Raw genomic sequence first — 57671 nt, forward strand, 5'->3', positions numbered from 1 at the left:
GGTTCGAACCGATGACCTATACCTTGGCAAGGTATCGCTCTACCAACTGAGCTAATGTCGCGTCTCGTGCTATATCACCCGTTTACCAATTTTAAGGTATCGTCCCTTTTTACCGGCAACTGAGCTAATGTCGCATCTCGAATTTACCATCACAGCAGCACGCCACTGCGAAGGTGAGGCCGCATTATATGAAAATTTCCAACCTCTGCAAGCCCCCGCAATAGATTTATCTATCGTTTGCTCAAATTTTAAATACTTTTTCGCGATAGAACTGCAGCTCAGCGATGGATTCCTGAATATCGAGCAACGCCTGATGGGTGCCTTGCTTCTTGAAACCTTTCATCACTTCCGGATCCCAACGCTTTACCAACTCTTTGATAGTGCTGACATCAATGTTGCGGTAGTGGAAAAAGTCCTCAAGTTCACGCATGTATTTGTTCAGGAATCGGCGATCCTGGCCAACGCTGTTGCCACACATGGGTGAAGCGCCTTTGGGCACATATAGGGAGAGGAATTCGATGGTTTGGGCAATGGCATCAGCCTCGGTATGGGTGCTGGCTCTGACGCGATCGATCAGGCCCGACTCACCGTGGTGCTTCTGGTTCCAGTCATCCATAGCCGCCAAAACCTCATCAGACTGGTGAATGGCGAGTACCGGGCCCTGCGCCAGGATATTCAGCTCCTGATCGGTAACCAGTGTCGCGATTTCCAGGATCCTGTCGACCTCAGGCTCAAGCCCGGTCATTTCAAGATCAATCCAGATAAGATTTTTTGCATCTGCAGCCATATACCTGCCTTTTGGTTCCAATGCCGTATTTTCAGGCTTTTTTGTCAAAGACCGTGTATCATACTGCTTTTTATCCCTAACCACATCAGATTATTGACGAAGATAGCCCTGTGAGTAAAAAGAAACCACTCAGTCATGGCCAACTGCGCCGCATGCGAGCCAATCACGAAAAAAGGCTTAATCGCGGCAAGCCAGAAAAACAACTGCCTGAATTACAGGATAGTTCACTTGGGGCAGAAGAGCCCGCTATTGTGATATCCCGTTTTGGGCAGCATGCCGATGTGGAAGTGGGCTCCGGCGAGATAATCCGTTGCAACATCCGCCGTACCGTGCAGAGCCTGGTCACTGGCGACAAAGTGATAGTGCGTCAGGCACAGGATGATGGCAGCGCCATCGGTGGCGTTGTCGAAGCCGTACATCCGCGCACCTCATCTTTGACCCGCCCTGACCTCTACGATGGCGTAAAAATCATTGCCGCCAATATCGACCAAATTCTGATTGTTACCTCAGTGATGCCCGCCTTCACCACGCAAATCATCGACCGCTATCTGGTGGCCTCGGAAGACACAGGCATAAAGCCGGTGGTCATCCTCAATAAGATGGATTTGCTGGACGAAGACAGCCGCAACGACATCGAACAGGCCCTGAAGCGCTACGAGTCACTGGGTTACCCCGTGTACCAGGTAAGCAGCAAGTCAAAAGAAGGCATTGAAACACTGCAGGGCCTTTTGAAAGACAAGATAAGCGTCTTTGTCGGCCAATCCGGTGTGGGTAAATCATCAATGATCAACGCCCTGTTGCCGGATGCCGAACTGCTGACCGGCGATGTCTCCGAAAACTCAGGACTTGGCCAGCACACCACCACCACCGCCCGCTTACTGCACTTGCCAAGCGGCGGCGATCTGATAGATTCCCCCGGCGTGCGAGAGTTTGCCCTCTGGCATCTGCCGGCCGACCGGGTCAGCTGGTGCTTTGTCGAATTCCGCGACTATCTGGGCACCTGTAAGTTTCGCGATTGCAAACACCAGGACGACCCCGGCTGCAGCATCCGCGAAGCACTGGAAGACGGAAAAATCCATCAGGACAGATTCAATAACTATCACAGGATCATCGCCAGCCTCGATGAACAGCGCCACGCGCGCCACTTCAGGCACAGCGAGGAATGATCCGGCAACACATTGAAAGCGCAAGGATATACATAAGTGGATAAAGTGAAGATAGCCCTTCAATACATAATGCCAAAGCATTTGGTTTCCCGTATCGTGGGCAAATTTGCCGCCGCCGAAGCTGGCGCGGCCACCACCGCCTTTATCAAGTGGTTCATCAAGCAGTACGGCATCAATATGAACGAAGCCCTGCACTCAGAGCCCGAGGCCTACAAGACCTTCAACGACTTCTTTACCCGTGAACTCAAGCCTGGTCTTCGCCCTGTGACTGCCGACAAGGACATCATGGTGCACCCAGTGGATGGCGCGGTAAGCCAGCTTGGCCCCATTGAAGATGGTCGAATCTTCCAGGCCAAGGGACACCACTACTCAGCGCTGGCACTGCTTGGCGGCCAGGCGGATGATGCCGCCCGCTTTGAAGGTGGTGACTTTGCCACAATTTACCTGGCGCCGAAGGATTATCACCGTATCCACATGCCTATCAAGGGCACCTTGTCGAAGATGACCTATGTACCCGGCGAGCTGTTTTCAGTGAACCCACTGACTGCCCGCAACGTGCCCGGCCTGTTTGCCCGCAACGAACGTGTAGTCGCCATTTTCGAAACCGAAAAAGGCCCACTGGCCATGGTATTGGTTGGCGCGACCATAGTTGCCAGCATCGAAACCGTGTGGGCTGGTACTGTAACGCCTCCTACCGGCAAGAAAGTCTTTACCTGGGACTACCCCACCGAAGGCCCCGACGCCCTTACGCTGGAGAAAGGTGCCGAAATGGGCCGCTTCAAGCTGGGCAGCACAGTGGTGATGCTGTTTGCCAAAGACGCCATCGATGAATTTGCTGACGGCGTTGAGCCGGAAGCCGTTACCCGTATGGGTCAGCCCTTCGCCAAACTGGAAGACTGATGTCAAAAGGCGCGCCCTCGGGCCTGTTGGAATTGCATTTGGCGGTGCTGCTGTTTGGCGGCACCGCGCTGTTTTCCAAGCTGATCCCGCTCGGCGCTCTCGATATCACGGTTTTTCGCTGCGCCATCGCCGCCCTGGTGCTGGCGCTGATTGTTAAGCTCAGTCGCCAGCCCATTCGCCTTCGACAGCTGCGTGACTACGGCATCGCCCTGATGCTCGGCGTTATCGTCAGCCTGCACTGGGTGACCTACTTCGCCTCCATGCAAATGTCCTCTGTGGCCATCGGCATGATTGCCTTTTTCACCTACCCCGTGATGACGGTACTGGTCGAGCCCTGGGTCAACGGCACCCGGCTGCAACTGCAGGACATCATCTGTGGTATTGCCGTGTTGACTGGGGTGGCCCTGCTCATTCCAGAAGCCAGTCTTGGCAACGATGTCACCCTGGGCATTTTGATTGGCATACTGTCGGCGGCACTGTTTACCGCGCGTAATTTGCTGCATAAACGCTACTTTGCCCAGTACAGCGGCCCCCAGGCCATGTTCTATCAAACTGCGGTAGCGGCGGTGTTTTTGGGCAGCTTTGTTGAATCCAATCCCACCGAGCTGGACGCCAATGTCTGGCAACTGCTGTTACTGCTTGGAGTGGTGTTCACCGCCATGCCCCATGCGCTGTTTACCTCGGCCTTAAGACACCTCAGCGCTAAAACCGTTGGGCTGGTGTCCTGCCTTCAGCCCTTCTACGGCACGGTATTGGCGCTGTTGTTGCTGGGGGAGTCCCCAAGCTCCAGTACCCTGATTGGCGGCTTACTGGTAGTGGCCACCGCCGTATTTGAAACCACCCAGAGCCACAGATCACAGCGGCAAAAAAAGGCCTGAGACATACATACCAATTCCCGTGGGCTTTGGTAACATGGTCGAGGTATTCCCATTTGCCCAAGCCCGGTACCATGTTACGTATTCTGCTGATAGCGCTCGTTTTTTCTTCTTTTCTTTGCCAAGCCAACTCTCCCCTTCAGTTGGATAAACGCCTTGGGTTTACGCCAACTGAAGCTCAGACTCAAGCCACCCCGGCGCAGCAAACCCAGGATCTGCTGAGCAGCATCGAAACCCTGTCACAAATGGCAGGGGAGTATCAGGATCAGCTGCTGAGCTTCGATACCGAGAAAGCCACCCTCAACAAAGCCCTCGCCAGCGCTCAGAAAGAGCTGCAATTGGCTCGCAGGCAGGATTTGAATCAACAGGCATCGGCAGCCTATTTGCGCCTCTCCGAGCTTAAGGAAACCGAAAGCCAGTTAAGCCAGCAGCAAAGCAGCCTGCTGCAGCGACATAATCAATTGCCAGGTGCTGTCTCATCCGCACGTCAGGCATTGATGCAACATCAAAAGGCACCTCTGTCGGCACCCGATACCACCATGGGGCTGCTGCAACAAACCCAGCGGCAGTATTACGAACAAAATCTGGCCACGCTGGAGGCCGAGCAAACCTCCAGCCAAAAACGTATCGAGTTGGTACAGCTGCGTCTTAAAGTGGTGCGTGCCCAACTGGCGCAGCAAGAGCTGTTTATCGAAAAGCTGAACCGTGCCATCAGTAACGAGCGCCAGGCGATAACCGATGCCACCCTTGCCGACAGCCTTGCCCCCGCCACGTCCGCCGATGACGTCCTCACCCGCCGCCTTAAGGCCAACAACGAATTGCTCGGGCAGAAGCTGCAAACCCTCACGCTGCAAATTGATAACGTGGTGGATCAGCAGGAAGCCGCCGAGAAGCGCTATCAGGAACAGTCGCTGCAAATATCCAACATCCAGGAGCAGATTGCCTGGGTGAAGACCAATTCCGCCTTTGGCGAGCGCTTCCTGCAAATGTTGCAAAACCTGCCCAAGCCCCCCAATCAGGAAGCGTTGCAAAACCAGATTGCCGATACCCGCCTGGCGCGATACCAGATGGAGCAGGATCTGGCCCGCAACCAGGAGCAACTGGATGAAAAAGCACAGTTCAGCGATGCCCAGTATCAGTTGCTGCAAGCCGAGAACAAACTGCTGAAGCAACTGCTGCAGGGTTTTGATCAGTTACTCAGTGAGTTGGCCAAACTCAAGCTGAGCCAAAACAATCTCACAGTGCAATATCACACTCTGAAAAATACCCTGAGCGAGCACCTGTTCTGGGTGCCCAATGCCGCGCCTATCGGCAAGTTGTGGGTAACGGATCTGCACCGCAGCCTGATTTGGCTGGTTCAACAGGCACCCTGGCAGCAGTTATCACAGGCACTGGATGAGCAAAGCGATTATTGGTCCTGGTGGCTGATCCTGTTGGTGCTTTGCCTGGTGGTGCAGGACATAGTCAAACCCCGCTTCGACCGTGCCCTGAGCCGCTTTATCGCGCCTGTGGGTAACGTGACCCAGGATGACTTTATCTACACCTTCGAGACCCTGTTGGTCACCATGGGATACGCGCTGCTGCGTCCAAGCCCGGTGATCCTGGCCGGGGCCTTCTTTATGCTGAGTCAGTACAATCTGGTACAGGCAGTTGGCTGTGGCCTGCTGGTAATGGGCTGTGTGTATCTGGTGTACCGCTTTATGTTTTTGCTGTCGGTGGAAAAAGGCGTGTTGATTGGCCACTTCCGCCGTCCCAAAGAGGTCATAGAACACGGCAAGCAGCGGCTGAAATCCCTGATGTTGATCACCATTCCTCTGGTGGCCATCGTCAGCTTTACTGAGATTCTGGAATTGTCGCTGGTGCGTAACAGCCTTGGCCGCGGCGCCTTTATCATCCTGTGTTTGCAGCTGTTCTGGTTCTACCGCGACATCCTCAACTTTGCCCGCAAATACCGCGCCGAACAGCAGGATCCGGGGAAGAACCGCCGACTGCTGCAGCGACTTTTGTGGATGGTACTGCTGCTGACGCCGGTGATCAGTGCGGTACTGGCCTGGCGCGGCTTCTACTTCACCGCCTTCCAGCTGCTGCTGCAATTGCAGCTGTCCCTACTGCTGGCGCTGGGCTTTTTGCTGCTGTATCAGCTAATTAAACGTTGGATGCTGATTGAGCGGCGCCGAATCGCCTTCGATCGCGCCAAGGCCAAACGGGCCGAAAAGCTGGCCCAGCGTGAACGGGGCGAAACAGTACTTGCCGACAGTCAGGACGTGTACGAAGAGCCCAAGGTCGATTTGGAAACCATCTCCAGTCAGTCGCTGGGGCTGGTGCGCTCTTTGCTTATTCTGGCCTTCCTCGCCAGTTTGATTGGCCTGTGGACCCAAACCCACTCGGCCATGTTCTCTTTCCTCGACGGCATTAACCTGTGGAACAGCACCGCGCTGATTGATGGCAGTGAACAGCTGGTGCCCGTAACCTTAAAGTCAGTGTTGTTTGGCCTTCTTATCATGGTGTTTTCGCTGATGATTGCCACCAACCTGCCCGGTCTGCTTGAGCTGGTGCTGTTGCAACGTCTCGACTTAACCCCGGGTACCGGCTTTGCCATTACCACTGTGAGCCGCTATTTGGTGGTGATGGTGGGCACCTTGGTGGGCTTCTCTACCCTGGGGATGGAATGGTCCAAGCTGCAGTGGCTGATTGCAGCGCTGTCCGTGGGCCTTGGCTTTGGTTTGCAGGAGATTTTTGCCAACTTTATCTCAGGTCTGATTATCCTGTTTGAAAAGCCGGTACGGATTGGCGATACGGTTACCATCCGTGACCTCACAGGCACAGTGAGCAAAATCCAAATCCGCGCCACCACCATTATCGATTGGGACCGCAAAGAAATCATCGTGCCCAACAAGGCCTTCATCACCGAGCAGCTGATTAACTGGTCGCTGTCAGACCCCATCACCCGAGTCATCATCAAGGTGGCTGTGGCGAGGGACTCAGATCCTGCCAAGGTGGAAGCCAGTTTGTATCAGGCTATTAAGGAGTGTCAGCACGCGCTGCATACCCCAGAGCCTGAAGTTTGGTTTGCCGGTTTTGGTCAGCATACTCAGGACTATGAAGTGCGTGCCTATGCCAAAGATATGGGTGCCCGCTGGCCACTGAGACACGACCTGCACAAACGGATCAGCGCCAAACTCAAGGAAAACAACCTTGAACTGGCGTTCCCACAGATGGAAATCACCATTAACCAAACCACCAATGTGCCGGGACGTGACTCGCAGTTGCAGCTGCGCTGATCCCCATTGATGCTTCAGGAGCTTTTATGCTGATTTTTGCCCACCGCGGTGCCAGTGGTTATGCCCCGGAAAATACCCTCAAAGCCATGGAGCTTGCACTGAGCATGGGGGCTGAGGCCATTGAATTGGATGTGCACTGCGTTGAAGGTGAGTTGGTGGTGTTTCACGACCGCCATCTGGCAGGTAAAAGCAATGGTAAGGGGCTAATCCACCGCCAAACCCTGGCAAGTCTCTCGAATGTCACTGTCCGGGGTGAAGCCATTCCCACCCTGTGGCAAGTGCTTGAGCTGGTGCGCGGCCGCTGTATTGTCAATATTGAACTCAAAGGCGTGGGCACAGCGGCGCCTTTGGTGAAACTCTATCCCCGCATCCTCTGCGAGCTGGGCTTTACCAGTGCGCAGCTTATCATTTCTTCGTTCCATCATCCCATGTTGGCCGAGTTCAAGGCACAGCTGCCAGAGGCCAGAGTAGCGCCACTGCTCGGCTCCTTGCCATTGGATGGTGCTATGATTGCCACCCGGCTTGATGCCTATTCACTGCACCTGGATGTCAGTTTTATCAGCCAGCAAATCGTCGATGATGCCCACCAGCGCGGCGTTCTTGTTTACGTGTATACAGTGGATGATGCTGACGACCTGCGCGCACTGCGTGCCATGGGCGTTGACGGCGCCTTTTGCAACTTCCCGGACCAGGCCAAAGACGCATTGTCTGAGCCTGATCAATGCGATTATCGCGGCTGGTTTGAGTGATTTCAGGCCTGACGCTGGCGCTCAGCCCAAACACCGACAAAAATAAAACTAAAGGATAGTACAGCCATCAGCCAAACCGGTGACAGGCTGCGAAGGGTTGCGGCCAGATGTGGGCTTGCCCAGACGATCAGCAATCCAAAACCGAAGGCATTTACCAGGATGAAAATCAGGGTGCGCACCACAAAGGCTCTGGCTCCCACCAGGCGCTTCACCGCCCGGTTGAGATCGGGCGCCAGCACTATGAGTATGCAGGCAACCATGGCGGTGGCAATTTCGGACATCCAGGGATAGAGGTAAGACGCGAGGTCGTGAGTAAGACCTTTGATTGTTTCCATTCGACTAAAGTAGTTATGATAGCGCAATAACTACAAGAATAAGGGGAACATACCTTGAGACACAAGCTACTGCTGTTGACCCGGGAAAACGATCGCTATCGCTCCTTGTTGGCGTCTTGTCATTTACCGGACCTCGAATTACTGAACGACGACCCCGCGGGCATTCGCCGCGCGGATATCTGGCTCGCCGAGCCTGGCCTGGCGGCGCCACTGCTGGGTCATGCGGATCGTCTGCGCTGGATGCAGTCCACCTTTGCCGGGGTAGACTTGCTGGTCAAGCCCAGACAAAGGCGCGATTACCTGCTCACCAATGTGCGCGGGATCTTCGGCCCCTTGATGAGCGAATACCTGTTTGGCTACCTGCTGGCTCGCCAGCGCGAACACCAGCTGTACAAAAGCCAGCAGCAACAAAAAGTATGGTTGCCTGGCAGCTACAAAACCCTGCAGGGTTCCGAACTGTTGCTGCTGGGAACCGGCTCCATCGCCAAACATATTGCACAAACTGCCAAGCACTTTGGTATGAGAGTCACAGGCATCAACCGCTGCGCCAAACCGACGGTGGGCTTTGATGAAGTCTCTTCCCTCGATGCGCTGCCAGAGCTGATCCGGAGGGCCGACGCCATTGCCAGTATACTGCCATCGACTGAGCAAACCCGGGGTGCACTGAACGCGCACACCCTTGGTCTTATGAAAGACGATGCGGTGCTGTTTAATCTTGGACGGGGCGATGTGCTGGATTTGGATGCACTGGCGATGCAGATGTCGCAAAAGCCAGCGCAGCAGGCGGTACTGGATGTGTTTAACCAGGAGCCGCTGCCGGAAGAGCATCCGATTTGGAGCCTGGATAACGTCATCATTACCCCGCACATTGCTGCGCCAAGCTTTCCGGAGCAGGTGGCGGAGATATTCACCAACAACTACCACAAGTTCCTGATGGGCGAATCTTTATCCCACAGGGTGAACTTCGAGCGTGGTTATTGAGTGGCACCGGATTCTCTGAACAGAAAAGGCGCCCTTTGGCGCCTTTTTAATTTATGCTCTTTTGCCAGCGTTCCATGCTGTACCTCCACGTCATGTGTTTCTTGTGTCTGTGTTTCTTGTGTCTGAGTTTCTGCTTCCCGACTGTCTTTCGCCTGCCTTGCCGCCGGCGAGCCGAGCTTCGCTTGCGTTATTTGCCCTTGAAACTGCGCAGCAGGAACTGCTTCACCAGCGCCTCCTGAGAGCCAATTTTCTCAACCACACCGCGGTTCAGATGTACCATTTCCTCACCCAGCTGGCTGCTTGAAGTTGCAAGCTGCGAAGCATTGACAATATTGCGGCTCACTTCGTTGGAGACGCTGGATTGCTCCTCCACGGCACTGGCAATGTGATGGGTCATATCGGTAATGGACGCCACCGCCTCACGGATACTGCGAAGTGCTTCACCCGCCTTGTCCGCCAGCTCCACACAGGCCTGGGCCTTATCTACGCCCTGATGCATCGAAGCCACCGCTTTATTGGTGCCCTGCTGCAACAAGGTGATCATGCTCTGGATTTCGGTGGTGGACTCATGGGTGCGTTTGGCAAGTGCCCGCACTTCATCGGCAACCACGGCAAAACCACGGCCCTGCTCACCGGCCCTGGCGGCTTCAATGGCAGCGTTCAATGCCAGCAGGTTGGTTTGCTCTGCGATACTTTGAATCACATCCAGCACAGTGCCAATACTCTTGCTCTGTGCTTCCAAATCGGCAATGACCCCTGAGGTATCAACCAGCTGCGTAGACATGGACTCGATGGATTTGACGGTGTTGGTCACTATCATGTCACCGGCAATGGACTCATCACTGGCACGCTGGGACGCATTGGCCGCATCACTGCAGTTACAGGCCATGTCCTGCAGGGTTGCCGTCATTTCCTGAATGGCGGTTGCCACCTGATCCATTTCATATTGCAGTGACTCACTGTTGCCCTGCACATCTTCGCCTTTAGCGGCCGAGCTGTGGGCATTGGCACTGCTTTGCTCGCAGGAGTCAAGCGCCCTGCCCAGTACCGCTTTGAGCTCAGACGACTGCATATGCATCGCCAAATCGATTTGCGCCACGCAATCGGTATGGCCGGTATAGAGGTAGGTCATCAATGGATTGTTGTAGATGCTCTGGGCCTTCTTGACCAACTCGTGGTAACGGCGAAGGCACATGAGGCCGCCACCAAACAGGATAGCGACACTGAGCAGCCAGGCCACAAACCCGAGGCCGCCGCAGCTGAAAGCCAGGTACAGACCCGGTAACATGGCCAGCGCCGCCACCAGGGCGAGCTTCTGGGTCATGGTGGTTTTTACCTTGAGCCGCGAGACACTGCCTTTTTGATTCAGCTCCTTATAGGCGGCCTCGGCACGCTCCACTGACGCCCGGGTGGGCTTGGTGCGAACCGACTGGTATTCTACAATCTGACCGTTGTGGGTAATGGGTGTCACGAAGGCGTCCACCCAATAGTGATCGCCATTGGCGCAGCGGTTTTTTACTAACCCTTTCCAGGGATTGCCCTTTTTGATGGTGCTCCAGAGATCTTCAAAGGCGGCAGGTGGCATGTCCGGGTGACGTACCATGTTATGTGGCTGACCTTCCATCTGGGAAAGTTCATAGCCGGCAACCTTGCAAAACGCCGGGTTGGCGTATTTGATGATGCTCTTGGTATCTGTGGTTGAGAGCAATATCCAATCAGAGGGATAATCATTCTCTTTCTGTGTTACAGGTAGATTTTTTCGCATACTCCACCATTCCTCAGGATTTCATAACGCCAAAATTTCAACCTCTGGTATTAAATGCCACCAGAAAGTACCAAACCATCATAAGCAATTTTCATTACACCGCAGCAACATTTTTCACGAATCGCTCACATTTTGAGCGACTAACGAAAAGTTTAGGATAGATTGCTGAGATAACCAGCAAATGAGAAATCGCTCACCTATATAAAAAAGCGTTATTGATGATGAGAACGGTTTTTATTTATAATTCCCCCGTTCAATTGCTCAGCAGGAATCATCATGTACGTTTGCGTGTGTTATGCCGTTACCGATACCCAAATTCAGCAGGCCGTGCATCAGGGAGATACCACCCTGGCGGCGGTGAGAAAGCGTTTGGGCGTGGGCAGCCAATGTGGCAAGTGCATCCAGATGACCCTGGAGGTGATTGAGCGTCAGTTGGATAAAGAACCCAACTATTACGAAGTGGCCTAACCATACTTCAGCCAAAAGAAAAGCGCTGCCAGGGCAGCGCTTTTTTGTGGTTCTTTTTCAGTACCGCTTACCGCAAAGGTTCGGTTCCGCTTACAGCACAGGGGTATCGCCTTCGCCCAGCTCAACCCGGTCAACCCGCTGCAAGCCACGGGGCAACTTGGCGCCACGTCTGCCGCGCTCACCGCGATAATGCTCCAGATCGGCGCTTTTCAGGGTCAACTTGCGCTTTCCGGCCCACAGGGTCACTGGCGATTCAGCCGGCACCAGTTGCAGATGGATCAGCAGCTCTTCACGCAGCTTGGCACGCTCGGACGGGATGCCGATGATCTTGTTGCCCTTACCTTTGGCAAGCTGCGGCAGCGCATCGAGTCCAAACACCAGCATACGGCCTTCATTGGTGATGGCCAGAATCGATGGATTGGCGTCTTTATCCACCCGCCTTGGCGGCAGCACCTTGGCACCAGATGGCAAACTCAGCAGCGCTTTACCCGCCTTGTTGCGCGACACCATGTCAGCAAAGCTGCAGATAAAGCCGTAACCGGCATCACTGGCCAGCAAATAGTGCTGCTGATCTTCACCCAGCAGCACGTGCTCCATGGTCTCACCCGGCGCCAGATTGAAGCGGGTGGTTATTGGCTCGCCCTGGCTTCGGGCCGAGGGCAAGGTATGGGTATCGGTGGCAAACGCCCGGCCGGAGCTGTCGATAAACACACTCTGCTGGTTGCTCCTGCCCGGCGCGGCGCACAGGAAGCCGTCACCGGCCTTGTAAGATAGGCCTTCGGCGTCGATGTCATGGCCTTTGGCGCAGCGCACCCAGCCTTTTTCAGACAACACCACAGTTACAGGTTCAGTTGGCAGCAGTTCCTGCTCGGTCAGCGCGCGGGACTCCTGACGCACCACCAGCGGTGAGCGACGCTCGTCACCATAAGTCTCGGCGTCCTGTTCCAGCTCTTTCTTGATCAGGGTCTTGAGACGACGCTCGGAGCCAAGGATCTGCTCCAGCTTGTCGCGCTCGGCTTCGAGTTCACTCTGCTCGGCCTTGATTTTAATTTCTTCGAGCTTGGCCAGATGACGCAGTTTCAGCTCGAGGATGGCTTCTGCCTGGCGGTCGCTGAGGCCAAAACGGGCCATCAGCTCGGCCTTAGGCTCATCATGGAACCGGATGATTTCAATCACTTCATCAATGTTGAGGAAGGCGACCATCAAAGCTTCGAGGATGTGCAGGCGTGCCAGCACCTTGTCGAGACGGAATTGCAGGCGGCGGCGAACCGTTTCGGTTCTGAATTCCAGCCATTCGCTGAGCATGTCCTTCAGGCCTTTGACCTTGGGACGGCCATCGAGTCCGAGTACGTTAAGGTTGACCCGGTAGCTCTTTTCGAGCTCGGTGGTGGCGAACAGGTGCGCCATCAACTGCTCAACGTCGACCCGGTTGGAGCGGGGCACCAATACCAGGCGAACAGGGTTTTCATGGTCAGATTCGTCACGCAGATCCGACACCATGGGCAGCTTTTTCGCCTGCATCTGGGCGGCAATCTGTTCGAGAATTTTGCTGGAGCTCGCCTGGTGCGGCAGTGCTGAAATCACCACTTCGCCATTTTCCATGGCGTAGACGGCGCGCATCCTGATGGAACCACGGCCGGACTCATAAATGCGGGCAATCTCGTCACTGGGGGTAATGATTTCGGCTTCGGTGGGATAATCCGGGCCGGGCACCAGTTCCATCAGTCGTGGCAGTTCAGTTTTGGGGTTGTCCAACAGCTCGATACAGGCGCTGGCAAGCTCGCGGGCGTTGTGCGGCGGAATGTCGGTTGCCATACCCACGGCAATACCTGTCACCCCGTTCAACAAAATGTGCGGCAAACGGGCCGGCAGCACCTTGGGCTCTTTCATGGTGCCGTCGAAGTTCACGCCCCAGTCTACTGTGCCCTGGCCAAGTTCCGACAGCAGCACTTCACTGAAGCGCGACAGTCTGGCTTCGGTATAACGCATGGCAGCGAAGGACTTGGGATCGTCCGGCGCCCCCCAGTTACCCTGACCGTCCACCAGCGGGTAGCGGTAAGAGAACGGCTGCGCCATCAATACCATGGCTTCGTAACAGGCGCTGTCACCATGGGGGTGATACTTACCCAGCACGTCACCCACGGTACGGGCGGATTTTTTATGTTTGGACTGGGCACTCAGTCCCAGTTCACTCATGGCATACACAATACGGCGCTGAACCGGTTTGAGACCGTCGCCGATATGGGGCAAGGCCCGGTCCATGATCACGTACATGGAATAATTGAGATAAGCCTCTTCGGTGAAGCGCCTCAGCGGCATCTGCTCCACACCATCCAGGCTTAAGTCTATGGCGTCACTCATGGTTGTTCTTCCTGCGTCGCCGCCTCTTCTTCATGCTTGAAGAAGAACCGATAAACATTGCCTTTCAAATCATCTGAGATAAACAGCGAACCGTCGGTTCCCATCGCCATGGCATAGGGCCGGGCCACGGGAAACTCGCCATCGAGGAAACTGATCAGGGTTTCACGGTTAGCCACTTCCCCCTTGTCGATACTGAGCACCACTATCTGATAGCCGATTTTACTGGAACGGTTCCAGGAGCCGTTTTCGGCCACCAGCAGCTGGTTGTGATACTCGGCGGGGAACTGCTCACCGCGATAAAACAGCAGCCCCATGGGCGAAACATGGGCGGGCAGTTCAAATACAGGCGCCGTCACCTTGAGATTGTCGGGCTTTTCGTAGGCTGGCTCCATCACACTGGTGGCGTGCACATAGGGGAAGCCGTAGTGCACACCCTTGGTGTCGACACGGTTGATTTCATCCGGTGGCAGGTTGTCGCCCATCCAGTCGCGGCCTATGTCGGCAAACCACATTTTGCCGTCTTTCGGGGACCAGTCAAAACCACGGACAGTGCGCACGCCGGTGGCGATTTGCTCGCTGGCGCCGGTGCGTACATCGATGGCGAGTATCGAGCCGAAAGGAGCTTCCGCTTCACAGACGTTACAGGGCGCACCAATGGCGATATACAGGCGGCCATCAGGACCAAATGACATGGCGCGGGCGCTCTTTTTGGTTTCGGCGGGTAGCTTGCCGTACACCTCTTTGGGGCGGCCGGGGCGGCGCAGGCGCTGCTCAATGTCTTCGTAACGCAGGATTTTTTCTTCCAGCGCCACGTACAAATCGCCGTTGTGGAACGCGATGGCTTCCGGATTTTCCAAGCCTTTGCCGACCACATAACGACGGTCTACCCGACCATCGTTGTTGGCGTCCACCAAGGCAGTAATGGTGCCACCTTTTGCCGAACCGACAAACAGGGTGCCGTTGGCGCCCACGGCCAATTGCTTGGCGTCGTCCAGATCCGAGGCGTATAGCTCGATGCCGAATCCCTTGGTCACGGTAATGGTCATCGACTGCTCGGCAAACGCCGGCAACGACAGCCAGGTCATCCCCGCAACTAGAAGGCGGCCAAGGTTCGTGTTACTCAACATTCTCTTTTGCCTGTTATCTTTATCATGGGCATGGATGTTCTCAGATGACAGCCAAATCACCTTTAGTTTCAAGCCAGGTCTTTCTATCGCCGGAGCGCTTCTTCGCCAGCAGCATATCCATCAGCGCCACGGTATCGTCGGCATCATCGATGGTCAGCTGCACCAAACGGCGGGTGTTGGGGTCCATGGTGGTTTCCCGCAGTTGCAGAGGGTTCATCTCACCCAGACCTTTGAATCGGGTCACCTGCGGCTTGCCCTTCTTGCCTTCGGCCGCCAGACGATCGAGCACGCCCTGCTTCTCGGACTCATCGAGGGCGTAATACACCTCTTTGCCGATATCGATACGGAACAGCGGCGGCATGGCGATATACACATGGCCACGCTCTACCAGCACCCGATAGTGCTTGAGGAACAACGCACACAGCAGGGTGGCAATGTGCAGTCCATCCGAGTCGGCATCGGCGAGGATACAAATCTTGCCGTAGCGCAGCTCGGAAATATCATCGCTGTCGGGGTCGCAGCCAATGGCCACAGAGATATCGTGCACTTCCTGCGATGCCAGCACCTGCGAAGCTTCCACCTCCCAGGTATTCAAAATCTTACCGCGCAGCGGCATGATGGCCTGGAACTCACGATCCCGTGCCTGTTTGGCACTGCCGCCCGCCGAGTCACCTTCCACCAAAAACAGTTCTGATGTCATGGGGTCCTGACCACTGCAATCGGTCAGCTTGCCGGGCAGCGCCGGGCCTGAGGTCACCTTTTTACGGGCCACCTTCTTGGCCGCCTTCATGCGCTTTTGCGCATTGGCAATACACATCTCGGCCAGCGCTTCGGCGAGATCTGTGTGGGAGTTCAGGTACAGCGAAAAGGCATCACGCACTATGCCGGAGACGAATGCCGCACTCTGACGGCTGGAGAGCTTTTCTTTGGTCTGGCCGGCAAATTGCGGGTCCTGCATCTTGATAGACAAAATGAAGGCGGTTTTATCCCAGATATCCTCCGGGCTCAGCTTGAGGCCGCGGGGAATCAGATTGCGGAATTCACAAAACTCACGCATGGATTCCAACAAACCCTGACGGAAGCCATTTACGTGGGTGCCGCCAAGCGGCGTGGGGATCAGGTTAACGTAACTCTCGGCCAGATACTCGCCACCTTCCGGCAGCCAGGTGATGGCCCAGTCAGCGGCCTCATTATTGCCGGAGAAACTGCCAACGAAAGGCTCTGGCGGCAGCATGGCCACATCGCCCACCGCACTTTTGAGGTAATCCGTCAGACCGGCCTCAAAGTACCATTCCTGCACTTCACCGGTTTGCTTGTTGGAGAATTTAATTCTAAGCCCGGGGCAGAGCACCGCCTTGGCTTTCAGCAGATGCACCAGCTTGGTGATGGAGAAATTGGGGGAATCAAAATAACTGGCGTCGGGCCAGAAATGAACACTGGTGCCGGTGTTACGGCGACCACAGCTGCCGGTAACACGGAGATCCTCAACCTTTTCCCCGTGCTCAAAAGCCATTTCATAGACCTGAGCATCGCGGCGCACGGTAATTTCAACCCGCTTGGAAAGCGCATTCACCACCGAGATCCCCACCCCGTGGAGACCACCTGAAAACTGGTAGTTTTTGTTTGAAAACTTACCGCCCGCATGGAGCTTGGTGAGGATAAGCTCAACCCCGGGAATGCCTTCTTCGGGATGCACATCCACTGGCATGCCACGGCCATCGTCGATGACCTCAAGGGAGTTGTCTGTGTGCAGAATGACATCGATGCGACTGGCGTGACCCGCCAGGGCCTCGTCCACGCTGTTATCGATAACTTCCTGTCCCAAATGGTTGGGACGGGTGGTGTCGGTATACATACCGGGGCGGCGCTTCACAGGCTCAAGGCCATTCAGCACTTCAATCGCATCAGAATTGTATTGGTTGGTCATGGCGCACGTTATTTTTCGTTATTCAGGCCATGGTGCGGCCCTGCGGTTCGGTTTGTCAAGGTAACTCTAAAAATGCGGCGATATCCGGCAACTGCCGCTCAAAACCCACAAAACTGTGGTCTCCGCCGGGTTCGATCAGCATCCGACAACAATGGTATTTGTCCAGTGCCAAACGGTAATCCAGCACTTCATCACCGGTTTGTAATAATACAAAAAAGCGGTCGGGATTGGCTATGGCTTCCACGTCATAGCTTTTCAATGCTTCCCGATGCTCCGGCAACACCTGATAGTGTTCGTCGGTATAAGGGTTGTGCTGCGGACCGAGAAACTCTTCAAACAAATCATAGGGCGAGACCGCCGGGTTAATCAGTGCAGCCTTACCACCAAAGGTTTCGGCAAGCCAGGTAGCATAAAAGCCGCCGAGGGATGAGCCTATGAATCTCAGTGGTTCGCCACGCTCGCGGGCCTCTTGGGTCAGGTCGGCGAGCAGCTTGGCGGCTTCATCAATATCAGATGGCAATTGCGGCTGCAGCAGTCGTACGCCCGGAAACTGGTTGGCGAGGAAGTTTGCCGTCAGGACGCCTTTTTCGGATTTGGGAGAGCTGTTGAATCCATGTATGTAGAGCAGCATAGGTCCTCACGCTGCGGCCTGAGCCCTCAGTAACCGCTGGAGTTATGGTCGGGGGCGAACAGGTTGCCTGGCACCCGGTAAACATGGGTATGAATGCTACCATCGTGCAAAAGCTCCAGCAAACGATAGCCGGGCTGCAGATGGTCCAGGGCAAAATAAGGGGATTTGGGCTTGAACTGAATACAGGTGGACGGGGTGGCCATCAGCGGCAGTGGCGCATTGTCTCGGGGGTAAAACTCATCCAGCGCCTGATGCACATGGCCCCAAAGCACACCTTTCACCTGAGGGTATTGCGAAACCCGCTCAAGAAATGCCGCACCATTATCCATGCAGTGCTGATCGAGCCAGGCACATTCAACCAAAATAGGATTGTGATGCATCACCAGCAAAGTATGGCGCTCGGGCTCGGCCGCGATGGCTTCGTCAATCAGCGCAAACTGGGCTTCGCCCATATGGCCGCCGGGCTTGCCGCGCACTGTGCTGTCCAGCATCAGGATTTGCCAGTTACCAATAAAGATGCGCTGCTGACCAAATACTCTGGGACCCTGCATGTGCAGGTGCATCACCCGCGGATCGTCGTGATTGCCGGGCAGATAATGACAAGGCAAGCCCAGAAGGCCGATGGCATCGACAAAGTTGCGGTAAGACTCGGGGGTATAGTCCTGACTGATATCGCCGGTGGCCAGCATCAGGTGGGCGGGGTAATGGGTCGCGTTGAGGGTATTGAGCACGGCCGAGAGACTCTGGGCGGTATTCACACCCAGAAGTTGCCCCTCATGGCTGGCAAACAGATGCGGGTCGGTGATCTGCACCAGGCGCGCAGTCTCCCCCTCTGTCAGTGAATATTCAACAGCCTCTTTCAGCACTATGTCGACCCAATTTTAAGACTGCACTGTCATCTGATTACGACAGCCAATCTTCAATAATTCTTCCAGGAATGCATTAACCTGGTACTTTTCATCACTTTGGTACATTCGCAAATTGGGGTAATCATACACTGCACTGAGGAGGGAAATCTGCTGACCAGTTAACACTTCTGCTAATTTAGCATCATGATAAATCCGAACCAATACCTTGGGGTCTGCGATAAGCGGTGTTTTTCCCAACGGGCGGGATATTTCGACCAATTGGGTGTAGCGGGTATTTTCCAGCAAGGTGATCTTCAGCAACCCATGTTTGCCCCGCACACTGACTGGCGCATCCAGGGCGAGCGCTTCCGGCAGCCAGCGCAGCAGCAAGGCATAATTGCGTCCACAAAGGGCAAGAAACCCATTGAGGTTGGGTTGATATCTGGGTTTCAAACCGCTCAATCCCGGCTCCCGATAAACTTATGGTGATTCAATTCCAGCCACTGCAGCCCGATAACGGTCGAGCCATTGTCGATTTCACCTGATTCTACCATGGCATAGGCTTCGGTGCGGGGCAGCACCAATACCCGGATATCTTCATGCTCGTGGGCCAGACCATGCAGACCTTCGGCCTTGCTGGCATCCACTTCGGCCATAAAAGCATAAAAGCGCTCGCTGCAGCCGCCCGGGCTGGACAGGTAGCTGCCGGTGGCAATAAGGCGTTTGGCTTCGAGCCCCGCTTCTTCCATCAGCTCACGGCGCGCCACCTCTTCAGGCGACTCGCCCTGCTCCATCATGCCGGCCACCAGCTCCAGCAGCCAGGGATGTTCACTGGTTTCCAGCGCAGGAAAACGAACCTGCTCGATAAGCACCACGCTGTCGGTCACTGGATCGTACGGTAATACCACCACCGCATGGCCGCGCTCGAAGACCTCGCGGGTTATCTCTTCACTCCAGCCACCGGCAAACAGCTTGTGCCGAAAGCGATACTGCATCATGCGGAAAAAGCCCTGATACAGCGGGCGCGACTCCAGCACTTCTATGTCTTTTCGGCTAAACAGTCTGTTAAACATCCCTTGCTCCATCGGTACATCTTTCACTTATTATCAGGGCTTTTACACAAAGATTTAAATTAAAATCTGTTACACTTCGGGTTTGACTCAAAAATGGTTGATTTTTTAGTATTTCAACCATTAACTTTTAGCTGTTTCGGGAAGCGTCGGGAAGCGCGAACCGCCCGGATTAAGGGCATGTGATTTTAATCCAGTTAATAACCCCGCCCTCGGGGACATTGTCTCAATAAGGACAGCCAATGAAATTCAAGCTCAGCTCTCTGTGCGCCGCCGTGGTTCTGGCCGCCGGTGCATCAAATGTCCATGCCGATGATCTGCTGCAAATTTATCAGCAGGCACTGACCAGCGATCCGCTGGTACTGCAGGCTCAGGCTCAGCGCAACGCGCTTTACGCCCAGATTGAAGAAAACCGCGCTCCCCTGCTGCCAACCATCAGTGCCAACGTTGGCTATGACAAGGCCTGGAAAGACCCATCAGACGATTCTGACGGCTTCACCGGTGGCATCAAGTTGAATCAGGTGATCTACGATCACAGCGCCTGGGTAGGTCTGTCTCTGGCCGAAAAAGCCGCGGCTCAAGCCGATGCTGCTTATGCCTCTGCACTGCAGTCGTTGATTATCCGCGTGACTCAGGCCTACTTTGACGTACTCAAAGCCAAGGACAACTACGAGTTCCAAGGCGCCGAGAAGCGCGCTATCGAACGTCAACTGGAGCAAACCAAGCAGCGTTTTGCTGTGGGTCTGACCGCCATCACCGACGTACACGAAGCTCAGGCGCAGTATGACCTGGCCTCGGCCACTGAAATCCTGGCCGAGAACACCCTGTCAAACAGCTACGAAGCCCTGCGCGAAATCACCGGCATCGACCACAAGTCTATCAATGTGCTCGATACCAATCGTTTCAGCGCGGCCGCTCCGGCGCCAGCCATGCCGTCCGAGTGGATCAAGATGGCCGAAACCAACAGCACCGACCTGATGAGTCAGCGCATTGGTAAGGACATCGCCGAAGAGACCATCAGCCTTTACAAGGCCGGTCACTATCCTTCGCTGAGCCTGAGTGCCGGTTACACCAAGGGCTTCGAGCAGACCCCAGGTCCAGACTTCGACAACAGCTCAATTGGTGTAAACCTCTCTATCCCAATCTTCGAAGGCTTCAAGGTCAGCTCCAAGGTTGAGCAGGCCCAGTACAGATACGTTGAAGCCAGCGAAAAGCTGGAGCAGAGCTATCGCCGCGTGGTGAAGGATGTGCGCAACAACTTCAACAACGTCGGTGCCTCTATCAGCTCCATCCGCGCTTACGAGCAGTCAGTGGTGTCTTCTGAGAGCGCCCTGAATGCCACCCAGGCCGGTTTTGAGGTAGGTACCCGTACCATCGTTGACGTGCTGAACCGTACCCGTGACCTGTACGATTCCAAGCGTAAGCTGTCCGATGCGCGCTACAGCTACATCAGCTCAGTGCTGGCTCTGAAACAGGCTGCCGGCACCCTGACTGAAGATGACATCATCGCCATCAACAATGGTCTGATGCTGTCTCAGTAAGGCTTTACTGAAGCATAAAAAAACCGCCCAATAGGCGGTTTTTTTATGTCTGACGAACGGCTGTTAGAACAGCAGTTCCACACCACCGAAGAAGCCCTTGAAGCTGCTGTCGGTAGAGATGCCGTCAAAGTTGTTCACATCGAAGTTAAACTCGCGGTAGCCGGCGCGGATACGGGTATCCAGTGCCACACCGTCGAATTCCCAGCCAAGACCCACGCTGTAGTCGTACACCTGGCTCTCATCCAGACCGGCCATCAGATCGGCAAAGCCGTACAGGCCAACGATTGGCAGACCCACAACGGCGCTGGCATAACCCATGATGATGCCGCCATCAAAGTCCTTCTGCTGCGCTACCGCTGAGGCGTTGCTGACCCGGAAGGAGCCATGCATCTGCTTGTAGGCACCGCCCACATCCAGCGACACAATGTCGTTGTCCAGCAGTTCATAGTAGAGCACGAAATCGGTGTTGCTCAGATCCATGGTGCTGTACACATCACCGCTGAAGTCGATGGTACCGAAGCTGAAATCGGCACCACTCTTGAAGCCATTTTCTTCGAGGCGGTTTTCACGGATCAGCAGGTTTGGCACCAGCGGAATGGGATGCTCAACCGCAATCCAGAGGCTGGTTTGGCCGGAGGTATCGTAATCAAAACCTTGCAGGTTGCCGGCGTTATCAGGCACGTTGCCTGCGGCGTCGGCCTGCCAGTAATCGGCACCGGCCTTGAAACCTAATACAGTGGCTGCGTTGGCTGAAGAAGCCGCCATGGCGGTGAGCAGCGCAGCTGCGAGAACGGATTTCTGCATAATTAACCCTGTGAAAGCAAGTTGGTTAAGTCAATGAGCGCCGCATTGGCGCGGGAAACGTAGTTGGCCATCACCAAGGAATGGTTGGCCACATAGCCAAAGCCAGTGCCATTAAGAACAAGCGGACTCCAAACCGTTTGCTGGGTCGATTCCAGCTCGCGGATGATCTGCTTTAAGCTGACTTCGGCATTTTTCTTCTTGAGCACATCGGCAAAATCGACCTCTACGGCCTTCATAAAGTTGAGCAGAGCCCAACAGGAGCCGCGACTCTCGTAGAAGACATCGTCAATCTCCCACCAGCTGGTTTTCACCTGATGGTTGGCAAGATTGGGGGTAGACTGACGGGCAGAGGTATCGCCGGCCAGATCGGTATTCAGACGCTCCTGTCCCACACTGGCAGACAAACGCTGCGACATGCTGCCAAGGCGCTTTTGCACCTCTTTGAGCCACTCGTTCAGGTTGTCGGCGCGGGCATAAAACTGAGCATCGCGGTTAGTGCTGTCGGAGATGCGGGCGCGGTAGAGTTTCAGCAGCTTAATGGCATCGCTGTACTCGCTCTCGGCGCTTGGCACCAGCCAGGAGGTATGGTCAATATTGAGCTTGGAGTGAGCCTCCAGCAAGTCGTTGTCGGCGGTAGACTGCGATTGAGAGCGGCTGAACTCTTTACGCATAATAAGCGCCAGATCCCGGGCCTGCTCCAGGGCGCCGAACTCAAATGCCGGCATATTGTCCATAAAGATAGACGGTGGTGTGGTGTCGTTTGACAACCAGCCGCCCGGCTTATTCAACAAGGTATCCAGGGTGTTGATAAGCGAGGACGTTGTGGCGTAACCCACCACCATCTGGCCATCTTCGGCGTTCAGCACCTCGGGCTCAAGCACATCCGGCTCGACGCTCCACCATACGCTCACCCCGTACATAACCACGGCAACAACCGCAGCTACGCCTGCGACCTTTTTCCATGTCACTTGCATCTGTGTTTACTCCTTTAATGATGGTGGTGATGATGCTCATCGGCAGCGGCAGCCGCCTTGCTCACCGGCAGTGAAATCTCCACGGTTTCACCGGACTTGAAGGTCAGCTCCAGGGCGACAGTCTCGCCTTCGGCAAGTGGCGCCTTAAGACCAAGCAACATCACATGGTCGCCCTGCTCACCAAGTGCCAGAGTGCCATGGGCATCAACGGGAAAGCCGGTGACCTGACGCATCTTGACCACATCGTTTTCCGTTACCAGGGTGTGCAGCTGAGCTTCACGGGCGACCGGGGTGCTCACCGCCACCAGCTCGTTGGCCTCACCATGATTAATCAGGGTGAAATACGCAGCTGTGTTGGGCGAAGCGGGGGGCATTGCGCGCACAAATCCATCTTTCACTATAATCTCAGCCATGGCTGGTGCGGATAAAAGTCCCACAAGGGCGAGATTAAACAGATGTTTGAATATTGGTTTCAATGTCATACACTCCATGTCATGCCAAGTGATCAGAGGAAATCCCATGAGTAAGATACTCGTCAAGGACGTAGAGGGCGTTCGCCACCTCAGCTTTAACCGCCCGGATAAGCGCAATGCGCTCGACCTCGATATGTACCGGCAGCTCACAGAATACCTTATGCAAGGTGAGAGCGACAATGAGATTCGTGCCTTCCTGTTGAGCGGCGAAGCCAATTGCTTCACTGCTGGCAACGATGTTGCAGACTTTTTGCAAAATAGCGACTTAGGGCCAAATCACCCCGCCGTGCGCTTTCTGTTTTGCTTGCTTGAACTGAAAAAACCCATGGTGGCAGCCGTCAGTGGCAGCGCCGTGGGCATAGGCACCACACTGCTGCTTCATTGCGACCTGGTGTATGCCGACAACAGCGCCAGGTTTCAATTGCCTTTCGTCAATCTGGCGCTGGTACCCGAGGCCGGTGCCAGCATGTTATTGCCGGAACTGGTGGGATACCAAAAGGCCGCAGAACTCCTGCTGCTTGGCGATCCCTTCGATGCCGTGACCGCCTGTGAGCTTAAGCTGATTAACGGCCTGGTTCCCTCTGAGACCCTGTTGCAAACCGCTATGGACAAGGCCAAACGACTCGCCGCTCAGCCGCCCCAGGCGCTGCAACAAACCCGGCAACTGATGCGCCCCCACAAACACAGGGTGCAACATCAAATGCATCTGGAACTGGAAGCCTTTGGTGAAAGGCTGAAAAGCGATGAAGCCAAGGCCAGATTTCAGGCATTTCTTGGCAAGGCATAACACAAGTGCCCCAACCCCTGGCTGAAAACTCCCCCACAGGAGCGTTCAGCAAGGGGCTGGCTATATCATCAAAACACCTGCCACCCTCATGCTTCCCACTTCTCCATCAGCAATGCCAGCGCAAAGTAAACCAGCAGCGTCATCGCAGGATTCAGCAAGGTAGACACCATCCAGGCCACCCGGGTCCACATGCAAGACCAGCCAAACTTGTCTGCCATGGCCGCGGCCACGCCACATACCAGGCGGCGGGGATTATTTAGGCGCATTTCAATACTGCTCATACTGTTCGTTCCTCAAGGGTGTAGCTTCAGAACCTGTGCCAGCGCATCAGGCAAGTGAATCCGGCAAAGACCACAAAGCTTGCTACCGGTAATAGCAGCACCAGTGCCGTTTTCAACGAGAGTCCTACTGTCAGCCACATGGATTACTCCTTGGAGGCGACCAGGGCCTCGGCTTTGGCAGGCGCAGTGGCTACCACTTTCTCTTCTGTGATTGCCGCCCAGCTTTTGGTCAGCTCAGTTTTCAGATCCAGTTGTAGGTCCAGGGCAGCGTTTTGCAACATTTCCTTGGTCTGGCTCACCATGTTTTGCTCGACAGTGCGCAAAAGCTCGGTGGTCAGTGCTTCGTTTGCCTGAGCGCTGGCCATGCCCAATGAAGAAGTCAGTGCCAGTACCGCCAAAGTAGATTTCAAAGTTTGCTTAAACATGGTGTTCACTCCGTTTGTTAACCAATGTCACAGAGGGAGTTACAATTGCCGTGCCAATTTTGAAAAATAAAAGCAAGCCACTGTTTTACAAATGATAAAACAGCATCCAGCACAAAAGGAGAACGGAGGAGAGATGGTTGGCAGGCGAAATTCACCAAGCTTGTGGTAAATTTCGCCAATTTGAAAAAATTGCGGGATTAAAGGCCGTTGTCTTCCATGGCTTTCAGTGCATTTTCAATCACTTCGATACCGGCACCTGGCTTGTGAGCGTTCTCACTCAAGTAACGGCGCCAGGCGCGTGAGCCTGGAATGCCCTGATATAAACCTATGATATGTCTGCTGATATGGTTGAGTCTGCCACCTTGCTCAAGGTGTTTCCCGATATAAGGAACTAATTTCCCGATAACCTCTTCCCGGCTTTGGACCGGCGAAGTCTTCCCGCAGAGGGCACTGTCGACTTCAGCCAGAATAAAGGGGTTTTGATAGGCCTCGCGTCCAACCATCACGCCATCGAGCCGCTCAAGATGGGTTTTGGCCGCATCAATCGAGGTCACGCCACCATTGATGCTGATGGATAGCTGTGGGTAGTCCTGCTTGAGCTGATACACACGGTCGTAGTCCAGCGGTGGAATTTCGCGGTTCTCTTTCGGGCTCAGCCCCTGCAACCAGGCCTTTCGGGCATGGATGATAAAGGTATCGCAGCCGGCCGCGGCAACTGTGTCGATAAAATCGGTGAGAAATTCGTAAGAGTCCTGCTCATCGATGCCAATACGGGTCTTGACCGTTACTGGAATCGACACCTGCTGGCGCATCGCATCGACGCACTCGGCGACCAATTTGGGCTCTGCCATCAGGCAGGCGCCAAAACGGCCATTCTGTACCCGATCCGAGGGACACCCCACGTTCAGGTTTACCTCATCATAGCCGCGCGCTTCGGCGAGCCTGGCACAGGCTGCCAAATCGGCAGGGTTGGAGCCACCCAGTTGCAGTGCCAGCGGATGCTCCTCTTCGTTGTACTCAAGATAGTCGCCCTTGCCGTGCAGAATCGCCCCTGTGGTGACCATTTCGGTGTACAGCAGCGCCTCGTTGGACATCAGGCGGGCAAAATAGCGGTAATGCCTGTCGGTCCAGTCGAGCATAGGCGCAACGGAGAAGGTGCGATTAATTGGCGATGGCATACAAGGCCCATCCTGTCAGCGGCAATAAAGGGCGGATATTTTACACGCCGGCGCGACAAAACGACACCCAAAATCCGGGCAGGGATCCCGGCAAAACTTACCCGCCACTATAAAATTCATCTACCCTTATGAATATGCGGGCGACATCACGGGATGCCCTCGCGATAAATATCAATCGAGGTGCGCCTGGAATGAATGTCGAATTTATCAATCCGTTTTTACAGTCTCTGCTGAATGTGGTTTCGACCATGGCCTCGATGCAGCTGACGCCGGGTAAGGCCCGACTGAAAACCGACAATCTGGCCAAGGGTGACGTTTCCGGGCTGATAGGTATGGTGGGGCCGCAGACCAAGGGCTCAATGTCGATAACCTTCGAAGAAAGCCTGGCGCTGCAAATCATGCAAAACATGCTTGGGGAAAACCCCGGCAAAATTAACGATGAAGTCACCGACATGGTCGGGGAAATCACCAACATGGTCACCGGTGGCGCCAAAAACCTGTTGGGCGAAAAGGGTTACGAATTTGAAATGGCGACCCCGGTTGTCGTGGCGGGCACAGGTCATCGTATTTCTCACAAGGCCGACGGCACCAAAATCATCATGCCATTCACCAGCCCCTACGGCACGGCCTATATCGAAATCTGTTTTGAAAACTGACAGTTAAAAACGACACAAAAAAGGCGCCCAACTGTGAGCGCCTTATTCAGAGCAAGTGTTTATCAACCCCGGCGGTTAATCCAGACAAACAGCCACCCGCGGGGTCAGCTTGGTCACCAGCTCATAGGCGATAGTACCAATCTGCTCTGCCACTTCCTCTACCGGCAAATCCGGCCCCCACAACATGGCGGCATCACCGACCTTATCATTGGCATCGGGCCCCAAATCCACCGTCAGCATGTCCATGGAGACCCGCCCCACTATCGGCACCCTGCGGCCATTAATAAGCACTGGTGTACCTTCGGGGGCATTGCGGGGGTAACCGTCGCCATAACCTATGGCAACCACACCAAGGCGGGTATCGCGGTTGGATGTCCAGTAAGCGCCATAACCAACACTCTCACCGGCCTTATGCTCACGTACGGCAATCAGCTGAGACATCAGCGCCATAGCTGGCTGCAAACCGTGATTGGCCCCCAAATCCCCTGCGACCGGCGATACGCCATACAAAGCAATGCCCGGTCGGATCCAGTCGGCCTGGCTGTCGGGCCAATAAAGCACTCCGGCGGAGTTGGCCAGAGTTTTATCGCCGGGCAGGCCTTCGGTAACTTGCTGAAAACGCGTCATCTGCGCTGCAGTCACCTGGTTGTCTGGCTCGTCGGCGCAGCTGAAATGGGTCATCAGATGCACCGGCTTGGCCACGTTGGCGTTGGCCAGCAAACGCTGGTACACCTGCTCAAAATCTTCCGGATGAAACCCAAGACGATGCATGCCGGAGTCGATTTTCAGCCACACAGTGACTGGCTTTTGCAGGCTAACCGACTCCAGCATTGCAAGCTGAGATTCGTGATGCACCACGGTGTCTATGTCGTGCTCCACCAGCAAAGGCAAGTCTTCGGTACGGAAAAAACCTTCCAGCAACAGCAGCCGGGCGTTAACACCACCGGCGCGTACTTCCAATGCTTCTTCGAGGCGTGCCAGACCAAAACCATCGGCATCATCAACGACCTCAGCAACATTGAGCAGGCCATGACCATAACCGTTGGCCTTTACCACTGCCATTACCTTACTGCCGGGGGCAATTTCCCGAAGCCGGGCAAGGTTGGCTTTCAGCGCGCGACTACTGATTTCTGCGCGGGGAAAGGGTTTCAAAATAACTGCCTTGTGAGAGCCATAACGGAGTTAGTCCTCTTCAAACTGAGGACCGGCATAATTGTCGAAGCGGGAGAATTGGCCCTGGAAGGTCAAACGTACCCGGCCGATGGGGCCGTTACGCTGCTTACCAATAATGATTTCGGCCGTTCCCTTATCGGCAGAATCGTTATTGTATACCTCGTCACGGTAGATAAACATGATGAGGTCCGCATCCTGCTCGATAGAGCCGGATTCACGCAGATCCGAGTTCACCGGGCGCTTGTCGGCTCTTTGTTCCAGCGAGCGGTTAAGCTGCGACAGTGCAATCACCGGGATCTCCAGCTCTTTGGCCAGCGCCTTGAGCGAGCGGGAGATTTCGGCGATTTCCAGGGTACGGTTATCAGAGAGTGCCGGCACCTGCATCAACTGCAGGTAGTCGACCATGATCATCGACAGGCCGCCCCACTCGCGGGCAACCCGGCGGGCACGGCTACGCACTTCAGTAGGGGTCAGACCCGAGCTGTCGTCGATATACATCTTGCCCTGCTCGAGCATCAGCCCCATGGTGGAAGACACCCGCGCCCAATCTTCATCGTCCAGCTGGCCGGTACGCACTTTGGTTTGGTCCACGCGTCCGAGGGAGGCGAGCATACGCATCATGATCTGTTCCGAGGGCATCTCGAGACTGAAAATCAGCACAGGTTTGTCTTCGTTCATGGCGGCGTATTCGCACAGGTTCATGGCGAAAGTGGTTTTACCCATGGACGGACGGGCTGCCACAATCACCAGATCGCCGCTCTGGAAGCCTGCGGTCATGCGGTCAAGATCGGAAAAGCCGCTGGACACCCCGGTCACACCGTTATGGGGGTTGTTATACAGCTCTTCGATTTTATCGACGGTTTTCTCGAGGATAGATTTGATGTCCTCGGGGCCTTCGTTGGCATTGGCCCGCTGCTCGGCAATCTTAAATACCTTGGTTTCGGCCAAATCCAGCAGGGCGCTGGAGTCTCTACCTTCTGGGTTATAACCGGCATCGGCAATTTCGTGGGCAACCCGGATCATCTCCCGCACCACCGCACGCTCACGCACGATTTCGGCATAGGAGTGAATGTTACCGGCGCTGGGGGTGTTCTTGGCAATTTCGCCCAGATAAGCAAAGCCACCTGCGTCATCCAGCTCGTTATTCAGTTCGAGCTGCTCAGACACTGTAATCAAATCGAGCGGCTGGCCCTGCTCCACCAACCTTTGCATGGCAGAGAAAATCAGTCGGTGAGAGCGGGAATAAAAATCGTCACGCACCACGGCCTCGGCCACCTTATCCCAGGCCTCGGCATCCAACATCAGGCCACCGAGCACCGACTGTTCGGCCTCAATGGAGTGTGGCGGCATCTTTAGCGCATCAAGCTGAGCGTCTCTGGGTTTCCCCTTGGGCTTAAACGCGGCTTCCTGTGACATTCAGTCTCCCAATATCCAACGGATTTGCAAAATATGGTATAAATCTTCGCGACTTTGGTGATACCAAAGCCTTTCCCATCCACGATGGACTCACGAACAATAATTAAGGAATCAACATGCGCAACCTAGTGGCAGCGGCGCTGGTGCTCTCATCCGGGCTGGCAGTCGCCGACGAAGGCCAGTGGCAACCTTATCAGATGCCTTCCATCGCAGACAAACTCAAGGCCCGTGGAATCGATATCCCCGCAGAACAACTCGCCGACCTGACTCGCCATCCCATGAATGCCGTGGTGGGGCTGGGGTATTGTACCGCCAGTTTCGTATCCCCCCAAGGGCTGGTAGTGACAAATCATCACTGTGCTTACCGGGCGATTCAATATAACAGCAGCAAGGATAAAAACTACCTGGCCGAGGGCTTCCTCGCGACCAGCAAAGATAAGGAACCTTCTGCCGGCCCCAACGAACGCCTGTACGTGACCGAAGCGGTTACCGACGTGACAAAAGCCGTGACCGATGCCCTGCCAGGCGAACCGCTGGCCCGGGTGGAAGCCATTGAAAATCGTCAAAAAGCACTGATAAAAGAATGTGAGAGCGACGATAACTATCGCTGCTCGGTACGCAGCTTCCACAATGGCCTGGAATACTATCTCATCAAACAGCTGATGATCCGCGATGTGCGCCTGGTGTACGCACCACCCGAAAGCGTGGGCAGCTACGGCGGTGATATCGACAATTACGAGTATCCACGTCACAGCGGCGACTTTACCTTCCTGCGTGCCTACGTGGGCAAAGACGGCAAGCCCGCACCATACAGCGACGACAACGTGCCCTATCAGCCAAAGAGCTTCCTGAAAGTAAATGGCTCAGGCGTAAAAGCCGGTGACGGCGTATTTGTAGCAGGTTACCCCGGCTCAACCAGCCGCTACCGCCTGACAACAGAGCTTGAGTTTGCCAGCAGCTGGCTTTACCCGACTCAGGCCAAGCGCTTCCAGGCGCGTATCGATACCATTGAAGCCATGGGCGCCGCCGAACCTGAACTTGCCATCAAGTACGCCGGCACAGTGGCGGGTATGGCCAATCGCATGAAAAAGCTCAATGGTCTGCTCGATGGCTTTAAAGCCACCGACATCGCTGCCATCAAGCAGCAGCGCGAAGATGCCTTTATGGCCTGGTTTGCCAGCCACGGCGATGCCAAACAGATGGCAGAGCTGAAAGCGCTGATTAAAGAAGGCCAGGATCAGTATCAGACCAACTATTACTTCAACAACGCTCAGTCGAGCGATCTGCTTGGCGCCGCCAATCGCCTGTATCGTCTCGCCAATGAAAAGCAAAAGCCGGATGCGGAGCGTGAGCAGGGTTATCAGGAGCGCGACATCAAGATGTTCGCCGACCGCCTCAAGCGCATCGACGCCAGCTTTGATGTGAAAGTAGACAAGGTGCTGTGGCAGGCAGATATCGAAGAGTATCTGGCTCAGTCTCACCGGGTTGAAGCCCTGGATAAGATGCTGAATAAAGGTGGCGACAAGCCCTTGTCTGAACGACTGGATGCGCTTTACAACGCCACCGGCCTGACCGACCAGGCAAGCCGTCTTGCCTGGATGGACAAGACACCAGCCGAGTTCCAGGCAAGTGACGATCCTTTCATTCAGCTTGCCGTTGCGCTGTACGATACCCGCATGGCACAGGAAAAGGCCGAAAAGACCCTGGACGGTAAGCTCAGCATTGCCCGTCCGGCGATGATGCAAGCCGTGATTGCCTACTACAAGGATAAAGGCTGGCCGGTATACCCTGACGCCAACGGCACTTTGCGCATCACTTACGGCATGGTGGATGGTTATCAGTCACGTGATGCCCTCTACAAGCAGCCTTTCACCCGTCTCGAAGGCATAGTGGCCAAGCATACAGGGGTTGAGCCTTTCAACGCGCCGCAAAAAGTGCTGGATGCAATCAAGGCCGGTGACATGGGCAAGCATAAAGTCGATGACCTCTACCCGGATGCAAGAAGCTTTATGTGCCGCCTGTTCTCCTGCCTGGACAAACCCGAAGCCTTTGGCTCGGTACCGGTGAACTTCCTTTCCAGCGTAGACACCACTGGCGGCAACTCGGGTTCCCCCGTGTTCAACGGCCGCGGCGAACTGGTGGGACTCAACTTCGACTCCACCTACGAAGCTATTACCAAAGACTGGTTTTTTAACCCGGAAATCACCCGCGCTGTACACGTAGATATACGTTACATCCTGTGGATGATGGACAAAGTCGACAACGCCCACAACCTGTTGGACGAAATGGATGTTGTAAACAACTGAAATTTATAAACTCTTGCAAAAGGCCACCCTCGGGTGGCCTTTTTTACTAATAAAAACAAAAAAGAGCACACCAAAAACACAAAGCAAGATTTTTATTAACATAAGTATACAAATAAACAACATTTTATGAGAAGCTAGTCCTGCCAACCTGCACCTATAAGCAGGTAAGCGTTTGAATAACAAAATAACAAACGTTCAAAGGAATGCTACTCATGACTAAAACGAACTTCCGCCGCTCCATGGTGGCAGCGTCTGTCAGTGCGCTATTAGCTTTTAGCGGCGCCTCTTTCGCAGCCAGCAATACCGATGGCTCCATCTACGGTAAAGCCGATGCAGGCTCAGCCATCACCTATAAAAACACTAAAACTGGTGTATCTCGTACAATCTATGCCGACGATAAAGGCCGTTTTAACGTGGGTAGTGTACCTGCGGGCACTTATGAAATCGTAAACGCAAAAGGTGAAAAGCAGGTTATCCAAGTTGTAGTAGGTACTGGTACCAACGTTGCGTTTGGTGCATCACCAGAAGTGATTCAGGTGCTGGGTTCACGCATCCAACGCATTGACACCTCATCTGTTGAATCGAGCACTGTGTATGACATGGACGCAGTATTCGAATTGCCTATTCCACGTGATACAGTTGCAGTTGCACTGCTGACTCCAGGTGCTGTACAAGGTGGTCAAAACTTTGGCCGTAACCTGCCAGTGTTTGGTGGCTCTTCTATCGCAGAGAACGGTTATTACATTGATGGTATGGATGTAACCAACCTTCGTACCATGTTGAGCTTCGCTAACCTGCCCCAAGATGCCGTATCTCAAACTCAGGTCAAGTCTGGCGGCTACGGTGTTGAGTATGGTCGTTCTCTGGGCGGCATCGTCAACATTGTAACCCGTTCAGGTTCTAATGATTTCGAATTCGGAGGTTCTGCTTATTGGACCCCTGACTCACTGAGAGCATCTAATAAAGATGTGACAACAGTTAACCTCGATGGTAGTGAGACCGTTACCACTTATAATTCGGGTGATGAATACGACACCTTAGAGTATAACGTCTTTGCTTCTGGCCCTATTATCGAGGATAAGCTGTTTTTCTTCGCCATGATTGAAGGGCAGAAGAAAGAAAGAACCAACTATGGCACATCAAGCAGTTACAGTTATGACATCACTAACCCGCAGTATTTCGCGAAGCTGAATTGGTTTATTACCAACGACCATAGCCTGCGTTTCACCTATATCAACAATGAGGTGGAGAAAGACTATCGCAGCTATGAAATCTATGAAGATGAAAATGGCGATGCTGTTTTGGGTAAATTAGGAAGTTTGTCCAATAGCTATCCGCTGGATTCAGGCGGAACCATGAGCGTGCTTGGTTACACTGGCTACCTTACAGACAATTTCACCATCAATCTTCAATATGGCAAGTTAACCAATAAGTATGAAAAAACCCCTAACCTGCCAGGTGATGACTGCCCGCTGGCATACGACACGACTGGGGCATTATCATTTGCAGAACGCATCTCTATCGGCTGCTGGAATTCTCCTGACCAAACGACTGTGACCGACCAAGTCGATGATGAAGACGAACGCACTAGCTGGAAAGCCGATTTTGAATGGGTGCTTGGTGACCACACCCTAAGATTCGGTTACAACGACGAAAGTTACGAAGCAACCTCTCCCGGCGTTAAATACTCCGGCGATGCTTACTATCGTTACATGACCTCGCATGCAAACAACGGCTGCAATATCAATGGTGTTGATCTTGATTGTGGAACAGAAACTGTAAGGGTCAGAAAATATAATACTCAAACGGCGACTTTTGGTGTCGACAATACTGCCTGGTATTTGGAAGATAACTGGCAGGTAACTGACAACTTCCTGCTTTATGGTGGTGTTCGTGGTGAAACCTTCACCAACTACGATGGCAACGGTGCTGTTTTCCTGGAGTCTGACAACCTGATCGCACCACGTTTAGGTTTCTCTTGGGACATCGATGGCGATGCAACCAAGAAGCTATACGGTACAATCGGACGTTACTACATCCCAGTTCCAGCAAACACCAACATCCGCGCGACACGTTCAGAGCTTTTCACCGAGGACTACTACTTGGTCAATGGCGGCTGGAATGCTGACGGTTCACCGGTCTCATTGGGCAACAAAATTGGACCAAGCACCGTCGACATTCAAGAGGCAAATCCAGAGGTTATTGCGGATCGCAACCTGAAACCAATGCACCAGGATGAAATCATTCTCGGCTATCAGCAGCAAGTTTCTGATAACTGGACTTTAGGTGCTAAGGTTATGGGCCGAACCATTCAAGATGGTATGGATGACTTCTGTGGCCATGATGGATTTGTTCGTTGGGCTGAAGACAATGGCTACGAGAACTTCGATCCGCACACAATGCAAGGCTGTATGATTATCAATCCAGGCAATGACATTACTCTTGCAATGGATCTTGAAAATGATGGCAACCTGACTGTCGTGACAACCCCTAACTCATATCACGGCCTGCCTGAATATGAACGTAAGTACCTTGGTCTGGAATTAACTGCGGAGCGTGCTCTGGCTGATGGCTGGAAAGCTAACTTCTCTTATGTTATTTCCAAGACCTACGGTAACGCAGAGGGATATGTTAACTCATCTCTTGCTCAAGAAGATCCAGGCGCGACTCAAGACTTCGACCATGCCAACTTTATGGATGGTGCTGATGGTAATCTGCCAACAGATCACACACATCAGTTGAAGGCTTACGGCCTGTACGAAATTACCGATGAGCTCAACGTGTCTTTGAACCTATCTGCGACTTCTGGTATCCCACTCAGCTGTCAGGGCTATGTAAGCTTGGATAATATGCTAGTTGGTGATGGTACCACCGCCTACGACTACGGTAACTTCCGCCGCTATTCAGCGTCGAGCTTCTACTGTCAAGACGGTTCTGGAGAGCAGGTTCTGACTAGCCGTGGCGATGAAGGCCGCTCTAACTGGCTGTACACTGCCGACATGAGCCTTACTTACCGTCCTGCGATTGTAGAAGGTTTAACTCTGCAGGCCACTGTTTACAACCTGTTTAACTTCCAGGATGCTGACAGCTTCGATCAACAAAAAGATCTGGCTCGCGACAACCCTAATGTGAGTGCTAACTTCCTGCGCCCAACTGGTTATCAAGAAGGTCGTCGCGTACAGTTTACTGCTCGCTACGCTTTCTAAAAGTTAATCGACAATTGAAAAGAGCCCCATTGGGGGCTCCTTTTTACTGCTGATAATGATTTTGCCATCAGCCATAAAAAAACACCGCCATTCGGCGGTGTTTTCTTTGAAGCTTAAAAGCGATTATTCAGCAACAACAGTTACTTTAACAACGGCTTTAACTTCGGTGTGCAGCTGTACTTCAACTTCGAAGTCGCCAGTAGTGCGCAGGGCACCGTGTGGCAGACGAACTTCGGCTTTAGCCAGTTCAACGCCAGCGGCGGTAACGGCGTCAGCGATGTCGCGAGTACCTACAGAACCGAACAACTTGCCTTCGTCACCAGCTTTAGAAGCGATAACTACAGCTTCCAGAGCAGCAACTTGCTCAGCGCGAGCAGTGGCAGCAGCCAGGTCGGCAGCCAGTTTGGCTTCCAGATCAGCACGACGGGCTTCGAAAACTTTTACGTTTTCGGCGTTGGCTACAACAGCCTTGCCCTGTGGCAGCAGGAAGTTACGAGCGTAACCAGCCTTTACAGACACCTGGTCACCCAGGTTGCCCAGGTTTGCGATTTTATCAAGCAGAATAACGTTCATTATCAAATCCTCTCTATACGATTAGGCTTCAATGCTGGGATTACTGATGCAGATCAGTGTATGGCAGCAGAGAAAGATAACGAGCGCGCTTGATGGCGCGAGCCAGTTGGCGCTGATACTTAGCGCTGGTACCGGTGATACGGCTTGGAACGATTTTGCCGCTCTCAGTGATGTAGTTCTTCAGAGTAGCAATATCTTTGTAATCGATCTCTGCAACACCTTCAGCGGTGAAACGGCAGAACTTGCGACGACGGAAATAACGTGCCATGTGACAGTCTCCTAAGATTTCAATTCGACATTTTCGGCATGAATGACCAAGCGACTTTGCCCATTTCGACTCTGTTGAGTCGAGAGAAAACCTTGTACCTGGATTTCCATGCCTGCCTGTAACGTGTCCGAAATGCACTCAAAGTGCTGACCGCTCATGATTACCTGTATCTGGCAATAGACGTTTCGGGGCATTTCTGCTTCAAAACGCTGACTCCGGTGTTCCAGTTGCAGCACACAATGTGGGATGCCTGCTGGGCTTTTAAAGCGTCTGACTCTCAATACAGAGCCAGTCAACACCAAAGTGTTGGCGGTCACGTTCGACAATTACTCGGCGGATTCTTCAGCGTTTTCTTCGGTCTCTTCAACCTCAGCAGTGCGCTCGCTGGCGGCAGCACGACGAGCGTCACGCTCATCTTTAGCTTTGGCCATTGGAGACGCTTCGGTGATGGCACCCTTGGTGCGCATAACCATGCTACGCAGAACGGCGTCGTTGAAACGGAAAGCTGTCTCCAGCTCTTCAACAGACTCTGCAGTGGCTTCAACGTTCAGCAGAACGTAGTGAGCTTTGTGCAGATCCTGGATTGGGTAAGCCAGTTGACGACGGCCCCAGTCTTCCAAGCGGTGGATCTTACCGTTAGCTTCGGTGATAACACCGGTGTAACGCTCGATCATACCTGGTACCTGTTCACTCTGATCAGGGTGAACCATAAATACGATTTCGTAATGACGCATTTATTGCTCCTTACGGGTTTGTAGCCTCATTATTGGCTCAGCCGGACCAAGTTAGAGGCAAGGAACGATTCAAAAGGGCTGATAAGGCGCGAAATGGTACATAATGGCGGCGAAAAACTCAAGCAATAACTTTGTTCCAGTGCCCATCAAAGGTATGATGAGCCCTCGATTTTTTGCCCGGTTACCCGGGCCTGTGCGCAATCCATAAAAACCGGAAAACAACGGGCAATAAAAATGATCAATACACGCTTGCTTTCCTTAGGAATTTTTCTGTTTACCGCCAAGGCTCAGGCGCTGGTGCCGCCCCAATATCAGGAACCCGCCACCGGCCTGACCGCCGAAGTTGAGGCCGGACTGCAGCTCAACACAGGTAACACCGAATCCAGCAGTTTCAATGGCCGTACCAAGCTGGTGTACGACACCCAAAAGGCGCGTCAGGAAGCCTTGCTGAAAGCCTACTTCGCTTCAGACTCTGAAAAAACCACCGCCGAGAAGTACGACGCCCAGTTTCAGTCTAACTTTAAAGTCGATTCCGGCTATTTTTATGGCCGTGGCGAAGGCACCTGGGACGAGTTTGGCTCCTACACCCGGCTGTACACAGGTTCGGTGGGTTATGGTTTTGATGTCATCAGCAGCTACAGCACCAAGCTCAAACTCGAAATCGGCCCCGGTTATCAATACAGCCTGCCAAAGGCGACCGACTCAGAGCCGGACCCATCAGCCAATACCGATGTGATTTTGCGTACCGCCGCCAAGTTCGAGCAGCGCATCCACGAGTACAGCAGCTTCACCGCCGACCTCACCGCCGAAGCGGGCCAAAACAACAGTGCCGTGACCCTGGATATGGGCTACAAGAATATCCTGTTTCAGGATCTGGCCTTTAAGGTGGGGATGAACATCAAGTACACCGAAGTGGTACCGGATGGCACAGAGCAGGTCGATACAGTCACTACTTTTAACCTGCTTTACACCTTCCAATAAGCCGCTTAGCGATAAATGTACCCAATAAAAAAGGATTGCCGAGGCAATCCTTTTTTATTGATATATACCTTGCTGCGCCGGGGTTAACCCAAGCGCTGGCGCACGGCCTCAAACAAGCAGATACCTGTTGCCACCGACACGTTCAGGCTCGATACACTGCCCGCCATCGGAATGGAAATCAGGGTGTCACAGCCTTCACGGCTCAGGCGTCTAAGGCCTTTACCTTCGGCGCCCATGGCAATCGCCAATGGCCCTTTGAGATTGGCCTCATACAGGGTCGAGTCGGACTCACCGGCAGTACCGGCAATCCACACCCCACGCTCCTGAATGCGCTTCATGGTACGAGCCAGGTTGGTCACCTGAAACAGAGGCACGGTTTCAGCCGCGCCGCAGGCCACTTTGCTCACTGTCGGCGTTAAACCGGCGGAGTTATCCTTGGGCACTATCACGCCGTGCACGCCAGCCGCATCAGCATTACGCAGGCAGGCGCCGAGGTTGTGAGGGTCGGTTACGCCATCGAGAATGAGCAGAAACGGGGTTTCTGTTGTATCCAGCAGCGCCTCCAGATCGTTCTCGGTCAGCACCTTGGCCGGGCGCACACGAATGATAATGCCCTGATGCTGAGCGCTCTCGGCTTTATCATCCAGCGTCTTGCGGGACGCCTGCTGTGGTTTTACCCCCCAGCTTTGGGCGATTTCCAGCAGCGGCAGCACCCGCTCGTCCTGGCGGCCACTCATCAGCCACAGCTCCAGCACCCGCTCAGGGGCGTGTTTCAGCACAGATTCAACCGCGTGGATGCCGAACACCAATTCCTGTTTCTTCATTTATTTCTTTCTCTTGACTCGCTTGGCGGCCTTGGGTTTACGCTCGGTCGCCTTTTTGGATTTGTTACCGTCTTTCGCCTTGGCATCGCGTTTCTTGCCATCAGCACCGCCGAGTTTGCCACCAGCCAGTTGGCTGCGCACGCTGCCACCCTTGCCTGGCTTGTCTTTGCCAGTGCGGCCACCTTCGAGATTGGCGCGGTCACGGGCTGTCATCGGCTTCTTGCCCGGCTTTTTGCGGCCAGGACGCTCGCCTTCCATCTGCAAATCAATTTGTCTGTCATCCAGATTAACCGCCGCCACTTTCACGGCAACCGGATCGCCAATCTGGTAGATCTGCCCGGAGTTTTCGCCAATCAGGCGCTGACGCTGGGGATCGTACTGGAAGTAGTCACTGCCGAGACTGGAGATATGCACCAGACCATCGATAAACAGCTCATCCAGACGCACAAACAGTCCAAAGCTGGTGACTGAGGCAATAACGCCGCTGAAACTGTCACCCACGTGGTCCTGCATAAACTCGCACTTAAGCCAGTCGGATACATCACGGGTCGCCTCATCGGCACGGCGCTCGGTATTGGAGCACTCTTCACCAAGGAGATCCAGCTCTTCAATCTGATAGTGATAGCCACCGTCGGCGGTCCACTTCTCACTGGCTTCGCCCTGCTCTTTGGCAAGCAGGTAACGAATAACCCGGTGCAATACCAGATCGGGATAACGACGAATGGGCGAAGTAAAGTGGCTGTAAGCTTCAAGTGCCAAACCAAAATGGCCTTCGTTATCCGGGGTGTAAATGGCCTGACGCATGGAGCGCAGCAACATCACCTGAATAAGCTCGGCATCGGGGCGCCCTTCCACCTTGGCCATCAGCGCCTGATAGTCCGCAGGCTCCGGCTCAAGGCCGCCGCCCATGGTAAGGCCGCGCTCGGCGAGAAAGTCCCTGAACTGGGTCAACTTCTGCTCTGATGGCTTTTCGTGCACCCGATAAAGCACATGTCCCTTGTTTTTAATCACAAACTTGGCCGCGGCCACGTTGGCGAGGATCATGCACTCTTCAATGATCTTGTGGGCCTGATTACGGCCACGGGGCACAATGCGGTCAATCTTGCGCTGCTCATTGAAAATAAACTGGGTTTCCAGGGTTTCAAAGGCGATGGCGCCGCGCTCGGCACGCTGCTCATCCAGGCACAGATACAGCTCTTGCAGCACCTTCAGGTGCGGGAACAGCGTCTTGTGCTCATCTTTCACCTCGCCGCCTTCCAGCATGGCTGCAACCTGGGTATAGGTGAAGCGGGCGTGGGAGTGCATTACCGCCGGATAAAACTTATAACCCGACAGTGCACCCTTGGCGGAGATGGTCATTTCGGCCACCATACACAGACGGTCAACCCCCGGGTTCAGCGAGCACAGGCCGTTGGAGAGTTTCTCCGGCAGCATGGGGATCACCTGCGACGGGAAATATACCGAGTTACCCCGGGCGCGGGCTTCTTTATCCAGCGCCGAGTCAGTGCGCACATAGTGGCTCACATCGGCAATCGCCACCCACAGGCGCCAGCCGCCACCACGTTTGCGCTCAGCAAACACAGCATCGTCGAAGTCGCGGGCATCTTCGCCATCGATTGTCACCAGCGGCAGTTCACGCAAATCGACTCTGCCTTCCTTGTCTTCGTCGGTGACGTAGTCAGGGATGCGGCGCAGCTTTTTCTCAATTACAGAAGACCACTGGTGCGGCAGGTCGTAGTTGCGCAGGGCAATTTCGATTTCCATGCCAGGCGCCATTTGCTTACCCAGCACTTCGGTAACCTTACCTCCGGCACGTACGTAGCGGCCCGGACGACGGGTCAGCTCAATCACCACCACGTCGCCATGGCGGGCGCCATTCTTGTCTTCGTTGGCGATCAGGATTTCGTGGGGAATACGCTTGTCGTCCGCCACCACAAAGGCCATGCCTGAATCGACGTAGAAACGGCCAACCAAGGGCGCACTGCGCTCAGAGAGCAGCCTGACGATACGAGCGTCGCGGCGGCCACGGCGATCGACACCGGCTTTTTGCGCCAGTACCTTGTCACCGTGAAAATAGAGCTGCATGTCGCGCTCGTTGATAAAGAGGTCATCGCCGCAGTTGTCCGGGCGGAAGAAGCCGAAGCCATCTCTGTGACCAAGCACAGTGCCAGACATCAGATCCATACGCTCCGGCAGGCCGTAGCACTGGCCGCGGGTAAACACCAGCTCGCCATCTCGCTCCATGGCGCGCAGTCGGCGGCGCAGGGCTTCCAGGCGTTCTTCATCGTGGATTTTCAGCGCCTCGGCGATGCGATCGCGGGGCTGGGGGGCGGTTTGAGACCTCAAATACTCGAGGATAAATTCCCGGCTGGGAATGGGGTTGTCGTACTTTTCCTGTTCGCGCTCAAAATGCGGATCGTTAATCATTCAATTTCCATTGTTCATCCGGCCCTTGCCGGATATCAGTAATTCCACAGATGCTCGCCCCGGGCTCTGGCCACGGCACTGGCGGGCATTTTGGACTCCAGCTTTTGCAGCAGTTGCCAGGCTTGGTCCTTGGTCTTTTGATCGTTAAAGACCTCGTTGTACAGCCAATGATAGGCCATCTCATAATCCCTGGGGCTGCCAAAGCCCTCGTTATACAGGCGCACCAGCATCATGCGCGCCGTCTGGTCGCCGTTGGCCGCGGCGGGGTACAGATACTGTACCGAACGGTGCTTGTTCTTAAGCACATACTTGCCATCTTCATAATAGCGGGCCACTTGCACCATGGCCTCAGTGCTGCCCTGGGCAGCAGAGTCTTTCAATAATTGCATGCCGCGGGGCACGTCTTTTTTAATGCAGGTGCCGTGGATAAACATCTCGCCCCACAAAAACTGATACAGGGGCTGCTTGAGCACTTCGGCACGGGCTTCAATATCCTGCACCAACTGGCAGTCATCCTGTTTGACCTGTACCAGATGCCGCTGCTCGCGAATGAGCGTCAGCAGTTGCTCCTGGGTGTATACATCCACCGCCTCAGCCGCCAGCAAATTGGGGGAGAGTACGAACAATAGGGCTGAGATTACACGCAACATAGCAAATTCCGGTGACTGGTTGATGACCAACTCATCGGCAGTATAACCCAAATCTTGAGCCTGACAGCAAAGCTACAGGTATGAAAAAGGCCGCTTACGCGGCCTTCTTTACATCAGTTGAACGGGCTGACCCTAATAAAGGTCTCGTTCCGGTCCGGACCGGTAGAGATGATGTCGATTGGAGTCTCCAAAATCTCTTCGATACGCTTGATGTAGTTCACGGCCGCCTGTGGCAACTGATCCATGGAGGTCACACCAAAGGTGTTCTCGCTCCAGCCTGGCAGACTCTCGTAAACTGGGGTAACCAGTTCATAGCCTTCTGCTGCCAGCGGAGTCACTGTGGTTACAGAGCCATCTGGCTGCTGATAACCCACACAGATCTTCACTTCTTCCAGGCCATCCAGTACGTCCAACTTGGTCAGACAGATACCGGTCAGGCTGTTGATCTGGATAGCGCGCTTCATGGCAACGGCATCGAGCCAACCTGGACGACGCTTACGACCAGTGGTAGCACCAAACTCGTGACCCTTGGTGCCCAGATGGTCACCGATTTCGCACTCGAGCTCAGTTGGGAATGGACCTGCACCCACGCGAGTGGTGTACGCCTTCATGATACCCAGCACATAGTCGAGGTGACATGGGCCAAAACCGCTGCCTGTGGCAACGCCACCGGCGGTGGTGTTGGACGAAGTCACGAACGGATAAGTACCGTGGTCGATGTCCAGCAGTGTACCCTGAGCACCTTCAAACAGAATGTTGTCGCCGGCCTTGCGGGCCTGATCCAGCAGTTCGGTCACGTCAACACACATGGACTTGAGGTAATCAGCCAGTGCCAGTGCATCGTCAAGGGTCGTCTGGTAGTCAACGGCTTCGGCGCCATAGTACTCAGTCAGCATGAAGTTGTGATACTTCATTACTTCTTTGAGTTTCTCAGCGAAAAGCTCAGCATTGAACAGATCACCCACGCGCAGACCGCGACGGGATACTTTGTCCTCGTAGGCAGGGCCAATACCACGACCTGTGGTACCGATAGCCTTGTTGCCACGCGCCTTTTCACGGGCGATATCCACTGCACAGTGGAATGGCAGGATAAGCGGACAAGCCTCAGAGATCAGCAGGCGATCTTCTACGGGTACGCCACGCTCTTTGAGCATGCTGATTTCTTTCATCAGCGCGTCTGGAGCCAGCACAACACCGTTACCGATAATGCATTTCACATTATCGCGCAGGATGCCTGAGGGGATCAGATGGAGAACGGTTTTAACACCATCGATTACCAGAGTGTGACCAGCGTTGTGGCCGCCCTGATAACGAACTACGTATTTTGCCTGTTCAGTGAGAAGGTCGACAATCTTACCTTTTCCCTCGTCACCCCATTGGGTGCCGAGAACAACTACGTTTTTGCCCATTGTTTGCTGCAAGGTTGCGGTTAAAGCAGAATTTTAGCAGATTTCAGGGGGGGATGGGCAAGAAATTTATGAAAAAATAATCAATCGTTGCTGCGAACACTGCGGAGAAAACAGCGACACCCGACGATAAAAGCATTGAATTAACAGGATTATCCGGCATTCATGCTGGTGCGCTGCCAGCTTTTTAGCACGACACATAATATCAGCCGCTTCTGATGCCTTTTTACAATCCCGTTACTTTAACTTGCGCAAAACACGCTGGTTTCAGCTGGGTTAACTGGCGTAAATAACCGATAGATAATAAAAAACCCGGCCAAGGCCGGGTTTTTTGCAGACTCGAAGCGAAAATTAACGCTTGGAGAACTGTGGTCTACGACGTGCTTTGCGCAGACCGACTTTCTTACGCTCAACCTGACGGGCATCACGGGTAACGAAACCAGCGGCACGCAGAGTAGGACGCAGAGACTCGTCCAGCTCCATCAGAGCGCGGGTGATACCGTGACGGATGGCACCGGCTTGACCAGTGATACCACCGCCCTTAACAGTCACATAGATGTCCAGCTTTTCAGTCATTTCAACCAGTTCGAGTGGCTGACGAACAACCATACGAGCAGTCTCACGACCGAAGTAAACATCCAGAGGACGCTTGTTAACGATGATGTTACCGCTGCCTACTTTAGCGAATACGCGAGCGGTAGAAGTTTTGCGACGGCCAGTGCCGTAGTACTGAGTAGCAGCCATTTACTTAATCCCGTTTAGATATCAAGAACTTGAGGTTGTTGTGCAGCGTGGTTATGCTCGGCGCCAGCGTATACTTTCAGCTTGCGGAACATATCACGACCCAGAGGGCCTTTTGGCAACATACCCTTGACTGCTTTCTCGATGATCATTTCTGGCTTGTGCGCCTGCAGCTTTTCAAAGTTGATTTCTTTGATGCCACCTGGGAAACCAGAGTGAGAGTAGTACATCTTGCCTGCAGCTTTGTTGCCAGTCACGGTCACTTTCTCGGCGTTGATAACGATGATGTAGTCACCGGTGTCAACGTGAGGAGTGTACTCAGGCTTGTGCTTACCGCGCAGACGGCGAGCAATTTCAGTAGCGATGCGACCCAGAGTCTTACCTTCGGCGTCAACAACGTACCAGTCACGAGATACAGTTTCTGGCTTGGCAGTAAAAGTCTTCATTATTACAAAAACCCAAAGTTAAATTCTGTCACACATGTTATCCGACCCCGGATAACACATTTGCCTTTTCCAGTACCCCTTCGAGTAGGGAAATCGGCTTTGATTTCCGCCTCTTCGGCGGAGGTAACGTGGGCAGGTCGCGAATTATATCCAAGACTGGGTTAAAAATCACCTGCTTTTTCAACCCAAAATTAAAAAAGATCGCGAGGATCTGCTCGGCAGGGTTCGCAGCGCAAAGGATCGCACCGAGCGAGACCAACTGGTCAGTTTCTGCGCAGCAAGCTTATAACCAAACTCAAATGCGCCTGACCCAGAAGCTTGGCAGCAACCCCAATCAGGGCAAGTGCTCCAGCGCCAGGTAATCCCGCGACTGCATTTCAATCAAGCGTGAGCGGCAGCGGCGGAACTCAAAACTAAGCAGTCCTTCAGTGTAAATGTCTTCAAGGGCAACCTCGGCGGAGATAATCAGCTTCACATGGCGCTCGTAAAACTCATCCACCAACGCCAGGAAACGGCGAGCAATGTCATCGCCGGTCTGCTGTGCGCCCATCTGCTCAACACCAGAGAGCAGCACTGTGTGGTATAGCTGCGCCAGCTCCATATAGTCGCGCTGACTGCGGGGACCATCACACAGCGCCCTGAAATCGGCCAGCAGCACACCCTGAGCCTGTTTGCGAATGCTGAGGTGACGACCTTCCACCTCAATAGGCTCCGATTGCACTTCAGACTCGGGCGTCAGCTGATCAAAGTACTTAAGCAGGTTAGTGTCGGCGGCCTCATCCAGCGGGAAGTGGTAAATCTCCGCCTGCTCCAGTGTGCGCAGTCGATAGTCGATACCTGAGTCCACATTGAGCACATCGCAATGCTGGTTGAGCAGCGAAATCGCCGGCAGGAAACGCGCCCGCTGCAGCCCGTTGCGATACAAATCATCGGGAATAATGTTGGAGGTGGCAACCAGCACCACACCCTCATCAAACAGCGCCTCAAACAGGGTGCCGAGCAGCATGGCGTCGGTAATATCAGAGACAAAGAACTCATCGAAGCAAATCACCCGCACCTTGGCGGCCATCTCTTTGGCAATCACCAGCAAAGGATCGCGGGTTCCCTTCAAGCGATCGAGATCCAGGTGCACCTGATGCATAAAGCGGTGGAAGTGAGCCCGCATCTTGCGCTCAAAGGGCAGCGCCTCATAGAAGGTATCCATCAGATAGGTTTTACCACGCCCTACCCCGCCCCACAGATACAAGCCTTTCACGTAAGGCTTTTTGGTTGCCATACCAAAGCGACTGCCCAACCGGCCCAGCAAGCTGCTGCTGGTTTCACTGGCAATCAGGGCGTCGTACACCCCTTGCAGTGCTTTAACAGCGGCTTCCTGCGCCACGTCGTGGGAAAAGCCTTCTTTTAACAGATCCTGTTGATAATGCTGCCAGGGGGTCAGATGGGACACTTGATTTCTTCTCTGGGGACCATATATGAAATTGGGTGAATGTTAACATGTCGGGCACAGCAAGGTAATAGCCGCCACCCCCGACAATGGTCGCCTGACGGCTCTATCGAGAGAGCAGATGAAAGGCGTATTAACCTTTGTTAATAGTGACGAACTTTGTTGTTACACCCGGGTCGGAAGGGTTATACAAGTGCCAACTGTCACTTTGAAACCGATCCCCGAATTGGAGCAATGACTAAGATGAAAGCAAAACTCTCTCTCGTATCCGCCGCTATTTTAGGTGCCACCCTGACCTTGGGCACACTGCCTGCTTATGCCTCGCTGCCAATGGCGGTTGACGGCCAGCAGTTACCAAGCCTGGCACCCATGCTGGAAAAAACCACCCCGGCAGTGGTCTCGGTTGCCGTGTCCGGCACCCATGTATCCAAGCAGCGGGTTCCTGACGTGTTCCGCTATTTCTTTGGCCCCAACGCCCCCCAGGAGCAAGTGCGTGAACGTCCTTTCCGCGGCTTGGGTTCCGGGGTGATTATTGATGCCCACAAGGGCTATATCGTCACCAACAACCACGTGATTGATGGCGCAGATACCATTCAGATTGGTCTGCTCGATGGCCGTGAATTTGAAGCCAAACTGATTGGCAGCGACAGCGAGTCTGATATTGCGCTGCTGCAAATCAAGGCCGACAAGCTGACTGAGATTAAGTCGGCCGACTCAGATGCCATCCACGTGGGCGACTTTGCGGTGGCCATCGGTAATCCCTTTGGTCTTGGACAGACAGTGACCTCAGGGATTGTCTCGGCGCTCGGCCGCAGCGGCCTGGGTATCGAGATGCTGGAAAACTTTATTCAAACCGACGCCGCCATTAACAGTGGTAACTCAGGCGGTGCGCTGGTGAACCTGCGCGGTGAACTTATCGGTATCAACACAGCTATTGTGGCACCGGGCGGTGGTAACGTGGGGATTGGTTTTGCCATCCCGGCCAACATGATGCATTCGCTGGTTGACCAAATTATAGAACACGGCGAAGTGCGCCGCGGCGTGCTGGGTATTTCCGGCCGTGAGCTCGACAGCAAGCTTGCCGAAGGCTTTGGTCTGGATTCACAGCATGGCGCCTTCGTGAACGAAGTCATGCCAGACAGTGCCGCCGACGATGCAGGCATCAAGGCCGGCGACATCATCGTCAGCGTGAACGATCGTAAGATCAAGAGCTTCCAGGAACTGCGTGCCAAAATCGGTACCCTGGGTGCCGGTGCCAAGGTTGAGCTGGGCCTTATCCGCGACGGTAAAGAAAAAACCGTTAAGGTGACCTTGGGCGAAGCCTCAGAGCAAACCGCTGCCGCCGATGAGCTGCATCCTCAGCTGGCAGGAGCCAAGCTCGAGTCCAGCTCCAGCGGCGTGGAAATCACTGACATCGCAGAGGGCTCTCCCGCCGCGTTGAGTGGCCTGCGTAAAGGCGACATCATTGTGGGCGTGAACCGCACGCCGGTGAAAGATCTCAAGGCGCTGAAAGAGCAGCTCAAGGAGCAAGACGGTGCCGCCGCCCTGAAAGTCATGCGCGGCAAGAGCATGCGCTACCTGGTATTGCGTTAATTCAGGCCCCTCAATAAGCCCAGCCCAGTGCTGGGCTTATTGTTTTTAAACGTGTTAATCTAGCTGCACTTTTTACAAACAGCCACGCCTCCATCCATGAAAAACGCCCTTCTTTATGTCGGTAAAGCCGTGATGTTCGGTCTGGTGATGGCCGCCGTCTTCCTGCTGGCCCAAAACTATTTGGGCAACGACCATAGCAAGCTGTTCAGCAGCCACGGCAACAGCGGCAGCGAACTCTCCTTTGCCCATGCAGTTCGCCGCGCCGCGCCCGCGGTTGCCAATATCTATAACATCAGTATCGATCAACGTCAGCCGCTGACCAGCCAGGCCCTCCAAGGTCTGGGTTCCGGGGTCATCATGGACGAAGAAGGCTACATACTGACCAACTACCACGTAATTAAAAAGGCCGATCAGATTGTGATCACCCTGCAGGATGGTCGTCGCTTTCAGGCCGAAGTGGTGGGCTCAGATCCTGAAACCGATTTGAGCGTGCTCAAAATTGAAGGCGACAAGCTGCCTGTAGCGCCGCTGAATTTAAGCTCACTGCCACAGGTCGGCGATGTGGTGCTCGCGATTGGTAACCCCTATAACCTCGGGCAAACCATCACTCAGGGCATCATCAGTGCTACCGGCCGCAATGGTTTAAGCTCTGGCTATCAGGACTTTTTGCAAACCGATGCCGCCATTAACGCCGGGAACTCAGGTGGCGCCCTTATCGACACCAATGGCGATCTGATTGGGATCAACACCGCCGCGTTCCAGATTGGCGGCGAAGGTGGTGGTCATGGCATCAACTTCGCCATTCCCATTCGCCTTGCCTACTCCATCATGGGCAAACTGATTGATAATGGCAGGGTTATTCGTGGTGCACTGGGGATTTCGGGTGAAGCATTGACGCCCTTCCTGGCGCAGCTGCTGAATCTGCAGGATGTGACTGGCGTGCTGGTGACCGGGATAGACCGCAACGGTCCTGCAGCAGCCGCCAAGCTGTTGCCAAGGGATGTGATCATCGCCTACGCCGGCGAGAATGTGATAAGCGCCGAGATGCTGATGGACCGGATTGCCGAAACCAAACCCGGCTCAGAAGTGGAAATGACCATTATCCGCCAGGGCAAGCCGCAAAAGGTCATGGTAGTGATTGGCGAGAAGGCATCGCAGTACAACTGATAACTTGCCGCAGCGGCCGCGCTGCAAGCAAAACAAAAAATGCCCGGCAAGTCCGGGCATTTGTGTGTTCAGTGCTCATAAAGGGTGAATTCGCACAGACGATATTGGTAGAACATGGATTTACATTGCTGGGGCTCAGCTTTTATCCGTGGGGCTTGCCACATCGACCAAACGCACCCAAAACGCCATTTCCAGACACACACCAAGCGCCAACAGCACCATAGATGGCATTTTGGCTCCGGCGAGATAACTGGCCAATGCGGCCATTAACAACAGCGCCGGCACCGCCCACCTTGCGATTTTCATCATATCCCTGACTCCGACTATCAAACTAAATCAATCAACCTTTCCACAACCATCCTATAACAAAAAAACCGCCGGTCAAGGCGGTTTTTATTGCGAAAACATGAAGTTTACTTCATTCGGATGACCTGACCGCCGAGGCCCTTAAACTTATTTTCTATATGTTCATAGCCACGGTCGAGGTGGTAAATACGGTCAACCACAGTGGTGCCGTCGGCCATCAGACCGGCGATCACCAGACTGGCCGAAGCGCGCAGATCCGTCGCCATCACCTGAGCGCCACTCAAACGCTCCACCCCGTGCACAATGCAGGTGTGACCTTCAAGCTCCATGTTCGCGCCCATACGCATCAGCTCAGGCACGTGCATAAAACGGTTCTCGAAGATGGTTTCAGTGATGGTGCCAGTGCCTTCAGCCAAGCAGTTGAGCACACAGAACTGGGCCTGCATGTCGGTTGGGAACGCTGGATAGGGCGCGGTCTTGATATTGACCGCTTTTGGGCGCTGGCCCTTCATATCAAGCTCAATCCAATCATCACCGGTGCGGATATCGGCGCCGGCGTCTTCCAGCTTGGCCAGTACGGCTTCCAGAGACGAAGGATCGGCATTGTCACAGCGGATGCTGCCACGGGTAACGGCAGCGGCCACCAGGAAGGTGCCGGTTTCGATACGGTCGGGCATTACCCGGTAATCACAGCCGCGCAGACGCTCAACGCCGGTGATTTTCAATGTGGCGGTACCAATACCGCTGATTTGAGCCCCCATGGCAACCAGACAGTTGGCGAGATCAATGACCTCAGGTTCGCGGGCGGCATTTTCAATCACGGTCACGCCGTCGGCGAGCGCTGCGGCCATCAGCAGGTTTTCAGTGGCGCCCACGCTGACCATATCCATAAAGATATGCGCGCCTTTCAAGCGGCCATCCACCCGAGCCTTGATGTAGCCTTCTTTCACTTCGATTTTGGCGCCCATCTGTTCCAGACCATGCAGGTGCAGGTTCACCGGACGGGCACCGATGGCACAGCCACCGGGCAGGGACACATCGGCTTTACCAAAACGGGCAAGCAGCGGCCCGAGGATCAAAATCGAGGCCCGCATGGTTTTCACCAGATCATAAGGGGCAACGAAGTGATCGATATTGGCGGTGTTGATGGCAATGCGATCGCCATCCTGAGTCACCTCAGCACCAAGACAACGCAGCAGTTTACAGCTGGTATCCACGTCGCGCAGGCTGGGTACATTGGTCAGTACAAATTCGGATTCGGCCAACACCCCCGCCATCAAAATAGGCAGGGCGGCGTTTTTGGCTCCGGAAATAACAACACGTCCGGCAAGGGATCCGCCGGACTGAATAGCGAGTTTATCCACGGCGTTTCTCTTTAGAGTGACATATTGAAGACTTTTTCCCGCTTCCACTGAGTGGGGGTAAAAGTCTTGATAGACAGGGCGTGCAGGGCACCGCTGGTGATCTGCTCCATCAGAGGGGCATAAATGGCCTGTTGTTGCTTGATACGGCTCATGCCATCGAAGCATTCGCCAACGGCGATAACCTGATAATGGCTGCCATCTGTGGTGACATGTACTTCGTCGAGACCCAAAGCCTGGGTCAAAATTTCTTCAATCTGTTTGCAATCCATGAATGAACTGAACCTTAGTTGCGCTAGGCTTCTTCCACGAAGAAGGCTTCCAAATCGTACAGGGCGATCAGTTTAGCAAGCTGAGCGGAAGGTGACACCAACTGCAGCTTCTGGCCCCGGTTTTGGGCACGTTGCCACAATTCCAGCAAAAATGCGATACCGGCGCTGTCACTATAGGACAGTTGCCGCAAATCCAACCGGGTTGCCCCGGCCGGGATCAGCTCGTCAAGCCTGGGCCAGAGGTCGCGCACGACCCCATGGTCCAATCGCCCTGACACCTCACAGCGGTCAGCATTCAGGGTCAGACTGATCAATTTGCTGCCGCCTTGGTCGCGCGGCTCACCGGCGTGTTGGCCTTGTCGTTGAGCATGGTAATCACATGCTCAATGCCTTTCTGGCGGATAAGACCTGTGATTTCTGACTGCTTGGATTGCAGCAAACTCACGCCCTCGGCCACCAAGTCAAAGGCCTTCCAGGTGTCGTCTTTAAGGCGACGGGCCTTGAACAGCAGCTTAATGGGTGGACGGCCATTTTCAATGATGCGAACGTTCACATCGACAATCTTTTCGTCGGAGAATTTGGCACCCGGTGCGTACTCCACAGTTTGATTGGTGTACTCGGTAAAGGCCTGGGCGTAGGTGGTCACCAAATACGCCTCGAAGGCATCCACAAAGCGGTTGCGTTCATCTTCCGAGGTATCACGCAGATACTGGCCCAGCACCTTATAAGAGGCGTAACGGTAGTCGATGTAGGGCATCAACTCTTCGCGCACGATCACCTTGAGGTGGTTGGCATCGGCATCAATTAGCGCCTTATCAGCGTGAAAACGCTTGAAGGTTTTGTCGGCCACAACCTGGATCATCTCGTACGGATTCGTGCCATCCACAGGTTCGGCCTTAGCCACTGCGGCAAAACAAAATACGCTTAAAATCAGTGCAATGACTGTTCTGAACATCATGATTCTCCTGTTACTCCTTGGACCCCATGCTGTAGAGGAACTGCCCGATCAGGTCTTCCAGTACCAGAGCCGATTTGGTGTCGGCGATCCTGTCCCCATCTTTCAGCATGGCAATATCATCATCAACAAACCCCGGGGTTAAGCCGAGGAACTGCTCTCCAAGCAGGCCCGAGGTCAAAATCGACAGGCTGCTGGTGTCCGGAAAATTGCGGTAACGGCCATCCATCGACAGGGTTACCACGGCCACCAGACGCTCAGGATCCAGCTCAATATGGCTGACCCGGCCGACTACCACGCCGCCCACTTTCACCGGCGAGCGAACCTTGAGTCCACCCACGTTGGAGAAGCGTGCGTACAGGGTATAATTACTTTTACCCGCCTGCACATCGACGTTGGCTACTTTGAAAACCAACACCAGAAAGGCGGCTATCCCGGCAAGCAGGAAGAGCCCCACCCAAATCTCAACTTTCCGTGACAACATGCTAAAGTTTCACTCCTTGCAATTAGCTGAACGCCAGGTGTTACCCGAACATGAGGGCGGTCAGCAGAAAATCCAATGCCAGTACGGCAAGACTCGACTGCACTACAGTTGAAGTTGTGGCTTTGCTGATCCCTTCAGGATTGGGCACAACTTCATAACCGCGGTACAGGGCAATCCAGGTCACCACCAGGGCGAACACCAGGCTCTTAATCAAACAGTTTACTATGTCCTGACGCCACTCAACGGACGCCTGCAGAATCGACCAGAAGGCGCCATTGTCGATGCCTTTCCACTCAACCCCCACGATATGACCGCCCCAGATCCCAACGGCAGTAAACATCAGTGCCAGCAGCGGCATGCTGATCACACCCGCCCAGAACCGCGGCGCAATAATCTGTCGCAGCGGATCCACCGCCATCATCTCGAGGCTCGAAAGCTGCTCGGTACTTTTCATCAAACCGATTTCGGCGGTCAGCGCTGAACCTGCGCGGCCGGCAAACAGCAGCGCAGTGACCACGGGGCCAAGTTCCCGCAGCAAACTCAAGGCCACCATGGGGCCCAGGCTTTCTTCGGTGCCAAAGTCCACCAAAATGGTGTAACCCTGCAGCGCCAATACCATGCCGATAAAAAGGCCTGAAACCAAAATAATCAGCAGCGACTGCACCCCAACCACATAGAGCTGCTTTACCAGCAGCGGCAAGCCTTTGGCTGGCCGGGGCATAGCCACAACCGCGCCCCAGAGCATCAATCCTGCCCGGCCCATGCCGGACACCTGATTTATGGCGCCGCGCCCCAGGCGCGCAACTGCATCAATCAACGCCACCACAAAGCTCCTTCATATAATCTGCGGCCGGATAATGAAACGGCACAGGTCCATCGGGTTCACCACCAATAAACTGCCTCAGCTGCGGATTATCCGACGCCTTGAGTTCAGCTGGCGATCCCTGGGCAATAATGCGTTTATCCGCAATCACATACACATAGTCGGCAATGCCAAGCACCTCGCCCACATCGTGGGAGACCACCACAGAGGTGAGATTGAGCGCATCGGACAATTCGCGGATAAGCTTTACCAGCACCCCCATAGAAATCGGGTCCTGACCGGCAAAGGGCTCATCGTACATCACCATTTCAGGCTCAAGCGCAATCGCCCGAGCCAGTGCAGCCCGGCGCTGCATACCGCCGGAAAGCTCGCTCGGCATCATCTGCGCTGCACCGCGCAGGCCCACGGCTTCAAGCTTCATCAGCACGATGCGGCGAATAATGGCTTCATCCAGCCCAGAGTGCTCGCGCAGGGCAAAGGCCACGTTGTCAAACACGTTCATGTCGGTAAACAAGGCGCCGCTCTGGAACAACATGCTCATACGTTTACGCAGCGCAAACAGTTCACTGCGGCTGATTTGATGGATATTGATGCCATCAAACAGCACTTCGCCGCGGTCAGGCAATAACTGCCCGGCCATCAGCTTAAGCAATGTGGTTTTACCAATACCGCTCGGCCCCATGATGGCGGTCACCTTGCCACGGGGAATGCTCAGACTGATATCGTCATAAATGATGCGCTCACCGCGGCTGAAACCCAGATTGCGGATTTCCACCAAGGTGTCGACCTCGTGATTCATGATGGTTCCCTGATGTCTATGAAGTGATATTCGGCCATCCTGGCGCGCAACGGAAGAGGGGCAAATTGTACGGAATTGCCCTGATTGCGACAACCGCTTACACACTTCCGGCCCCGAATACTTTCAATTTGCCTGATTTCCAGCGAAAATGCGCCTTGGTATTCATGGATTTTGTCAATAAATGTTACTCAACGTGTTTATGCTTGTTGCAGGCTTGGCGGTACTGGTTTGGAGTGCTGACAAGTTTGTTTACGGCGCTGCCGCCTTCGCCCGTAATCTGGGTCTGCCCCCTATGCTGATTGGCCTGACGATTGTGGCCATGGGAAGTTCCGCCCCCGAAATGTTTGTTGCCGCCACCGCCTCTATGGACGGCATGCGCGACACCGCCGTGGGTAACGTACTGGGCTCCAACGTCGCCAACATCACCCTGATTTTGGGTGTGACCGCCATGATAGGCGCCATTGCCGTAAGCTCGCAGACGCTGAAACGGGAAATCCCGATGATGCTGGCTGCCACTGCTCTGGCCGGTTATTTCCTCCATGACGGCGTGCTTGACCGTAACGAAGGCATTATTCTTGCCGTGGCCTTTTTTGCGCTGATGGCCTATCTCATCTGGCACGCGCTGACCAACAAGGACCCGGATCCCCTCGCCGAGGAAGCCGATGAAGAAATTCCCCGTGATGTTCCTACCTCCAAGGCCTTGATTTGGCTGGTAGTGGGCATAATATTGCTGCCATTATCCGCCGATTGGATGGTGGATGGCGCCGTGGGCATTGCCAAGTACTATGGGCTGTCGGATCTGGTGATAGGCTTGACCATCATCGCCGTGGGTACCAGTCTGCCTGAGCTTGCGGCCTGTGTGGCCAGCGCGCTCAAGAAGGAAGACGACCTGGCCATCGGCAATATCGTCGGCTCCAACATGTTCAATATTCTGGCGGTGCTGGCACTGCCCGGACTCATCGCCCCCGGCGTTGTCGACGCCCAGGCCGTAACTCGCGACTTTTATATGGTGATGGCCACCAGTGTCGCCCTGGCCTTATTTGTACTGATGAGTGGTAAAGACCGGGAACTCAAGCGCTGGCATGGCGCCATTTTCATGGCCATTTTTATTGGTTATCAGTACGTGCTGTTCCAGGCAAACTGATCCTTGGCCGGTCGGCTGAATGCCGACACAGACAGAGAGACAGATATGGTAGACAGAACGCAACTGCGCCAGTGGGGCAGAAAGGTTATCGATGTAGAAAAGGCGGCACTGGACAACCTGTACCAGTTTGTCGACAGCGACGCCTTTGCCGATGCCTGCGAGCTTATCCTCAACTGCACCGGCAAGGTGATTGTGATGGGCATGGGCAAGTCGGGCCACATTGGCAATAAGATTTCCGCCACTCTGGCCAGTACCGGCACCCCGGCCTTTTTTGTGCACCCGGGTGAAGCCAGTCATGGCGATCTTGGGGTGCTCAGCGAAAACGATATAGTGCTGGCCATTTCCAACTCAGGTGAGTCTGATGAAATCCTCACCCTGATGCCCGTTATGAAGCGTCGCAGCATTCCGGTTATCGCCATGACCGGCAAACCCGGCTCAACCATGGCCAAACACGCCAAGCTGCATCTGTGTATACAAGTGCCGGAAGAGGCCTGTCCACTCGGTCTGGCGCCCACATCCAGTACCACAGCCACCCTGGTGATGGGCGATGCCCTGGCCGTTGCCCTGCTGCAAGCCAAAGGCTTTACCAAGGATGATTTCGCCATGTCTCATCCAGGTGGCGCCCTGGGTCGCAAGCTGCTGCTACACGTGAGTGACGTGATGCATCGCGGCGATGAGCTGCCTCTGGTGCGTGACAATATCTGCATCACTGACGCCCTGTATGAGATATCCAAGAAAGGCCTTGGCATGACCGCCATTGTCGATGCCGATGGCGCCTTGGTGGGCATTTTCACCGATGGCGATCTGCGCCGGGTGATTGATGCGCAAATCAATCTGCGTCAAACCAGCATTGCCGATGTGATGACCCGCAACTGCATTACCATCAAGGACAGCATTCTGGCTGCCGAAGCGCTGCAATTGATGGACGAGAAAAACATCAACGGCCTTATCGTGATTGACAGCCAGCGCCGCCCGGTCGGTGCACTCAATATGCTCGATATGGTCAAGGCGGGGGTTATCTGATGCGTGAAGGACTCTACGGCCCCATTGCCGAGGATATTTGGCACAAGGCAAGCCAAATCAAGCTGCTGATTTGCGACGTGGATGGCGTCTTTTCCGACGGCCGCATTTATCTTGGCAATCAGGGCGAAGAGCTAAAAGCCTTCCACACCCGCGATGGCTATGGCGTTAAGGCGCTGCAGGGCGCCGGTATTGCAGTGGCGGTGATCACCGGCCGCAACTCCACCATAGTGCAAAACCGCATGACAGCGCTGGGTGTAAAACACATTTATCAGGGTATCGACGATAAGTTTGTCCCCTACAAAGAGCTGCTGAGCCTGTATAACGTCAGCCCGGCCGAAGTGGCTTATATTGGTGATGACATGGTCGACCTGCCGGTGATGAAAGCCGTAGGCCTTGGGGTTTGTGTGGCCGATGGCCATCCATTTGTGGCCCGCAATGCCGATATGCTGACATACCTGCCGGGTGGGCGCGGCGCCCTGCGCGAGCTTGCCGACCTGCTGCTGATGAGCCAGGACAAGTTTGACTCTGCCCATGGGATGAGCGTATGAACCGGGTGACCCTGGCTATTATCCTGCTGTTTGGTACGGCGCTGGCGCTGTATTGGCAGGTGCAAAGCAAAAAGGCAAGCCAGCCCCAGCCTACTGCTTCGGTACAAAAACCCGATTATGTGGCCACCGACCTTCGCAGCATCAGCTACGATAGCGAAGGCAAACTCGAAAGCCGGGTAAGCGCTTCCTACATGGAGCACTTCGACGGCGATGCCCAGACCCTGTTCACCCAGCCGGTGTACACCTTGTTTCCACAAGATGGTAAAGGCGAGTGGCGTCTCAGCGCCAAAATCGGCAGACTGGACAAAGCAAGCGACAGAGTCATGCTGGAGCAGGACGTGCTGATTGAAGCTATCAGTTTCAACGAGCCACTGCGGCAGCTCAATACCAGTTATCTGGAGCTGGATCTCAAGACCATGATCCTGACTTCCGAACAAGAAATTTTAATCAGCGGCAATAACTTCCATATGAGTGGCGTCGGCCTGCATGCCGACCTCAATGCGCAGGAAGTGAAGCTTTTAAGCAAGATTAAGGGAACCTATGAACCTCAATAAGTCGCTTATTTTGGTGCTGCTGTGTACCTGCAGCGCCCTGGCGCAGGCCAACACCAAATTCGATTTAACTCAGGAAGTGAAAATCGCGGCCGCCAACAGCTACGCCGATTTGAAAAACAAACGCATCGTCTACGAAGGTCCGGTAACCCTGACCCAGGGTAGTTTGGTGCTCAAGGCCGACGAGCTCAGTTCCTACACAGATGAGAAGACCGGCAAGCGCATTCTGCTCGCCAAGGGCAAGCCCGCCACCTACAGCCAGCAGGTGGAAGATGGCCGCACAGTGCAGGCCAGCGCCAATGAAATCAGCTACAACATCGACAGCCGCATCATGGGCCTTAAGGGCAGCGCTGAAGTCGAGCAGGATGGCAGTAAGGTGAGCGCCGACTCCATCGTCTATGACATCGAAAAGCAGCAGCTCAGCTCGCAAAGCAGCGGTAAAAAAGACGATCAGGTGATCACCATCATCAAACCTGAGAACTACCAGCAGGAATTGCAGGACAAAGGCGAGCAAGACCAGCCTCAACCCCAGAAAGAGAAGCAGCAATGACGGCACTGACCCTGAAGGCCAGCAACCTCGCCAAGAGTTACAAAAACCGTCAGGTGGTCAAAGATGTCAGCCTCACGGTGAATACCGGTCAGGTGGTTGGCCTGCTCGGCCCCAACGGTGCCGGTAAAACCACCACCTTCTACATGGTGGTGGGTCTGGTGCAAAGCGACAAGGGCAGTATTCACATCAATGACGATGACCTGACCCTCGACCCCATGCACCTGCGAGCCCGCAAAGGCATTGGCTACCTGCCCCAGGAGGCCAGCATCTTCCGCAAGCTGTCGGTACGCGACAACATCATGGCCGTGCTGCAGATGCGTAAAGAGCTCAGCAGCGATGAGCGTGAAGAGTTGCTCGAGCAACTGCTGGAAGAGTTCCACATCACCCACATCCGCGACAACGCCGGTATGTCACTCTCAGGTGGTGAACGTCGCCGGGTGGAAATTGCCCGTGCACTGGCCGCCAACCCACGCTTTATCCTGTTGGATGAACCCTTTGCCGGGGTTGACCCCATTTCGGTTATCGATATCAAAAAGATTATCGAACAGCTGAAAAACCGCGGTCTTGGGGTGCTTATTACCGACCACAACGTGCGTGAAACCCTGGATGTGTGTGAAAAAGCCTACATCGTCAGCCACGGCAGCCTGATTGCCGAAGGCACACCTGCCGAGATCCTGGACAATCAGCAAGTGCGTGCAGTGTACTTGGGTGAGCAATTCAGGCTATAGTTAAACAACAAAGCCTACCGTCTCATATCCGGTAAATCAGGGTGGCTATTGGCCGAAGAACCTGATAGATAAAAGCTTTCTACCTGAATTATTTAGTGAAGGATCCGCAGTACGATGAAAGCGTCGCTCCAGCTCAAACTGGGACAACAACTCACCATGACGCCACAGTTGCAGCAGGCCATTCGTCTGCTTCAACTCTCCTCGCTTGAACTGCAACAGGAAATTCAACAAGCCCTCGACGCCAATCCGCTGCTGGAAATGGACGATGATCGCCTCGATGGCGATCAGTACGATGCCGATGGCGGCGACAAAGAGTTCGACGACAAATTCGATGAAGGCTCAGTATCAGCCAGCGCAGGTGATTCCGCTTCGGTAGAAACCT

General features: G+C 54.3%; 59 protein-coding genes (1 of these 59 running past the window's edge). 22 read left to right on the forward strand and 37 right to left on the reverse strand.

Annotated features, from left to right (window positions below; all coding sequences use genetic code 11):
- Window positions 1-241 precede the first annotated feature (241 nt).
- Window positions 242-787 (reverse strand): oligoribonuclease, encoded by a 546-nt coding sequence (orn, locus tag MJ923_RS15560; RefSeq protein WP_240591877.1) that lies wholly within the window; start codon window positions 785-787, stop codon window positions 242-244.
- Between the two features lie 110 nt (window positions 788-897).
- Here orn and rsgA point away from each other — a divergent pair, with 110 nt between their 5' ends.
- The 5 genes from rsgA to MJ923_RS15585 all read left to right on the forward strand — a co-directional run bounded on the left by rsgA (window position 898) and on the right by MJ923_RS15585 (window position 7758).
- The gene (gene rsgA / locus MJ923_RS15565; RefSeq protein WP_240591878.1) at window positions 898-1953 is read left to right on the forward strand and encodes a small ribosomal subunit biogenesis GTPase RsgA; all 1056 of its coding nucleotides are present in this window, start codon (window positions 898-900) and stop codon (window positions 1951-1953) included.
- Between the two features lie 36 nt (window positions 1954-1989).
- A complete protein-coding gene (asd, locus tag MJ923_RS15570) occupies window positions 1990-2853 on the forward strand; it encodes an archaetidylserine decarboxylase (RefSeq protein WP_240591879.1) in 864 nt (287 codons plus the stop codon).
- Window positions 2853-3731 (forward strand): DMT family transporter, encoded by an 879-nt coding sequence (locus MJ923_RS15575; RefSeq protein ID WP_240591880.1) that lies wholly within the window; start codon window positions 2853-2855, stop codon window positions 3729-3731. Before asd ends, MJ923_RS15575 begins: the two co-directional genes overlap by 1 nt.
- A gap of 71 nt (window positions 3732-3802) precedes the next feature.
- Window positions 3803-7009: a mechanosensitive ion channel domain-containing protein gene (locus tag MJ923_RS15580; RefSeq protein ID WP_240591881.1), complete on the forward strand. Its 3207-nt coding sequence runs from the start codon at window positions 3803-3805 to the stop codon at window positions 7007-7009.
- Window positions 7010-7035: 26 nt separating this feature from the next.
- Window positions 7036-7758, forward strand: coding sequence for a glycerophosphodiester phosphodiesterase (locus MJ923_RS15585; protein ID WP_240591882.1), 723 nt, complete (start codon window positions 7036-7038; stop codon window positions 7756-7758).
- Window positions 7759-7760: 2 nt separating this feature from the next.
- Here MJ923_RS15585 and MJ923_RS15590 read toward each other — a convergent pair whose 3' ends face one another.
- Window positions 7761-8093, reverse strand: a complete 333-nt coding sequence (locus tag MJ923_RS15590) for a DUF3392 domain-containing protein (RefSeq protein WP_126168227.1) — start codon at window positions 8091-8093, stop codon at window positions 7761-7763.
- 54 nt (window positions 8094-8147) lie between these two features.
- Here MJ923_RS15590 and MJ923_RS15595 point away from each other — a divergent pair, with 54 nt between their 5' ends.
- Window positions 8148-9074: a D-2-hydroxyacid dehydrogenase gene (locus MJ923_RS15595; protein WP_240591883.1), complete on the forward strand. Its 927-nt coding sequence runs from the start codon at window positions 8148-8150 to the stop codon at window positions 9072-9074.
- Window positions 9075-9261: 187 nt separating this feature from the next.
- On the opposite strand, the gene MJ923_RS15600 is transcribed toward MJ923_RS15595, so the two are convergent.
- The gene (locus MJ923_RS15600; protein ID WP_240591884.1) at window positions 9262-10839 is read right to left on the reverse strand and encodes a methyl-accepting chemotaxis protein; all 1578 of its coding nucleotides are present in this window, start codon (window positions 10837-10839) and stop codon (window positions 9262-9264) included.
- Window positions 10840-11115: 276 nt separating this feature from the next.
- Between MJ923_RS15600 and MJ923_RS15605 the strand changes: the two genes are divergently transcribed.
- Entirely contained in the window at window positions 11116-11307 is a 192-nt protein-coding gene (locus tag MJ923_RS15605; RefSeq protein WP_126168230.1) for a bacterioferritin-associated ferredoxin, read from the forward strand.
- 90 nt (window positions 11308-11397) lie between these two features.
- Here the strand turns inward: MJ923_RS15605 and parC are convergent, their stop codons facing one another.
- From parC to nudF, 7 genes are all read right to left on the reverse strand, one after another.
- On the reverse strand, window positions 11398-13668 hold the full coding sequence (gene parC / locus MJ923_RS15610) for a DNA topoisomerase IV subunit A (RefSeq protein WP_240591885.1): 2271 nt from the start codon (window positions 13666-13668) through the stop codon (window positions 11398-11400).
- A complete protein-coding gene (locus MJ923_RS15615; RefSeq protein ID WP_240592057.1) occupies window positions 13665-14753 on the reverse strand; it encodes a PQQ-dependent sugar dehydrogenase in 1089 nt (362 codons plus the stop codon). The genes parC and MJ923_RS15615 overlap by 4 nt, the downstream gene beginning before the upstream one ends.
- Before the next feature lie 82 nt (window positions 14754-14835).
- Complete coding sequence (gene parE / locus MJ923_RS15620) at window positions 14836-16722, reverse strand: DNA topoisomerase IV subunit B (RefSeq protein WP_240591886.1); 1887 nt, start codon at window positions 16720-16722, stop codon at window positions 14836-14838.
- A 55-nt stretch (window positions 16723-16777) separates the two neighbouring features.
- Window positions 16778-17353 carry a YqiA/YcfP family alpha/beta fold hydrolase gene (locus MJ923_RS15625; RefSeq protein WP_240591887.1) on the reverse strand — a complete coding sequence of 192 codons (576 nt, stop codon included), beginning with the start codon at window positions 17351-17353 and terminating at the stop codon, window positions 16778-16780.
- A gap of 26 nt (window positions 17354-17379) precedes the next feature.
- Window positions 17380-18219, reverse strand: coding sequence for a 3',5'-cyclic-AMP phosphodiesterase (gene cpdA, locus MJ923_RS15630; RefSeq protein ID WP_240591888.1), 840 nt, complete (start codon window positions 18217-18219; stop codon window positions 17380-17382).
- 15 nt (window positions 18220-18234) lie between these two features.
- A complete protein-coding gene (locus tag MJ923_RS15635; protein ID WP_240592058.1) occupies window positions 18235-18654 on the reverse strand; it encodes a DUF1249 domain-containing protein in 420 nt (139 codons plus the stop codon).
- A gap of 5 nt (window positions 18655-18659) precedes the next feature.
- Window positions 18660-19274 carry an ADP-ribose diphosphatase gene (gene nudF, locus MJ923_RS15640; protein WP_240591889.1) on the reverse strand — a complete coding sequence of 205 codons (615 nt, stop codon included), beginning with the start codon at window positions 19272-19274 and terminating at the stop codon, window positions 18660-18662.
- Between the two features lie 239 nt (window positions 19275-19513).
- On the opposite strand from nudF, the gene tolC reads away from it, so the two are divergent.
- Complete coding sequence (tolC, locus tag MJ923_RS15645; protein WP_126168237.1) at window positions 19514-20812, forward strand: outer membrane channel protein TolC; 1299 nt, start codon at window positions 19514-19516, stop codon at window positions 20810-20812.
- A 63-nt stretch (window positions 20813-20875) separates the two neighbouring features.
- Here the strand turns inward: tolC and MJ923_RS15650 are convergent, their stop codons facing one another.
- The 3 genes from MJ923_RS15650 to MJ923_RS15660 are packed head-to-tail and all read right to left on the reverse strand — an operon-like array spanning window position 20876 to window position 23081.
- A complete protein-coding gene (locus tag MJ923_RS15650) occupies window positions 20876-21616 on the reverse strand; it encodes a TIGR04219 family outer membrane beta-barrel protein (RefSeq protein WP_126168238.1) in 741 nt (246 codons plus the stop codon).
- Window positions 21617-21618: 2 nt separating this feature from the next.
- Entirely contained in the window at window positions 21619-22590 is a 972-nt protein-coding gene (locus MJ923_RS15655) for a DUF2333 family protein (protein ID WP_126168239.1), read from the reverse strand.
- A gap of 14 nt (window positions 22591-22604) precedes the next feature.
- Window positions 22605-23081: a copper chaperone PCu(A)C gene (locus MJ923_RS15660; protein ID WP_126169545.1), complete on the reverse strand. Its 477-nt coding sequence runs from the start codon at window positions 23079-23081 to the stop codon at window positions 22605-22607.
- Between the two features lie 28 nt (window positions 23082-23109).
- Between MJ923_RS15660 and MJ923_RS15665 the strand changes: the two genes are divergently transcribed.
- Window positions 23110-23850: an enoyl-CoA hydratase-related protein gene (locus tag MJ923_RS15665; RefSeq protein WP_240591890.1), complete on the forward strand. Its 741-nt coding sequence runs from the start codon at window positions 23110-23112 to the stop codon at window positions 23848-23850.
- Between the two features lie 86 nt (window positions 23851-23936).
- Here the strand turns inward: MJ923_RS15665 and MJ923_RS15670 are convergent, their stop codons facing one another.
- From MJ923_RS15670 to dusA, 3 genes are all read right to left on the reverse strand, one after another.
- On the reverse strand, window positions 23937-24131 hold the full coding sequence (locus tag MJ923_RS15670) for a PspC domain-containing protein (RefSeq protein ID WP_126168241.1): 195 nt from the start codon (window positions 24129-24131) through the stop codon (window positions 23937-23939).
- Window positions 24132-24274: 143 nt separating this feature from the next.
- Window positions 24275-24556: a hypothetical protein gene (locus tag MJ923_RS15675; RefSeq protein WP_240591891.1), complete on the reverse strand. Its 282-nt coding sequence runs from the start codon at window positions 24554-24556 to the stop codon at window positions 24275-24277.
- A gap of 197 nt (window positions 24557-24753) precedes the next feature.
- Window positions 24754-25734 (reverse strand): tRNA dihydrouridine(20/20a) synthase DusA, encoded by a 981-nt coding sequence (gene dusA, locus MJ923_RS15680; RefSeq protein ID WP_240591892.1) that lies wholly within the window; start codon window positions 25732-25734, stop codon window positions 24754-24756.
- A 191-nt stretch (window positions 25735-25925) separates the two neighbouring features.
- On the opposite strand from dusA, the gene MJ923_RS15685 reads away from it, so the two are divergent.
- Window positions 25926-26390 (forward strand): chemotaxis protein CheX, encoded by a 465-nt coding sequence (locus tag MJ923_RS15685; RefSeq protein ID WP_126168244.1) that lies wholly within the window; start codon window positions 25926-25928, stop codon window positions 26388-26390.
- A gap of 75 nt (window positions 26391-26465) precedes the next feature.
- Here MJ923_RS15685 and alr read toward each other — a convergent pair whose 3' ends face one another.
- Both alr and dnaB read right to left on the reverse strand, forming a co-directional pair.
- The gene (gene alr, locus MJ923_RS15690; RefSeq protein ID WP_240591893.1) at window positions 26466-27542 is read right to left on the reverse strand and encodes an alanine racemase; all 1077 of its coding nucleotides are present in this window, start codon (window positions 27540-27542) and stop codon (window positions 26466-26468) included.
- A gap of 30 nt (window positions 27543-27572) precedes the next feature.
- The gene (dnaB, locus tag MJ923_RS15695; RefSeq protein WP_240591894.1) at window positions 27573-28979 is read right to left on the reverse strand and encodes a replicative DNA helicase; all 1407 of its coding nucleotides are present in this window, start codon (window positions 28977-28979) and stop codon (window positions 27573-27575) included.
- A gap of 116 nt (window positions 28980-29095) precedes the next feature.
- Between dnaB and MJ923_RS15700 the strand changes: the two genes are divergently transcribed.
- Together MJ923_RS15700 and MJ923_RS15705 are read left to right on the forward strand one after the other, a co-directional pair.
- Window positions 29096-31285, forward strand: a complete 2190-nt coding sequence (locus MJ923_RS15700; protein WP_240591895.1) for a S46 family peptidase — start codon at window positions 29096-29098, stop codon at window positions 31283-31285.
- 212 nt (window positions 31286-31497) lie between these two features.
- Complete coding sequence (locus MJ923_RS15705; protein ID WP_240591896.1) at window positions 31498-34491, forward strand: TonB-dependent receptor; 2994 nt, start codon at window positions 31498-31500, stop codon at window positions 34489-34491.
- Between the two features lie 123 nt (window positions 34492-34614).
- On the opposite strand, the gene rplI is transcribed toward MJ923_RS15705, so the two are convergent.
- The 4 genes from rplI to rpsF are packed head-to-tail and all read right to left on the reverse strand — an operon-like array spanning window position 34615 to window position 36066.
- Entirely contained in the window at window positions 34615-35064 is a 450-nt protein-coding gene (rplI, locus tag MJ923_RS15710) for a 50S ribosomal protein L9 (RefSeq protein ID WP_126168249.1), read from the reverse strand.
- 40 nt (window positions 35065-35104) lie between these two features.
- A complete protein-coding gene (rpsR, locus tag MJ923_RS15715) occupies window positions 35105-35332 on the reverse strand; it encodes a 30S ribosomal protein S18 (RefSeq protein WP_011761169.1) in 228 nt (75 codons plus the stop codon).
- Between the two features lie 11 nt (window positions 35333-35343).
- Window positions 35344-35649, reverse strand: a complete 306-nt coding sequence (priB, locus tag MJ923_RS15720; RefSeq protein WP_164551305.1) for a primosomal replication protein N — start codon at window positions 35647-35649, stop codon at window positions 35344-35346.
- A gap of 9 nt (window positions 35650-35658) precedes the next feature.
- Entirely contained in the window at window positions 35659-36066 is a 408-nt protein-coding gene (gene rpsF, locus MJ923_RS15725; RefSeq protein ID WP_126168250.1) for a 30S ribosomal protein S6, read from the reverse strand.
- A gap of 234 nt (window positions 36067-36300) precedes the next feature.
- On the opposite strand from rpsF, the gene MJ923_RS15730 reads away from it, so the two are divergent.
- On the forward strand, window positions 36301-37047 hold the full coding sequence (locus tag MJ923_RS15730; RefSeq protein ID WP_240591897.1) for a DUF481 domain-containing protein: 747 nt from the start codon (window positions 36301-36303) through the stop codon (window positions 37045-37047).
- 83 nt (window positions 37048-37130) lie between these two features.
- Here MJ923_RS15730 and rlmB read toward each other — a convergent pair whose 3' ends face one another.
- From rlmB to zapE, 7 genes are all read right to left on the reverse strand, one after another.
- Complete coding sequence (rlmB, locus tag MJ923_RS15735) at window positions 37131-37871, reverse strand: 23S rRNA (guanosine(2251)-2'-O)-methyltransferase RlmB (protein WP_240591898.1); 741 nt, start codon at window positions 37869-37871, stop codon at window positions 37131-37133.
- On the reverse strand, window positions 37872-40298 hold the full coding sequence (gene rnr / locus MJ923_RS15740) for a ribonuclease R (RefSeq protein ID WP_240591899.1): 2427 nt from the start codon (window positions 40296-40298) through the stop codon (window positions 37872-37874).
- A 35-nt stretch (window positions 40299-40333) separates the two neighbouring features.
- A complete protein-coding gene (locus MJ923_RS15745) occupies window positions 40334-40948 on the reverse strand; it encodes a tetratricopeptide repeat protein (protein ID WP_240591900.1) in 615 nt (204 codons plus the stop codon).
- Between the two features lie 113 nt (window positions 40949-41061).
- A complete protein-coding gene (locus MJ923_RS15750) occupies window positions 41062-42357 on the reverse strand; it encodes an adenylosuccinate synthase (RefSeq protein WP_126168255.1) in 1296 nt (431 codons plus the stop codon).
- Between the two features lie 348 nt (window positions 42358-42705).
- A complete protein-coding gene (gene rpsI, locus MJ923_RS15755) occupies window positions 42706-43098 on the reverse strand; it encodes a 30S ribosomal protein S9 (RefSeq protein ID WP_011761177.1) in 393 nt (130 codons plus the stop codon).
- A 14-nt stretch (window positions 43099-43112) separates the two neighbouring features.
- Window positions 43113-43541, reverse strand: coding sequence for a 50S ribosomal protein L13 (gene rplM / locus MJ923_RS15760; protein WP_214506040.1), 429 nt, complete (start codon window positions 43539-43541; stop codon window positions 43113-43115).
- 334 nt (window positions 43542-43875) lie between these two features.
- Entirely contained in the window at window positions 43876-44988 is a 1113-nt protein-coding gene (zapE, locus tag MJ923_RS15765; RefSeq protein WP_240591901.1) for a cell division protein ZapE, read from the reverse strand.
- A gap of 240 nt (window positions 44989-45228) precedes the next feature.
- On the opposite strand from zapE, the gene MJ923_RS15770 reads away from it, so the two are divergent.
- Window positions 45229-46578: a DegQ family serine endoprotease gene (locus tag MJ923_RS15770; protein WP_240591902.1), complete on the forward strand. Its 1350-nt coding sequence runs from the start codon at window positions 45229-45231 to the stop codon at window positions 46576-46578.
- A 96-nt stretch (window positions 46579-46674) separates the two neighbouring features.
- Window positions 46675-47745: an outer membrane-stress sensor serine endopeptidase DegS gene (gene degS, locus MJ923_RS15775; RefSeq protein WP_240591903.1), complete on the forward strand. Its 1071-nt coding sequence runs from the start codon at window positions 46675-46677 to the stop codon at window positions 47743-47745.
- 135 nt (window positions 47746-47880) lie between these two features.
- Here degS and MJ923_RS15780 read toward each other — a convergent pair whose 3' ends face one another.
- From MJ923_RS15780 to mlaF, 8 genes are all read right to left on the reverse strand, one after another.
- Entirely contained in the window at window positions 47881-48054 is a 174-nt protein-coding gene (locus MJ923_RS15780) for a hypothetical protein (RefSeq protein WP_164551221.1), read from the reverse strand.
- Window positions 48055-48158: 104 nt separating this feature from the next.
- A complete protein-coding gene (gene murA / locus MJ923_RS15785; protein ID WP_126168260.1) occupies window positions 48159-49415 on the reverse strand; it encodes a UDP-N-acetylglucosamine 1-carboxyvinyltransferase in 1257 nt (418 codons plus the stop codon).
- A gap of 11 nt (window positions 49416-49426) precedes the next feature.
- Complete coding sequence (locus MJ923_RS15790) at window positions 49427-49684, reverse strand: BolA family protein (RefSeq protein ID WP_126168261.1); 258 nt, start codon at window positions 49682-49684, stop codon at window positions 49427-49429.
- Between the two features lie 23 nt (window positions 49685-49707).
- The gene (locus tag MJ923_RS15795) at window positions 49708-49998 is read right to left on the reverse strand and encodes an STAS domain-containing protein (RefSeq protein ID WP_240591904.1); all 291 of its coding nucleotides are present in this window, start codon (window positions 49996-49998) and stop codon (window positions 49708-49710) included.
- A complete protein-coding gene (locus MJ923_RS15800) occupies window positions 49995-50639 on the reverse strand; it encodes an MlaC/ttg2D family ABC transporter substrate-binding protein (RefSeq protein ID WP_240592059.1) in 645 nt (214 codons plus the stop codon). Before MJ923_RS15800 ends, MJ923_RS15795 begins: the two co-directional genes overlap by 4 nt.
- Window positions 50640-50652: 13 nt before the next feature.
- Window positions 50653-51123: an outer membrane lipid asymmetry maintenance protein MlaD gene (gene mlaD, locus MJ923_RS15805; RefSeq protein WP_126168263.1), complete on the reverse strand. Its 471-nt coding sequence runs from the start codon at window positions 51121-51123 to the stop codon at window positions 50653-50655.
- A 40-nt stretch (window positions 51124-51163) separates the two neighbouring features.
- Window positions 51164-51946, reverse strand: coding sequence for a lipid asymmetry maintenance ABC transporter permease subunit MlaE (mlaE, locus tag MJ923_RS15810; protein ID WP_126168264.1), 783 nt, complete (start codon window positions 51944-51946; stop codon window positions 51164-51166).
- Complete coding sequence (mlaF, locus tag MJ923_RS15815; RefSeq protein WP_240591905.1) at window positions 51933-52745, reverse strand: phospholipid ABC transporter ATP-binding protein MlaF; 813 nt, start codon at window positions 52743-52745, stop codon at window positions 51933-51935. The genes mlaE and mlaF overlap by 14 nt, the downstream gene beginning before the upstream one ends.
- A 181-nt stretch (window positions 52746-52926) precedes the next feature.
- Between mlaF and MJ923_RS15820 the strand changes: the two genes are divergently transcribed.
- From MJ923_RS15820 to MJ923_RS15850, 7 genes are all read left to right on the forward strand, one after another.
- Window positions 52927-53889 carry a calcium/sodium antiporter gene (locus tag MJ923_RS15820; protein WP_240591906.1) on the forward strand — a complete coding sequence of 321 codons (963 nt, stop codon included), beginning with the start codon at window positions 52927-52929 and terminating at the stop codon, window positions 53887-53889.
- A 45-nt stretch (window positions 53890-53934) separates the two neighbouring features.
- On the forward strand, window positions 53935-54912 hold the full coding sequence (locus MJ923_RS15825) for a KpsF/GutQ family sugar-phosphate isomerase (protein ID WP_240591907.1): 978 nt from the start codon (window positions 53935-53937) through the stop codon (window positions 54910-54912).
- Entirely contained in the window at window positions 54912-55460 is a 549-nt protein-coding gene (gene kdsC, locus MJ923_RS15830) for a 3-deoxy-manno-octulosonate-8-phosphatase KdsC (protein ID WP_420854493.1), read from the forward strand. Before MJ923_RS15825 ends, kdsC begins: the two co-directional genes overlap by 1 nt.
- Window positions 55457-56014 (forward strand): LPS export ABC transporter periplasmic protein LptC, encoded by a 558-nt coding sequence (gene lptC / locus MJ923_RS15835; protein WP_240591908.1) that lies wholly within the window; start codon window positions 55457-55459, stop codon window positions 56012-56014. Before kdsC ends, lptC begins: the two co-directional genes overlap by 4 nt.
- Complete coding sequence (gene lptA / locus MJ923_RS15840) at window positions 56001-56561, forward strand: lipopolysaccharide transport periplasmic protein LptA (RefSeq protein WP_240591909.1); 561 nt, start codon at window positions 56001-56003, stop codon at window positions 56559-56561. Before lptC ends, lptA begins: the two co-directional genes overlap by 14 nt.
- Window positions 56558-57289 (forward strand): LPS export ABC transporter ATP-binding protein, encoded by a 732-nt coding sequence (lptB, locus tag MJ923_RS15845; RefSeq protein WP_126168271.1) that lies wholly within the window; start codon window positions 56558-56560, stop codon window positions 57287-57289. Before lptA ends, lptB begins: the two co-directional genes overlap by 4 nt.
- Window positions 57290-57403: 114 nt before the next feature.
- Window positions 57404-57671 carry the start of an RNA polymerase factor sigma-54 gene (locus MJ923_RS15850; protein ID WP_240591910.1) on the forward strand. Its footprint extends 1217 nt past the window's final position, so only the first 268 of its 1485 coding nucleotides appear in the window; it begins with the start codon at window positions 57404-57406; the stop codon falls past the right edge of the window.

The sequence above is a fragment of the Shewanella zhuhaiensis genome (assembly GCF_022484835.1).
Taxonomy (GTDB): domain Bacteria; phylum Pseudomonadota; class Gammaproteobacteria; order Enterobacterales; family Shewanellaceae; genus Shewanella; species Shewanella khirikhana.

Bases quoted from the DNA above. Each gene is read 5' to 3' on its own strand.
- orn (WP_240591877.1), bottom strand. From the start codon at position 787: ATGGCTGCAGATGCAAAAAATCTTATCTGGATTGATCTTGAAATGACC.
- MJ923_RS15575 (WP_240591880.1), top strand. From the start codon at position 2,853: ATGTCAAAAGGCGCGCCCTCGGGCCTGTTGGAATTGCATTTGGCGGTG.
- MJ923_RS15580 (WP_240591881.1), top strand. From the start codon at position 3,803: ATGTTACGTATTCTGCTGATAGCGCTCGTTTTTTCTTCTTTTCTTTGC.
- MJ923_RS15585 (WP_240591882.1), top strand. From the start codon at position 7,036: ATGCTGATTTTTGCCCACCGCGGTGCCAGTGGTTATGCCCCGGAAAAT.
- MJ923_RS15590 (WP_126168227.1), bottom strand. From the start codon at position 8,093: ATGGAAACAATCAAAGGTCTTACTCACGACCTCGCGTCTTACCTCTAT.
- MJ923_RS15600 (WP_240591884.1), bottom strand. From the start codon at position 10,839: ATGCGAAAAAATCTACCTGTAACACAGAAAGAGAATGATTATCCCTCT.
- MJ923_RS15605 (WP_126168230.1), top strand. From the start codon at position 11,116: ATGTACGTTTGCGTGTGTTATGCCGTTACCGATACCCAAATTCAGCAG.
- parC (WP_240591885.1), bottom strand. From the start codon at position 13,668: ATGAGTGACGCCATAGACTTAAGCCTGGATGGTGTGGAGCAGATGCCG.
- MJ923_RS15615 (WP_240592057.1), bottom strand. From the start codon at position 14,753: ATGACCTGGCTGTCGTTGCCGGCGTTTGCCGAGCAGTCGATGACCATT.
- parE (WP_240591886.1), bottom strand. From the start codon at position 16,722: ATGACCAACCAATACAATTCTGATGCGATTGAAGTGCTGAATGGCCTT.
- MJ923_RS15625 (WP_240591887.1), bottom strand. From the start codon at position 17,353: ATGCTGCTCTACATACATGGATTCAACAGCTCTCCCAAATCCGAAAAA.
- nudF (WP_240591889.1), bottom strand. From the start codon at position 19,274: ATGTTTAACAGACTGTTTAGCCGAAAAGACATAGAAGTGCTGGAGTCG.
- tolC (WP_126168237.1), top strand. From the start codon at position 19,514: ATGAAATTCAAGCTCAGCTCTCTGTGCGCCGCCGTGGTTCTGGCCGCC.
- MJ923_RS15650 (WP_126168238.1), bottom strand. From the start codon at position 21,616: ATGCAGAAATCCGTTCTCGCAGCTGCGCTGCTCACCGCCATGGCGGCT.
- MJ923_RS15655 (WP_126168239.1), bottom strand. From the start codon at position 22,590: ATGCAAGTGACATGGAAAAAGGTCGCAGGCGTAGCTGCGGTTGTTGCC.
- MJ923_RS15660 (WP_126169545.1), bottom strand. From the start codon at position 23,081: ATGGAGTGTATGACATTGAAACCAATATTCAAACATCTGTTTAATCTC.
- MJ923_RS15665 (WP_240591890.1), top strand. From the start codon at position 23,110: ATGAGTAAGATACTCGTCAAGGACGTAGAGGGCGTTCGCCACCTCAGC.
- MJ923_RS15670 (WP_126168241.1), bottom strand. From the start codon at position 24,131: ATGAGCAGTATTGAAATGCGCCTAAATAATCCCCGCCGCCTGGTATGT.
- MJ923_RS15675 (WP_240591891.1), bottom strand. From the start codon at position 24,556: ATGTTTAAGCAAACTTTGAAATCTACTTTGGCGGTACTGGCACTGACT.
- dusA (WP_240591892.1), bottom strand. From the start codon at position 25,734: ATGCCATCGCCAATTAATCGCACCTTCTCCGTTGCGCCTATGCTCGAC.
- MJ923_RS15685 (WP_126168244.1), top strand. From the start codon at position 25,926: ATGAATGTCGAATTTATCAATCCGTTTTTACAGTCTCTGCTGAATGTG.
- dnaB (WP_240591894.1), bottom strand. From the start codon at position 28,979: ATGTCACAGGAAGCCGCGTTTAAGCCCAAGGGGAAACCCAGAGACGCT.
- MJ923_RS15700 (WP_240591895.1), top strand. From the start codon at position 29,096: ATGCGCAACCTAGTGGCAGCGGCGCTGGTGCTCTCATCCGGGCTGGCA.
- MJ923_RS15705 (WP_240591896.1), top strand. From the start codon at position 31,498: ATGACTAAAACGAACTTCCGCCGCTCCATGGTGGCAGCGTCTGTCAGT.
- rplI (WP_126168249.1), bottom strand. From the start codon at position 35,064: ATGAACGTTATTCTGCTTGATAAAATCGCAAACCTGGGCAACCTGGGT.
- rpsR (WP_011761169.1), bottom strand. From the start codon at position 35,332: ATGGCACGTTATTTCCGTCGTCGCAAGTTCTGCCGTTTCACCGCTGAA.
- rpsF (WP_126168250.1), bottom strand. From the start codon at position 36,066: ATGCGTCATTACGAAATCGTATTTATGGTTCACCCTGATCAGAGTGAA.
- MJ923_RS15730 (WP_240591897.1), top strand. From the start codon at position 36,301: ATGATCAATACACGCTTGCTTTCCTTAGGAATTTTTCTGTTTACCGCC.
- rlmB (WP_240591898.1), bottom strand. From the start codon at position 37,871: ATGAAGAAACAGGAATTGGTGTTCGGCATCCACGCGGTTGAATCTGTG.
- rnr (WP_240591899.1), bottom strand. From the start codon at position 40,298: ATGATTAACGATCCGCATTTTGAGCGCGAACAGGAAAAGTACGACAAC.
- MJ923_RS15745 (WP_240591900.1), bottom strand. From the start codon at position 40,948: ATGTTGCGTGTAATCTCAGCCCTATTGTTCGTACTCTCCCCCAATTTG.
- MJ923_RS15750 (WP_126168255.1), bottom strand. From the start codon at position 42,357: ATGGGCAAAAACGTAGTTGTTCTCGGCACCCAATGGGGTGACGAGGGA.
- rpsI (WP_011761177.1), bottom strand. From the start codon at position 43,098: ATGGCTGCTACTCAGTACTACGGCACTGGCCGTCGCAAAACTTCTACC.
- rplM (WP_214506040.1), bottom strand. From the start codon at position 43,541: ATGAAGACTTTTACTGCCAAGCCAGAAACTGTATCTCGTGACTGGTAC.
- MJ923_RS15770 (WP_240591902.1), top strand. From the start codon at position 45,229: ATGAAAGCAAAACTCTCTCTCGTATCCGCCGCTATTTTAGGTGCCACC.
- degS (WP_240591903.1), top strand. From the start codon at position 46,675: ATGAAAAACGCCCTTCTTTATGTCGGTAAAGCCGTGATGTTCGGTCTG.
- MJ923_RS15780 (WP_164551221.1), bottom strand. From the start codon at position 48,054: ATGATGAAAATCGCAAGGTGGGCGGTGCCGGCGCTGTTGTTAATGGCC.
- MJ923_RS15790 (WP_126168261.1), bottom strand. From the start codon at position 49,684: ATGGATTGCAAACAGATTGAAGAAATTTTGACCCAGGCTTTGGGTCTC.
- MJ923_RS15800 (WP_240592059.1), bottom strand. From the start codon at position 50,639: ATGTTCAGAACAGTCATTGCACTGATTTTAAGCGTATTTTGTTTTGCC.
- mlaD (WP_126168263.1), bottom strand. From the start codon at position 51,123: ATGTTGTCACGGAAAGTTGAGATTTGGGTGGGGCTCTTCCTGCTTGCC.
- mlaF (WP_240591905.1), bottom strand. From the start codon at position 52,745: ATGAATCACGAGGTCGACACCTTGGTGGAAATCCGCAATCTGGGTTTC.
- MJ923_RS15820 (WP_240591906.1), top strand. From the start codon at position 52,927: ATGTTACTCAACGTGTTTATGCTTGTTGCAGGCTTGGCGGTACTGGTT.
- MJ923_RS15825 (WP_240591907.1), top strand. From the start codon at position 53,935: ATGGTAGACAGAACGCAACTGCGCCAGTGGGGCAGAAAGGTTATCGAT.
- kdsC (WP_420854493.1), top strand. From the start codon at position 54,912: ATGCGTGAAGGACTCTACGGCCCCATTGCCGAGGATATTTGGCACAAG.
- lptC (WP_240591908.1), top strand. From the start codon at position 55,457: ATGAACCGGGTGACCCTGGCTATTATCCTGCTGTTTGGTACGGCGCTG.
- lptA (WP_240591909.1), top strand. From the start codon at position 56,001: ATGAACCTCAATAAGTCGCTTATTTTGGTGCTGCTGTGTACCTGCAGC.
- lptB (WP_126168271.1), top strand. From the start codon at position 56,558: ATGACGGCACTGACCCTGAAGGCCAGCAACCTCGCCAAGAGTTACAAA.